The sequence below is a fragment of the Pseudomonas sp. S2_A02 genome (assembly GCF_054668495.1).
Genome location: NZ_CP162776.1, coordinates 1,891,223 through 1,947,246, shown reverse-complemented (window position 1 = coordinate 1,947,246; position 56,024 = coordinate 1,891,223). Strand labels below are relative to the sequence as shown.

59 protein-coding genes and 1 pseudogene (1 of these 60 cut by a window edge) are annotated in these 56,024 nt (G+C 59.4%); 53 read left to right on the top strand and 7 right to left on the bottom strand.

What is annotated here, in order from left to right; translation table 11 throughout:
* Positions 1-12: 12 nt before the first annotated feature.
* The 26 genes from AB4O41_RS08890 to AB4O41_RS08765 all read left to right on the top strand — a co-directional run bounded on the left by AB4O41_RS08890 (position 13) and on the right by AB4O41_RS08765 (position 26,439).
* Complete coding sequence (locus AB4O41_RS08890) at positions 13-378, top strand: flagellar protein FlaG (RefSeq protein ID WP_460147300.1); 366 nt, start codon at positions 13-15, stop codon at positions 376-378.
* 82 nt (positions 379-460) lie between these two features.
* Positions 461-1,891, top strand: coding sequence for a flagellar filament capping protein FliD (gene fliD / locus AB4O41_RS08885; protein WP_460147298.1), 1,431 nt, complete (start codon positions 461-463; stop codon positions 1,889-1,891).
* A gap of 126 nt (positions 1,892-2,017) precedes the next feature.
* Positions 2,018-2,413: a flagellar export chaperone FliS gene (fliS, locus tag AB4O41_RS08880; RefSeq protein WP_460147296.1), complete on the top strand. Its 396-nt coding sequence runs from the start codon at positions 2,018-2,020 to the stop codon at positions 2,411-2,413.
* Positions 2,414-2,423: 10 nt separating this feature from the next.
* Positions 2,424-2,720, top strand: a complete 297-nt coding sequence (locus AB4O41_RS08875; protein ID WP_367374717.1) for a flagellar protein FliT — start codon at positions 2,424-2,426, stop codon at positions 2,718-2,720.
* A 172-nt stretch (positions 2,721-2,892) separates the two neighbouring features.
* Positions 2,893-4,368 (top strand): sigma-54 dependent transcriptional regulator, encoded by a 1,476-nt coding sequence (locus tag AB4O41_RS08870; RefSeq protein ID WP_460147294.1) that lies wholly within the window; start codon positions 2,893-2,895, stop codon positions 4,366-4,368.
* Between the two features lie 128 nt (positions 4,369-4,496).
* Positions 4,497-5,702, top strand: a complete 1,206-nt coding sequence (locus AB4O41_RS08865) for a sensor histidine kinase (RefSeq protein ID WP_460147292.1) — start codon at positions 4,497-4,499, stop codon at positions 5,700-5,702.
* A gap of 5 nt (positions 5,703-5,707) precedes the next feature.
* Positions 5,708-7,093, top strand: a complete 1,386-nt coding sequence (locus AB4O41_RS08860; protein ID WP_460147290.1) for a sigma-54-dependent transcriptional regulator — start codon at positions 5,708-5,710, stop codon at positions 7,091-7,093.
* A 275-nt stretch (positions 7,094-7,368) separates the two neighbouring features.
* Positions 7,369-7,698 (top strand): flagellar hook-basal body complex protein FliE, encoded by a 330-nt coding sequence (gene fliE, locus AB4O41_RS08855; protein ID WP_008072611.1) that lies wholly within the window; start codon positions 7,369-7,371, stop codon positions 7,696-7,698.
* A 15-nt stretch (positions 7,699-7,713) separates the two neighbouring features.
* Positions 7,714-9,501, top strand: coding sequence for a flagellar basal-body MS-ring/collar protein FliF (fliF, locus tag AB4O41_RS08850; protein WP_460147289.1), 1,788 nt, complete (start codon positions 7,714-7,716; stop codon positions 9,499-9,501).
* Positions 9,494-10,513, top strand: a complete 1,020-nt coding sequence (fliG, locus tag AB4O41_RS08845) for a flagellar motor switch protein FliG (RefSeq protein ID WP_367374722.1) — start codon at positions 9,494-9,496, stop codon at positions 10,511-10,513. Before fliF ends, fliG begins: the two co-directional genes overlap by 8 nt.
* A gap of 7 nt (positions 10,514-10,520) precedes the next feature.
* Positions 10,521-11,330 carry a flagellar assembly protein FliH gene (fliH, locus tag AB4O41_RS08840; RefSeq protein ID WP_460147287.1) on the top strand — a complete coding sequence of 270 codons (810 nt, stop codon included), beginning with the start codon at positions 10,521-10,523 and terminating at the stop codon, positions 11,328-11,330.
* The gene (gene fliI / locus AB4O41_RS08835; protein ID WP_460147285.1) at positions 11,320-12,678 is read left to right on the top strand and encodes a flagellar protein export ATPase FliI; all 1,359 of its coding nucleotides are present in this window, start codon (positions 11,320-11,322) and stop codon (positions 12,676-12,678) included. The genes fliH and fliI overlap by 11 nt, the downstream gene beginning before the upstream one ends.
* A gap of 6 nt (positions 12,679-12,684) precedes the next feature.
* Complete coding sequence (gene fliJ / locus AB4O41_RS08830) at positions 12,685-13,134, top strand: flagellar export protein FliJ (RefSeq protein ID WP_223487760.1); 450 nt, start codon at positions 12,685-12,687, stop codon at positions 13,132-13,134.
* Between the two features lie 166 nt (positions 13,135-13,300).
* Positions 13,301-15,316, top strand: coding sequence for a SpoIIE family protein phosphatase (locus AB4O41_RS08825; protein WP_460147283.1), 2,016 nt, complete (start codon positions 13,301-13,303; stop codon positions 15,314-15,316).
* Between the two features lie 31 nt (positions 15,317-15,347).
* Entirely contained in the window at positions 15,348-15,695 is a 348-nt protein-coding gene (locus AB4O41_RS08820; RefSeq protein ID WP_460147281.1) for an Hpt domain-containing protein, read from the top strand.
* Positions 15,696-15,798: 103 nt separating this feature from the next.
* Positions 15,799-17,160, top strand: coding sequence for a flagellar hook-length control protein FliK (locus AB4O41_RS08815; RefSeq protein ID WP_460147279.1), 1,362 nt, complete (start codon positions 15,799-15,801; stop codon positions 17,158-17,160).
* Positions 17,161-17,387: 227 nt separating this feature from the next.
* The gene (gene fliL, locus AB4O41_RS08810; protein WP_460147277.1) at positions 17,388-17,891 is read left to right on the top strand and encodes a flagellar basal body-associated protein FliL; all 504 of its coding nucleotides are present in this window, start codon (positions 17,388-17,390) and stop codon (positions 17,889-17,891) included.
* Between the two features lie 9 nt (positions 17,892-17,900).
* Positions 17,901-18,869, top strand: coding sequence for a flagellar motor switch protein FliM (gene fliM / locus AB4O41_RS08805; protein WP_460147275.1), 969 nt, complete (start codon positions 17,901-17,903; stop codon positions 18,867-18,869).
* A 65-nt stretch (positions 18,870-18,934) separates the two neighbouring features.
* On the top strand, positions 18,935-19,393 hold the full coding sequence (gene fliN / locus AB4O41_RS08800; protein WP_407682184.1) for a flagellar motor switch protein FliN: 459 nt from the start codon (positions 18,935-18,937) through the stop codon (positions 19,391-19,393).
* A complete protein-coding gene (gene fliO / locus AB4O41_RS08795; RefSeq protein ID WP_460147273.1) occupies positions 19,394-19,843 on the top strand; it encodes a flagellar biosynthetic protein FliO in 450 nt (149 codons plus the stop codon).
* On the top strand, positions 19,843-20,601 hold the full coding sequence (gene fliP, locus AB4O41_RS08790; protein ID WP_052966797.1) for a flagellar type III secretion system pore protein FliP: 759 nt from the start codon (positions 19,843-19,845) through the stop codon (positions 20,599-20,601). The genes fliO and fliP overlap by 1 nt, the downstream gene beginning before the upstream one ends.
* Positions 20,598-20,867 carry a flagellar biosynthesis protein FliQ gene (gene fliQ, locus AB4O41_RS08785; protein ID WP_460147271.1) on the top strand — a complete coding sequence of 90 codons (270 nt, stop codon included), beginning with the start codon at positions 20,598-20,600 and terminating at the stop codon, positions 20,865-20,867. Before fliP ends, fliQ begins: the two co-directional genes overlap by 4 nt.
* 3 nt (positions 20,868-20,870) lie before the next feature.
* Positions 20,871-21,656: a flagellar biosynthetic protein FliR gene (gene fliR, locus AB4O41_RS08780; protein ID WP_460147270.1), complete on the top strand. Its 786-nt coding sequence runs from the start codon at positions 20,871-20,873 to the stop codon at positions 21,654-21,656.
* A gap of 3 nt (positions 21,657-21,659) precedes the next feature.
* Positions 21,660-22,799 carry a flagellar biosynthesis protein FlhB gene (flhB, locus tag AB4O41_RS08775; protein ID WP_460147268.1) on the top strand — a complete coding sequence of 380 codons (1,140 nt, stop codon included), beginning with the start codon at positions 21,660-21,662 and terminating at the stop codon, positions 22,797-22,799.
* A gap of 515 nt (positions 22,800-23,314) precedes the next feature.
* The gene (locus AB4O41_RS08770; RefSeq protein ID WP_460147267.1) at positions 23,315-23,896 is read left to right on the top strand and encodes a hypothetical protein; all 582 of its coding nucleotides are present in this window, start codon (positions 23,315-23,317) and stop codon (positions 23,894-23,896) included.
* A 14-nt stretch (positions 23,897-23,910) separates the two neighbouring features.
* Positions 23,911-26,439, top strand: coding sequence for an Ig-like domain-containing protein (locus AB4O41_RS08765; protein ID WP_460147266.1), 2,529 nt, complete (start codon positions 23,911-23,913; stop codon positions 26,437-26,439).
* A 154-nt stretch (positions 26,440-26,593) separates the two neighbouring features.
* On the opposite strand, the gene AB4O41_RS08760 is transcribed toward AB4O41_RS08765, so the two are convergent.
* Complete coding sequence (locus AB4O41_RS08760) at positions 26,594-26,953, bottom strand: DUF6124 family protein (RefSeq protein ID WP_460147264.1); 360 nt, start codon at positions 26,951-26,953, stop codon at positions 26,594-26,596.
* A gap of 267 nt (positions 26,954-27,220) precedes the next feature.
* On the opposite strand from AB4O41_RS08760, the gene flhA reads away from it, so the two are divergent.
* The 14 genes and pseudogenes from flhA (at position 27,221) to AB4O41_RS08690 (ending at position 41,635) form a co-directional block, all read left to right on the top strand.
* Entirely contained in the window at positions 27,221-29,350 is a 2,130-nt protein-coding gene (gene flhA, locus AB4O41_RS08755; protein ID WP_460147263.1) for a flagellar biosynthesis protein FlhA, read from the top strand.
* Between the two features lie 11 nt (positions 29,351-29,361).
* The gene (gene flhF / locus AB4O41_RS08750; RefSeq protein ID WP_123360200.1) at positions 29,362-30,687 is read left to right on the top strand and encodes a flagellar biosynthesis protein FlhF; all 1,326 of its coding nucleotides are present in this window, start codon (positions 29,362-29,364) and stop codon (positions 30,685-30,687) included.
* Positions 30,688-30,804: 117 nt separating this feature from the next.
* Positions 30,805-31,635, top strand: a complete 831-nt coding sequence (gene fleN / locus AB4O41_RS08745) for a flagellar synthesis regulator FleN (RefSeq protein WP_003222917.1) — start codon at positions 30,805-30,807, stop codon at positions 31,633-31,635.
* Positions 31,632-32,372 (top strand): RNA polymerase sigma factor FliA, encoded by a 741-nt coding sequence (gene fliA, locus AB4O41_RS08740; RefSeq protein ID WP_007894214.1) that lies wholly within the window; start codon positions 31,632-31,634, stop codon positions 32,370-32,372. Before fleN ends, fliA begins: the two co-directional genes overlap by 4 nt.
* Positions 32,373-32,539: 167 nt before the next feature.
* On the top strand, positions 32,540-32,911 hold the full coding sequence (locus AB4O41_RS08735) for a chemotaxis response regulator CheY (RefSeq protein WP_460147260.1): 372 nt from the start codon (positions 32,540-32,542) through the stop codon (positions 32,909-32,911).
* Positions 32,912-32,941: 30 nt separating this feature from the next.
* The gene (locus AB4O41_RS08730) at positions 32,942-33,730 is read left to right on the top strand and encodes a protein phosphatase CheZ (protein WP_460147259.1); all 789 of its coding nucleotides are present in this window, start codon (positions 32,942-32,944) and stop codon (positions 33,728-33,730) included.
* Positions 33,731-33,783: 53 nt separating this feature from the next.
* Positions 33,784-36,026: pseudogene (locus tag AB4O41_RS08725) on the top strand (chemotaxis protein CheA).
* A 49-nt stretch (positions 36,027-36,075) separates the two neighbouring features.
* Complete coding sequence (locus AB4O41_RS08720) at positions 36,076-37,206, top strand: protein-glutamate methylesterase/protein-glutamine glutaminase (protein ID WP_460147257.1); 1,131 nt, start codon at positions 36,076-36,078, stop codon at positions 37,204-37,206.
* Complete coding sequence (locus AB4O41_RS08715) at positions 37,206-37,946, top strand: flagellar motor protein (RefSeq protein ID WP_367374744.1); 741 nt, start codon at positions 37,206-37,208, stop codon at positions 37,944-37,946. Before AB4O41_RS08720 ends, AB4O41_RS08715 begins: the two co-directional genes overlap by 1 nt.
* 12 nt (positions 37,947-37,958) lie before the next feature.
* Positions 37,959-38,852: a flagellar motor protein MotD gene (motD, locus tag AB4O41_RS08710; protein WP_460147255.1), complete on the top strand. Its 894-nt coding sequence runs from the start codon at positions 37,959-37,961 to the stop codon at positions 38,850-38,852.
* A 43-nt stretch (positions 38,853-38,895) separates the two neighbouring features.
* A complete protein-coding gene (locus tag AB4O41_RS08705; protein ID WP_030130563.1) occupies positions 38,896-39,684 on the top strand; it encodes a ParA family protein in 789 nt (262 codons plus the stop codon).
* Positions 39,685-39,801: 117 nt separating this feature from the next.
* Positions 39,802-40,668, top strand: coding sequence for a CheW domain-containing protein (locus AB4O41_RS08700; RefSeq protein ID WP_460147253.1), 867 nt, complete (start codon positions 39,802-39,804; stop codon positions 40,666-40,668).
* An 88-nt stretch (positions 40,669-40,756) separates the two neighbouring features.
* A complete protein-coding gene (locus tag AB4O41_RS08695) occupies positions 40,757-41,242 on the top strand; it encodes a chemotaxis protein CheW (protein WP_007894224.1) in 486 nt (161 codons plus the stop codon).
* Positions 41,243-41,635 (top strand): DUF2802 domain-containing protein, encoded by a 393-nt coding sequence (locus AB4O41_RS08690; RefSeq protein ID WP_367374747.1) that lies wholly within the window; start codon positions 41,243-41,245, stop codon positions 41,633-41,635.
* 129 nt (positions 41,636-41,764) lie between these two features.
* Here AB4O41_RS08690 and AB4O41_RS08685 read toward each other — a convergent pair whose 3' ends face one another.
* On the bottom strand, positions 41,765-42,094 hold the full coding sequence (locus AB4O41_RS08685) for an EscU/YscU/HrcU family type III secretion system export apparatus switch protein (RefSeq protein WP_460147251.1): 330 nt from the start codon (positions 42,092-42,094) through the stop codon (positions 41,765-41,767).
* Positions 42,091-43,665, bottom strand: a complete 1,575-nt coding sequence (gene fliK, locus AB4O41_RS08680; RefSeq protein ID WP_460147249.1) for a flagellar hook-length control protein FliK — start codon at positions 43,663-43,665, stop codon at positions 42,091-42,093. The genes AB4O41_RS08685 and fliK overlap by 4 nt, the downstream gene beginning before the upstream one ends.
* Positions 43,666-43,862: 197 nt before the next feature.
* Here fliK and ccmA point away from each other — a divergent pair, with 197 nt between their 5' ends.
* The 10 genes from ccmA (at position 43,863) to AB4O41_RS08630 (ending at position 51,226) form a co-directional block, all read left to right on the top strand.
* Positions 43,863-44,498, top strand: a complete 636-nt coding sequence (gene ccmA / locus AB4O41_RS08675) for a cytochrome c biogenesis heme-transporting ATPase CcmA (RefSeq protein ID WP_030131760.1) — start codon at positions 43,863-43,865, stop codon at positions 44,496-44,498.
* Complete coding sequence (gene ccmB, locus AB4O41_RS08670) at positions 44,495-45,163, top strand: heme exporter protein CcmB (RefSeq protein WP_030131759.1); 669 nt, start codon at positions 44,495-44,497, stop codon at positions 45,161-45,163. The genes ccmA and ccmB overlap by 4 nt, the downstream gene beginning before the upstream one ends.
* A gap of 76 nt (positions 45,164-45,239) precedes the next feature.
* The gene (locus AB4O41_RS08665) at positions 45,240-45,995 is read left to right on the top strand and encodes a heme ABC transporter permease (protein WP_123720715.1); all 756 of its coding nucleotides are present in this window, start codon (positions 45,240-45,242) and stop codon (positions 45,993-45,995) included.
* Positions 45,992-46,168 carry a heme exporter protein CcmD gene (gene ccmD / locus AB4O41_RS08660; protein ID WP_123360189.1) on the top strand — a complete coding sequence of 59 codons (177 nt, stop codon included), beginning with the start codon at positions 45,992-45,994 and terminating at the stop codon, positions 46,166-46,168. The genes AB4O41_RS08665 and ccmD overlap by 4 nt, the downstream gene beginning before the upstream one ends.
* Positions 46,165-46,620 carry a cytochrome c maturation protein CcmE gene (gene ccmE / locus AB4O41_RS08655; protein ID WP_460147247.1) on the top strand — a complete coding sequence of 152 codons (456 nt, stop codon included), beginning with the start codon at positions 46,165-46,167 and terminating at the stop codon, positions 46,618-46,620. Before ccmD ends, ccmE begins: the two co-directional genes overlap by 4 nt.
* A gap of 3 nt (positions 46,621-46,623) precedes the next feature.
* Complete coding sequence (locus tag AB4O41_RS08650; RefSeq protein ID WP_460147245.1) at positions 46,624-48,612, top strand: heme lyase CcmF/NrfE family subunit; 1,989 nt, start codon at positions 46,624-46,626, stop codon at positions 48,610-48,612.
* On the top strand, positions 48,609-49,145 hold the full coding sequence (locus tag AB4O41_RS08645) for a DsbE family thiol:disulfide interchange protein (RefSeq protein WP_460147243.1): 537 nt from the start codon (positions 48,609-48,611) through the stop codon (positions 49,143-49,145). The genes AB4O41_RS08650 and AB4O41_RS08645 overlap by 4 nt, the downstream gene beginning before the upstream one ends.
* Complete coding sequence (locus AB4O41_RS08640; protein WP_460147241.1) at positions 49,142-49,615, top strand: cytochrome c-type biogenesis protein; 474 nt, start codon at positions 49,142-49,144, stop codon at positions 49,613-49,615. The genes AB4O41_RS08645 and AB4O41_RS08640 overlap by 4 nt, the downstream gene beginning before the upstream one ends.
* Positions 49,608-50,810 carry a c-type cytochrome biogenesis protein CcmI gene (gene ccmI, locus AB4O41_RS08635; RefSeq protein WP_460147239.1) on the top strand — a complete coding sequence of 401 codons (1,203 nt, stop codon included), beginning with the start codon at positions 49,608-49,610 and terminating at the stop codon, positions 50,808-50,810. Before AB4O41_RS08640 ends, ccmI begins: the two co-directional genes overlap by 8 nt.
* A gap of 14 nt (positions 50,811-50,824) precedes the next feature.
* Positions 50,825-51,226, top strand: a complete 402-nt coding sequence (locus tag AB4O41_RS08630) for a hypothetical protein (RefSeq protein WP_460147237.1) — start codon at positions 50,825-50,827, stop codon at positions 51,224-51,226.
* Between the two features lie 56 nt (positions 51,227-51,282).
* Here the strand turns inward: AB4O41_RS08630 and AB4O41_RS08625 are convergent, their stop codons facing one another.
* The gene (locus tag AB4O41_RS08625) at positions 51,283-51,858 is read right to left on the bottom strand and encodes a PIN domain-containing protein (protein ID WP_460147235.1); all 576 of its coding nucleotides are present in this window, start codon (positions 51,856-51,858) and stop codon (positions 51,283-51,285) included.
* Positions 51,855-52,322 carry a helix-turn-helix domain-containing protein gene (locus AB4O41_RS08620; RefSeq protein WP_460147233.1) on the bottom strand — a complete coding sequence of 156 codons (468 nt, stop codon included), beginning with the start codon at positions 52,320-52,322 and terminating at the stop codon, positions 51,855-51,857. The genes AB4O41_RS08625 and AB4O41_RS08620 overlap by 4 nt, the downstream gene beginning before the upstream one ends.
* Before the next feature lie 223 nt (positions 52,323-52,545).
* Here AB4O41_RS08620 and AB4O41_RS08615 point away from each other — a divergent pair, with 223 nt between their 5' ends.
* Both AB4O41_RS08615 and AB4O41_RS08610 read left to right on the top strand, forming a co-directional pair.
* On the top strand, positions 52,546-52,758 hold the full coding sequence (locus tag AB4O41_RS08615; RefSeq protein ID WP_427626725.1) for a type II toxin-antitoxin system HicA family toxin: 213 nt from the start codon (positions 52,546-52,548) through the stop codon (positions 52,756-52,758).
* Positions 52,758-53,162: a type II toxin-antitoxin system HicB family antitoxin gene (locus tag AB4O41_RS08610; protein WP_460147231.1), complete on the top strand. Its 405-nt coding sequence runs from the start codon at positions 52,758-52,760 to the stop codon at positions 53,160-53,162. The genes AB4O41_RS08615 and AB4O41_RS08610 overlap by 1 nt, the downstream gene beginning before the upstream one ends.
* 113 nt (positions 53,163-53,275) lie before the next feature.
* Here AB4O41_RS08610 and AB4O41_RS08605 read toward each other — a convergent pair whose 3' ends face one another.
* A complete protein-coding gene (locus tag AB4O41_RS08605) occupies positions 53,276-54,481 on the bottom strand; it encodes an MFS transporter (protein WP_460147229.1) in 1,206 nt (401 codons plus the stop codon).
* Between the two features lie 236 nt (positions 54,482-54,717).
* Between AB4O41_RS08605 and AB4O41_RS08600 the strand changes: the two genes are divergently transcribed.
* On the top strand, positions 54,718-55,347 hold the full coding sequence (locus AB4O41_RS08600; protein ID WP_123360180.1) for a hypothetical protein: 630 nt from the start codon (positions 54,718-54,720) through the stop codon (positions 55,345-55,347).
* A gap of 99 nt (positions 55,348-55,446) precedes the next feature.
* On the opposite strand, the gene AB4O41_RS08595 is transcribed toward AB4O41_RS08600, so the two are convergent.
* A protein-coding gene (locus AB4O41_RS08595; protein ID WP_460144197.1) for an IS110 family RNA-guided transposase crosses the window boundary here: on the bottom strand, positions 55,447-56,024 show its 3' portion. 394 nt of this gene lie beyond the right edge of the window; 578 of the gene's 972 nt are visible here — the last part of the coding sequence; its start codon lies beyond the right edge, outside the window; it ends in the stop codon at positions 55,447-55,449.

Sequence of the window (56,024 nt, the reverse complement as noted above, 5' to 3'; positions counted from 1 at the left end):
GAGGTGATGGACATGGATATGAGCGTCAAGCTGAACTTGTCTTATCCTGCGGCCCAGCAGGCGACGACTGTTGCCGACAAGCCGGCGGAGAAGCCTCGAGCGGTAGTTGCTCCAGTAGCTGCCGTCAAGGAAGAAGGGAGGGGCGAACAGACCGAGCAGGACAAACTGAAGATGGCTGTTCAGGAAATTGAAAAATTCGTTCAGTCGGTCAAGCGCAACCTGGAATTCTCGATCGACGAGCCTTCGGGCAAAGTGGTTGTCAAAGTCATTGCCAGCGAATCCGGTGAGGTGATCCGTCAGATCCCCAACGAAGAAGTCCTGAAACTGGCCAATAGTTTGAATGATGCAAGCAGCCTGTTGTTCAGCGCAAAAGCCTGACAGCTGGCACGAATTTTGTTGCTATGTTCTTTTGGGCGTTGTAGTGGTCAAAAGGCCGGCGACACACTGAAGGGAGTTTCACATGGCAAGTCCAATTCTACCGGGCACGGGTTTAGGCTCCGGCCTTGATACCGGTGCTATCGTCAAGGCCTTGGTGAACGCCGACAAAGCGGCCAAGCAAGGTCAGATCGACCGTGGGACCACGACCAATACGGCGAGCATTTCCGGGATTGGTACCTTGAAGTCGCTGCTGGCGACGTTCCAGAAAACCCTCGCCGACTTGGGGAGCACCACTAGCCCTCAGTTCACCGGTTTTGCAGCAACGTCCTCCGACCTCAAAGTGTTGACCGCCACGTCCAGTAACGCGGCTGTTTCCGGTAGTTATGTCGTGGACGTCACTAAGCTGGCGACCTCGTCGAAAGTTGCCAGTGCGGCGTTTGCCGGCGGCACAAGCAGTGCGATCCCGACGGGTACGCTGACCATCACCCAAAATGGCAAAAGCTACCCGGTCACTGTGGGTGCAGGTGCGACCCTGCAATCGGTGCGTGACTCGATCAACACCCAATACCAGTCCAGTGGCTTGAGCGCCAACATCGTGACCGATAGCTTCGGCTCGCGACTGGTGCTGGGGTCCACCACTACGGGCGCAGGTTCCGATATTTCCGCCAGCGGCATCGCCGGTCTGGAAATCGATGGCACGACCCTGATGGCCGCCACACCGACTGCCACTTCTTCGGGTGCTATCGGCAGCCTGGCACAGGATGCTGTATTCACCGTTGACGGGCTGTCACTGACCAGTTCGTCCAATACGGTCGACAAGTCGATTTCGGGGTTGACGCTGAACCTGCTGACGGTCGGCAAGTCGACGGTCAACGTGGCGTCCAACAACGACGGTCTGAAGGCTTCGATCCAGAAGTTCGTCGACGCGTACAACGCTGTCGCCAACGCTGTGACTTCTTTGACCAAGCCGTCCCTGGACGACGATGGCAAACTGACCGTTCCCGCAGCGCTGACCGGTGACCCGCTTCCACGTTCGATTCTCGATGCTCTGCGCGGGCCACTGTCCCAGACCGGTGCCGGGGATAAGCTGACTGTGCTGTCGCAGTTGGGGATTACCACGAATCAGAAGACGGGTGCGCTGGATTTCGACTCGACGAAATTCACCGCTGCCATGAATAACAAGAAGCTGGGTGGTGAGGTTCAGACGCTGTTTACCGGAACCAATGGTCTGATTGAGCGCATGAATAATGTGATCAAGCCATTCACCGAGTCGAAACTGGTCAGCGGGAAAAGCGTCGACTCGATTCTGGATGCACGCTCCAAGGCGCTTGATGTGACCAAGAAGCGCCTGACCAATGACCAAGCGGCGCTGGATCGCCGAATCGAGACCCTGACCGCGGTACTGACCAAAAAGTACAACGACATGGATACTCTTGTCGGCAAGCTGAAAGCGACGGCCAGTAACATCACGTCTATGTTCGAGGCCATGACTGCGCAGCAGAAGAACTCGTAACACTCACAGTGCCAAAAGCCCGGCAGCGTTTTCACGCTCCGGGCTTTTTGTTTTTGAATCTAAAGTTTTTTGACGCGTCGTCGATACACTGGTTATACGAACCACAGATTTCTGATGAGGTACAACATGAATCCAATGTTAGCCCTTCGCCAATACCAGAAGATTGGCGCTCAGGCGCAAACTTCCGAAGCCAGTCCGCATCGTTTGGTGCAAATGCTAATGGAAGGTGGCCTGGATCGTATCGCCCAGGCCAAAGGTGCGATGGAGCGTAAGGATGTTCCAAATAAAGGCGTTCTGATCGGCAAGGCCATCGGCATCATCGGTGGTCTGCGTGAAGGTCTGGATCTGGAAAACCAGGCTGAGTCGGTAGGTGAGCTGGATAACCTCTATACCTACATGATGAAACGTCTGGCTGAAGCCAACATCAAGACCGATCCAAAAATTCTCGACGAAGTCGCCGACCTGCTTCGCACGGTCAAAGACGGTTGGGATGCCATTGCCGCGCCGGGTCCGCAGTTTTAAGGAGATCACCATGAGTCTTGTCTTGCAGCGAATCGAACAAACCCGCGATGCCCTCGTCGGTGCATTGGCCGAGCGCAACTGGGAAGCCATTGGTGAGTTGGACCTGGCTTGCCGTTCCTGCATGGAAGACGTCTTGAGTGAAGCTACGGTGGACGAGGTCGCGTTGCGCGACAACCTTGAGGAGTTGCTGGGAGTGTATAAACAGCTTCTGGAGGCGGCGACGGGAGAGCGGCAGGCGATAGTCGACGAGATGTCGCAGATCCACCAAGCACAGAGCGCGGCAAAGGTTTACCATCTGTTTGGTTAATTAACCCTCAGTTAATCCAAACATAGTGCGCCATAAATTTGACTGTGCACGGTTTTTTGACTTAACTAGTGGCTGGTTCCAGATTTCAGGCGTCTACAGGCATAACGTGTCTGCAAGCGTCTAGCTTGCCCCTCATTTTGGGCATTGAGTTGACTAGGGAAGTTGCTATTGCATGTGGCGTGAAACCAAAATTCTGCTGATTGATGACGATAGCGTCCGTCGCCGCGATTTGGCGGTGATTTTAAATTTTCTCGGCGAAGAAAATTTACCCTGTGGCAGCCATGACTGGCAGCAGGCGGTCGGCTCTCTGTCATCAAGTCGTGAAGTAATCTGTGTCCTCATCGGGACGGTAAATGCTCCTGGTGCACTTTTGGGCCTGTTAAAGACACTCTCAACCTGGGATGAGTTCCTTCCAGTTTTGTTAATGGGCGATAATTCTTCCATTGACTTGCCGGAAGACCAGCGTCGCCGAGTGCTTTCGACTCTCGAAATGCCACCCAGCTACAGCAAATTGCTCGATTCGTTGCACCGTGCCCAGGTCTATCGCGAGATGTATGACCAGGCCCGTGAGCGCGGTCGTCACCGTGAGCCCAATCTTTTCCGCAGCCTTGTCGGCACCAGCCGGGCGATTCAACACGTCCGTCAGATGATGCAGCAAGTCGCCGACACCGATGCCAGCGTGCTGATCCTCGGTGAATCCGGGACCGGCAAGGAAGTGGTCGCGCGTAACCTGCACTACCACTCCAAGCGTCGGGAAGCGCCGTTCGTGCCGGTCAACTGCGGGGCTATCCCGGCCGAGTTGCTGGAAAGCGAATTATTCGGCCACGAGAAGGGTGCCTTCACCGGAGCGATCACCAGTCGCGCCGGGCGTTTCGAGCTGGCCAATGGCGGTACGTTGTTCCTCGACGAAATCGGCGACATGCCGCTGCCGATGCAGGTCAAGCTGCTACGTGTCTTGCAGGAGCGCACCTTCGAGCGCGTGGGCAGCAACAAGACCCAAAGCGTCGATGTACGGATCATTGCGGCGACCCACAAGAATCTCGAAAGCATGATCGAGATCGGGACCTTCCGCGAAGACCTCTACTATCGCTTGAACGTGTTCCCGATCGAGATGGCGCCCTTGCGCGAACGCGTCGAAGATATCCCGCTGCTGATGAACGAGTTGATCTCGCGCATGGAGCACGAGAAGCGTGGCTCGATCCGTTTCAACTCGGCGGCGATCATGTCGCTGTGCCGTCACGGCTGGCCGGGCAACGTTCGCGAGCTGGCCAACCTGGTGGAGCGCATGGCGATCATGCACCCGTACGGGGTGATCGGCGTGGTCGAGTTGCCGAAGAAATTCCGCTACGTCGATGACGAAGACGAGCAATTGGTCGATAGCCTGCGCAGCGATCTTGAAGAGCGGGTGGCCATCAACGGCCATACCCCGGACTTCACCGCCAATGCCATGCTGCCACCGGAAGGCCTGGACCTGAAAGACTATCTCGGCGGTCTGGAACAAGGGCTGATTCAACAGGCGCTCGATGATGCCAATGGCATCGTGGCGCGGGCGGCCGAACGGCTGCGGATTCGTCGCACCACGCTGGTTGAGAAGATGCGCAAGTACGGCATGAGCCGTCGTGACGGTGATGAACAGGCGGATGATTGACGCCTGTTTTTCAACTCCTTCATTTATAGGCGTTTTTTTTTAGGCACGGGTATTGCTACATCCCTCGCAACGTTCCGTTTAACTGACGGTCAACCACGCGAGAGAGCACGATGCCCCAAGCCGCCCAGATGTCTCCTGTCCCAGATGCTTCGGGGCAACCGTCGTCCGTAGAGCAGGCAAGCCGGCTTGGCCTTGAGCAGGCATTTGCGCTGTTCAACCAGATGTCGAGCCAATTGACCGATTCCTACAGCATGCTCGAAGCCCGGGTCACCGAGCTCAAGGGCGAGCTGGCGGTGGTCAGTGCTCAGCGCATGCAGGAGCTGGCGGAAAAAGAACGCCTGGCCAACCGCCTGCAAAATCTCCTCGATCTGTTGCCTGGCGGCGTCATCGTCATCGACGCCCAAGGAATCGTGCGCGAAGCCAATCCCGCCGCGAGTGAACTGCTAGGTCTGCCTCTCGAAGGCGAGCTGTGGCGTCATGTGATTACTCGATGCTTTGCGCCGCGCGAAGACGACGGTCACGAAATTTCTCTCAAGGACGGTCGACGCCTGTCGATCGCCACCCGCTCGCTGGACGCTGAGCCTGGTCAATTGGTGTTGCTCAACGACCTGACTGAAACCCGTCATCTGCAAGGTCAGCTGGCTCGCCATGAGCGCCTGTCGTCTCTCGGTCGTATGGTCGCATCGTTGGCTCATCAGATTCGCACGCCGTTGTCCGCTGCGTTGCTCTATGCCAGTCATTTGACTGAGCAGGCGTTGCCGGTCGAGACCCAGCAACGTTTTGCCGGGCGCCTGAAAGAGCGTCTGCATGAGCTGGAGCACCAGGTTCGCGACATGCTGGTGTTCGCTCGCGGCGAGCTGCCGCTGACCGATCGCGTGACCCCCAAAATGCTGATGCAGTCGCTGCAAGCGGCAGCGCTGACCCATGTTCAGGATCTGCCGATTCGCTGGCAGTGCGACAGTCATGCCGGTGAGTTGTTGTGCAATCGCGACACCCTGGTCGGGGCCATTCTGAATCTGATCGAGAACGCCATTCAGGCGAGTGCCGGTGATGTCCGATTGAAGGTTCACCTGTATACCCGCGGCAACAACCTGCGCTTGTGCGTCAGCGACAGCGGCAGTGGCATCGACACGAAGGTCCTGGTGCGTTTGGGTGAGCCGTTTTTCACCACTAAAACCACTGGCACCGGCCTGGGCCTGACCGTGGTCAAGGCAGTCGCCCGTGCTCATCAGGGAGAATTACAGTTGCGCTCGCGGCCGGGTCGCGGCACTTGTGCGCAGGTGATCTTGCCGCTTTTTTCGGGTGAACAGCGCAGCGCTCAGGGAGCGAAGTGAAAGACATGGCGATCAAGGTTTTACTGGTCGAGGATGATCGCGCACTACGGGAGGCATTAGCCGATACGCTGCTGCTTGCCGGGCACGATTACACGGCGGTCGGTTCGGCGGAAGAGGCGCTGGCTGCGGTCAGTGCCGAGGCGTTCAATCTGGTGATCAGTGACGTCAACATGCCGGGCATGGATGGCCACCAACTGCTTGGATTGCTGCGCGCTCGTCAGCCGCAACTGCCGGTGCTACTGATGACCGCCCACGGCGCCGTCGAGCGGGCAGTCGACGCCATGCGTCAGGGCGCTGCGGATTATCTGGTCAAACCATTCGAGCCCAAAGCCTTGCTCGATCTGGTGGCGCGTCACGCACTGGGCAATCTCGGCGCGACCGAGAGTGAGGGGCCTGTGGCGTACGAGCCGGCCAGTGCGCAATTGCTCGAATTGGCCGCGCGAGTGGCGCGCAGTGACTCCACGGTGTTGATCTCCGGTGAGTCCGGAACCGGCAAGGAAGTGCTGGCGCGTTACATCCATCAGCACTCCCATCGCGCCAGTCAGCCGTTCATTGCAATCAACTGTGCAGCGATCCCGGACAACATGCTCGAAGCCACCTTGTTCGGTCACGAAAAGGGTTCGTTCACCGGCGCCATCGCAGCGCAGGCCGGCAAGTTCGAGCAGGCCGATGGCGGGACGATCCTGCTCGATGAAATCTCCGAAATGCCTCTCGGCCTTCAAGCCAAATTACTGCGCGTATTGCAGGAGCGTGAAGTCGAGCGAGTCGGCGCACGCAAGCCGATCACGCTGGACATCCGAGTGGTCGCCACCACTAACCGTGACCTGGCCGCTGAAGTGGCGGCGGGGCGTTTTCGTGAAGACCTTTACTATCGCTTGTCGGTGTTTCCGTTGGCCTGGCGTCCGCTGCGTGAGCGCACCGCCGACATCCTGCCGTTGGCCGAGCGACTGCTGGCCAAACACGTCAATAAAATGAAGCATGCCGTGGCGAAGCTCTCGCCCGAGGCGCAGGCATGCCTGATCGGTTATCCGTGGCCGGGCAACGTGCGTGAACTGGATAACGCAATCCAGCGTGCCTTGATTCTGCAGCAGGGCGGCTTGATCCAGCCGCAGGATTTCTGCCTGGCCGGGCCTGTGGCGTGTGCGCCGCTGCCGGCATTGGCACCGCCGCCCGTGCGCGCAGTGGAAGTCGAAGCCGAATCGGCGGGCGCCCTCGGCGATGACCTGCGGCGCCGTGAATTCCAGATGATTATTGACACCCTGCGCTCTGAGCGCGGTCGTCGCAAAGAAGCCGCCGAGCGACTGGGCATCAGCCCACGCACCTTGCGCTACAAGCTGGCGCAGATGCGCGACGCCGGAATGGATGTGGAAGGCTACTTGTTCTCCACCTGAAAGTTGACGCAAGCACACCACTCTAAATGTGGGAGCGAGCCTGCTCGCGAAGGCGGCGTGACAGGTACATAAATATCGACTGACGCTCCCTCTTCGCGAGCAGGCTCGCTCCCACAATGGTTTTGCGGTGATTCACGGTTAAGGCAAAGCTCGGAAGCTTTTGTTTAGAGCAGTCACGGAGCTGGCACCCTTGTTGCTAACACCTCTCTACCCGCCGAGTGAGTGTCAAAAAATTGCGGGTAGCCAAAGACGTAGCTTCGTCAAAGAGAGAAACCATGAGCCAAGGTATTGAATTCAATCGGTTGATGCTGGACATGCGCTCCATGCAAATGGATGCGATGTCTGCGCCGAAATCGACTGCCGCAGTCCCTGAATTGGGTGGCAGCAGCTTTTCCGACATGCTCGGTCAGGCCGTCAATAAAGTGAACGACACCCAGCAGGCGTCCAATCAGTTGGCCAGTGCCTTCGAGATTGGTAAAAGCGGCGTCGACCTGACTGACGTGATGATTTCCTCACAGAAGGCCAGCGTGTCTTTTCAGGCGCTGACCCAAGTGCGTAACAAGCTGGTTCAAGCTTATCAAGACATCATGCAGATGCCGGTTTAAGGACGAGATTGAGTCATGGCAGAAGCAATCGCCGATAATGTTCCGGCCAAGGCCACCCCAATAGACGGCAAACCGCCGCTGTTCGGGTTGTCCTTCCTGGAAAACCTCTCCGAGATGACCATGTTGCGTCAGGTGGGCCTGTTGGTCGGCCTGGCTGCGAGCGTGGCGATTGGTTTTGCCGTGGTGTTGTGGTCCCAGCAGCCAGACTACCGTCCTCTGTACGGCAGCCTTGCCGGCATGGACGCCAAGCAGGTCATGGAAACCCTGGCCGCCGCCGACATTCCCTATACCGTTGAACCGAACTCCGGTGCCTTGCTGGTCAAGGCCGATGACCTGTCCCGTGCGCGGCTCAAGCTCGCGGCCGCTGGTGTCACTCCCAGCGACGGCAACATCGGTTTCGAGATTCTCGACAAGGAACAGGGGCTGGGCACCAGCCAGTTCATGGAAGCGACCCGTTATCGTCGCGGCCTCGAAGGCGAACTGGCCCGGACCATTTCCAGCCTGAACAACGTCAAGGGTGCCCGCGTGCATCTGGCGATTCCGAAAAGCTCGGTGTTCGTGCGTGACGAACGCAAGCCCAGCGCTTCTATTCTGGTTGAACTCTATTCCGGTCGCTCGCTGGAGCCGGGCCAGGTCGTCGCCATCATAAATCTGGTGGCGACCAGCGTTCCCGAGCTGAGCAAATCGCAGATCACCGTTGTCGACCAGAAGGGCAATCTGCTGTCGGATCAGGCAGAAAACTCTGAGTTGACCATGGCCGGCAAGCAATTCGATTACAGCCGTCGCATGGAAAGCATGCTGACCCAGCGCGTGCACAACATCCTGCAACCGGTGCTGGGCAATGACCGCTATAAAGCCGAAGTATCGGCGGACGTGGATTTCAGTGCCGTCGAGTCGACTTCCGAGCAGTTCAACCCGGACCAGCCGGCCTTGCGTAGCGAGCAGTCGGTCAACGAACAGCGTACCGCCAGCAATGGCCCGCAAGGTGTGCCGGGTGCCCTGAGCAACCAGCCGCCGTCGCCAGCCTCGGCGCCGCAAACCACCGGTGGCGCCACCGCGTCGGCCGGCATGGTGCAGCCAGGTCAGCCATTGCTCGATGCCAACGGTCAGCAAATCATGGACCCGGCCACCGGCCAGCCGATGCTGGCGCCGTATCCGGCAGACAAGCGTCAACAATCCACCAAGAACTTCGAGCTTGACCGTTCCATCAGTCACACCAAACAACAACAGGGCCGTTTGAATCGCCTGTCGGTGTCGGTGGTGGTGGACGATCAGGTCAAGGTCAACGCGGCCAATGGCGAAACTAGCCGTGCGCCGTGGAGCGCCGATGAATTGGCGCGCTTCACCCGTCTGGTACAGGACGCGGTCGGTTTCGACGCCAGCCGTGGCGACAGCGTCAGTGTGATCAACATGCCGTTCTCTGCCGAGCGCGGTGAAGTGATCGCCGATATTCCGTTTTACTCTCAGCCTTGGTTCTGGGACATCGTCAAGCAAGTGCTGGGTGTGTTGTTCATCCTGGTGTTGGTGTTTGGTGTGCTGCGTCCGGTGCTCAACAACATCACCGGTGGCGGCAAAGACAAGCAACTCGCTGGCCTGGGCAGCGACATGGAGCTCGGTGGCATGGGCGGCCTGGACGGCGAACTGGCCAACGACCGCGTCAGCCTCGGCGGCCCGACCAGCATCTTGCTGCCGAGCCCGAGCGAAGGCTATGACGCACAGTTGAACGCAATCAAGAGTCTGGTGGCAGAAGATCCGGGTCGCGTGGCCCAGGTCGTGAAAGAGTGGATTAACGCAGATGAGTGATAACCGAGCCGCTGTCGCCAAACTGTCCCGGGTTGATAAAGCCGCGATCCTGCTGCTGTCCCTGGGTTCTACCGACGCCGCGCAAGTGCTGCGCCACATGGGGCCTAAAGAGGTCCAGCGTGTGGGTGTGGCCATGGCCCAGATGGGTAACGTACACCGCGAGCAGGTCGAACAGGTCATGAGTGAGTTTGTCGACATCGTCGGCGACCAGACCAGCCTGGGTGTCGGCTCCGATGACTACGTACGCAACATGCTCACCCAGGCGCTGGGCGAAGACAAGGCCAACGGCCTGATCGACCGGATCCTGCTGGGCGGCAACACCAGTGGCCTCGACAGCCTGAAGTGGATGGAACCGCGCGCCGTCGCCGACGTGATTCGTTACGAGCACCCGCAGATCCAGGCAATCGTGGTGGCGTACCTCGACCCGGATCAGGCCGGTGAAGTGCTGGGCAACTTCGACCACAAGGTCCGGCTGGACATCATCCTGCGGGTGTCTTCGCTGAACACCGTGCAGCCAGCGGCCCTGAAAGAACTCAACCTGATTCTCGAGAAGCAGTTCTCCGGCAACTCGAATGCCGCGCGCACCACCCTGGGTGGCATCAAGCGTGCGGCCGACATCATGAACTTCCTCGACAGCTCGATCGAAGGTCAGTTGATGGACTCGATCCGCGAAGTCGACGAGGACCTGTCCGGTCAGATCGAAGACCTCATGTTCGTGTTCAACAACCTGTCCGATGTCGACGACCGCGGCATTCAGGCGCTGTTGCGCGAAGTGTCCTCGGATGTTCTGGTGCTGGCCCTCAAGGGTTCGGACGAAGGCGTCAAGGAAAAGATCTTCAAGAACATGTCCAAACGGGCGGCCGAACTGTTGCGCGACGACCTCGAGGCCAAAGGCCCGGTGCGCGTCAGCGACGTGGAAACCGCGCAGAAAGAAATCCTCACCATTGCCCGCCGTATGGCCGAAGCCGGAGAAATCGTTCTCGGCGGGAAGGGCGGCGAAGAGATGATCTAAGGTCACTATGTCGTCCAAACATGATGAGTCCAATACCGACCTGATCCGTGCCAAGGATGTCGGTGGTTTCGACATCTGGTCACTGCCCAGTTTCGACCCGTTTGTGCCGGAACCTGAGTCGGAGCCCGAGCCCGAACCGCCGGAAATGGAAGAAGTGCCGCTGGAAGAAGTCCAGCCACTGACCCTCGAAGAGCTCGAAAGCATTCGTCAGGAGGCCTACAACGAAGGCTTTGCGGTTGGCGAAAAAGAAGGTTTTCACAGCACCACGCTCAAGGTCCGTCAGGAAGCCGAAGTGGCCCTGACGGCCAAGATCGCTGGCCTGGAACAACTGATGGTCAACTTGTTCGAGCCGATTGCCGAGCAGGACACCCAGATCGAAAAGTCGCTGGTCGACCTTGTGCAGCACATCACCAAGCAAGTGATTCAGCGCGAACTGGCCATCGACTCGACGCAGATTGAACACGTCATGCGCGAAGCGCTCAAGCTGTTGCCGCTGGGCGTGGGCAACGTGCGGTTGTACGTCAATCCACAGGATTTCGAACAGGTCAAAGCCTTGCGCGAGCGCCATGAAGAAACCTGGCGCATTGTCGAGGACGAATCCTTGTTGCCGGGCGGTTGCCGGGTCGAAACGGAGCACAGTCGCATCGACGCCACCATCGAAACCCGTGTGACCCAGGTCATGGCCAAGCTGTTCGATCAATTGCACGATCAAGCGCTGCACCCAGCCGCACCGGACCTGTGCCTGGAACTGCCGGTCGACGAAAAGCCTGCGGTTGCCCCGGTCGAGCCGGAACTGGACGACCCCGATGCGCCTTGATCGCACCAGCTTCGCCAAACGCCTCGGTGGCTACACCGAGGCCACTGCGCTTGCTGCTGCGCCGATCCTCGAAGGTCGCCTGTTGCGCATGGTCGGCCTGACCCTTGAAGCCGAAGGCTTGCGCGCCGCCATGGGCAGCCGCTGCATGGTCATCAACGATGACAGCTATCACCCGGTGCAGGTCGAAGCCGAGGTCATGGGCTTCTCTGGCAGCAAAGTTTTTCTGATGCCGGTCGGTAGCGTCGCCGGCATTGCGCCTGGCGCCCGCGTGGTGCCACTTGCCGACACCGGCCGCTTGCCAATGGGCATGAGCATGCTCGGGCGGGTGCTGGATGGCGCCGGTCGCGCGCTGGACGGCAAGGGCGGGATGAAGGCTGAAGACTGGGTGCCGATGGACGGCCCGACCATCAACCCGCTCAAGCGTGACCCGATCAGCCAGCCGCTGGACGTGGGTATTCGTTGCATCAACGGTTTGTTGACGGTCGGTCGCGGTCAGCGGCTCGGGCTGTTCGCCGGTACCGGCGTGGGCAAGAGTGTGCTGCTGGGCATGATGACCCGCTTCACCGAGGCTGACATCATCGTCGTCGGGCTGATCGGTGAGCGGGGTCGAGAAGTTAAAGAGTTCATCGAGCACATCCTCGGTGAAGAAGGGCTCAAGCGTTCGGTGGTGGTGGCGTCGCCAGCGGACGATGCGCCGCTGATGCGTCTGCGCGCGGCCATGTACTGCACACGGATCGCCGAGTATTTTCGCGACAAGGGCAAGAATGTCCTGTTGCTCATGGATTCCCTGACCCGTTTCGCCCAGGCCCAGCGGGAAATCGCCTTGGCCATCGGCGAGCCGCCAGCGACCAAGGGCTATCCGCCGTCGGTGTTCGCCAAGTTGCCGAAACTGGTGGAACGGGCCGGTAACGCCGAAAAGGGTGGCGGTTCGATCACTGCGTTCTACACCGTATTGTCCGAAGGCGACGATCAGCAAGACCCGATCGCCGACTCGGCGCGGGGCGTGCTCGACGGGCACATTGTGCTGTCCCGGCGCCTGGCCGAGGAAGGGCATTACCCGGCCATCGATATCGAAGCGTCCATCAGCCGGGTGATGCCGTCGGTGGTCGGCATCAAGCACATGAACCACGCGCAGATGTTCAAGCAATACTGGTCGCGTTATCAGCAGAGTCGCGATCTGATCAGCGTCGGCGCCTATGTGCCCGGCGGTGACCGGGAAACCGACACGGCGATCAATCTGCAACCGGCCATGACGATGTACCTGCGCCAGGGCTTGAACGACAACATCAGCATGGGCGCCAGCGAAGGCCATCTTGCGTCGGTCTTCGCGCCAGCGCCAGGCGGTTAATCGACCATGGCCCTGAGTCGCGCAGCACGCCTGGCACCGGTGGTGGAAATGGCTGAAAAGGCCGAGAAAACCGCCGTCCAGCGCCTGGGGCACTTCCAGGGTCAGGTCCGTTTGGCGGAAAGCAAACTCGCCGACCTGGAAAACTTCCGCCTCGAATACCAGGAACAATGGATCGTGCGCGGCAGCAGCGGCGTTTCGGGCCAATGGTTGCTGGGTTATCAGGGCTTTCTCGCGCAATTGGGCACGGCCATCGACCAGCAGCGTCAGAGCCTGAACTGGCACCAAAACAACCTGAACAAGTCGCGGGAAGCCTGGCAGCAGGCGTTTGCCCGGGTCGAAGGTTTGCGCAAACTGGTTCAGCGCTACAGGGATGAGGCGCGGCAACTGGAAGACAAGCGCGAGCAGAAGTTGCTGGATGAGCTGTCCCAGCGGTTGCCGCGTCAGGATCCGTATTGAGTTTGGTTTCAAAAGATCGCAGCCTGCGGTAGCTCTTACATTGACCGTATGCAAACCCGCTTCCGTAGGAGCTGCCGAAGGCTGCGATCTTTTGACCTTGCTCCAGCCTCCATCAGGTGCTAAACCTTCTACACGTACGTTCGCCAATGACAAGGAAGCCGTGAAAATGTCAGTCGTTACAGAAGTATCTGATGGTGGGAAAAAGCTGACGATTTCGATCGAAGGGCGATTCGATTTCGGTCGGCACCAGGAGTTTCGCGAGTCCTACGAGCGACTCGACAGTAAACCCGAGTCCATTGTGGTGGACCTGAAGAAAGCCACGTATCTCGATAGCTCTGCTCTGGGCATGTTGCTCTTGCTGCGTGATCACGCCGGTGGCGACAATTCCGATATTCGCGTCGTCAACAGCAGCTCCGATGTGAAGAAAATCCTCGCCATCTCCAACTTCGACAAACTGTTCGACATCCAGTTGATCGCCATGCAGCCGCTCGAGCCGCTGACGATTCTGATCGCTGAAGACAGCGCGGCCGATCGCCTGCTGCTGTCGACTATCGTCCGTCGTCAGGGGCACGAGGTGCTAACGGCTGCCAACGGCGCCGAGGCGGTCGAAGCGTTCCGCTCGCAGCGACCGCACCTGGTGCTGATGGACGCCATGATGCCGGTGATGGACGGCTTCGAGGCTGCACAACAAATCAAGGCGCTGGCCGGCGAAACCCTGGTGCCGATCATCTTTTTGACGTCGCTGACCGAAAGCGAAGCCTTGGCTCGTTGTCTGGAGGCTGGTGGCGACGATTTTCTGGCAAAGCCTTACAACCAGGTGATCCTCGCCGCCAAGATCAAGGCAATGGACCGCTTGCGACGTTTGCAAGCCACGGTGCTGGAGCAACGCGACCTGATCGCCAGGCACCACGATTACCTGCTCAACGAGCAGCGGGTGGCCAAAGCCGTGTTCGACAAGGTCGCCCATTCCGGTTGCCTGAATGCGCCCAACATCCGTTACCTGCAATCGCCCTATGCGCTGTTCAATGGCGATCTGTTGCTGGCCGCGTTCACCCCGGCCGGCGACATGCACGTGCTGCTTGGCGATTTCACTGGCCACGGTCTGCCGGCCGCTGTCGGCGCCATGCCCTTGGCTGAAGTTTTCTACGGCATGACGGCCAAGGGCTACGGCTTGTCCGAAACCCTGCGCGAGATGAACGCCAAGCTCAAACGTATTCTGCCGGTGGACATGTTCTGCTGTGCGACCCTGCTGTGCCTGAGTTTTCAACGAGGATCGGTGGAGGTCTGGAATGGCGGGATGCCGGACGGTTACTTGCACAGCACCGCCAGCGGCGAATGTATCGCTCTGACGGCACGGCACTTGCCGCTGGGCGTGCTGAGCCCGCAAACCTTCGATGACCGCACCGAGGTGTTCCCGATGGCCGTCGGGGATCGGGTCTTTCTGTTGTCCGACGGGGTGATCGATACCTGCGATGCCAATGAACAATTGTTTGGCGTAGAGCGATTGGAGCAGGTGTTTGCAGCCAATCGTCAGCCTGATGCGCTGTTCGAAGAAATCGAACAGGCCCTGCGGGATTTTCGCGGCGAGGCCCGCGATGACGTGAGCATGGTCGAGGTCAGTCTGCTGGAGGCTGCGCAACTGAGTCCACCAGCGCCGGTGTACTCCGACAGCGGCCAGTCCAGCCCGCTGGACTGGTCGGTGAGTTTCGAATTCCGCGCCGCCACCCTCAAACGCTTCAATCCGCTGCCGTACTTGTTGCAATTGCTGCTTGAGGTGCATGGCCTGCGGACTCAGAGTGGCGCACTCTACAGTGTGCTGGCAGAGCTTTATTCCAATGCCCTGGAGCATGGCGTGCTGGGTCTGGATTCGAGTCTGAAACGAGATGCTTCAGGTTTTGCGCGTTATTATCAGCAGCGCAATGCGCGTCTGGACGAGTTGCGCGATGGCTACGTACGGGTGCATTTGCAGGTGGCACCAAAAGGCGAGGGCGGTTGCCTGACGGTCCGGGTCGAAGACAGTGGCAAGGGTTTCGATGTGGCGCGAGTGATGGAGCGTCCTGTCGATGATGTCCGTCTGTCGGGACGTGGCGTCAGTTTGATCCGCCAGTTGAGCCATCATGCGCGCTGGACCGATAATGGTCGCAGTGCTCACGTGGAGTTCTTCTGGGAGGCTCTGGCCTAATCCCGGGCATTCTTGATCAAGGAGCGAACAAGTGGCTGACACACATCTGGATCGTGACGTGCTGAGCGCGTTGCAGGAAGTAATGGAGGACGGGTATCCAGAATTGCTCGATACCTTTCTCGCCGATTCCGAGGAGCGTTTGAGTCTGCTGCGTAAAGTTGACGATGCCGATCAGCTGGGCGCCGCTGCGCACAGCTTCAAAGGCAGCAGCAGCAATATGGGCGCTACCCGGCTGGCCGAGCTGTGCCATGAGCTGGAGCAGCGAGCCAAGCAAAAAAGCCTCGAAGGTATTGAAGCGCTGGTCGGAGAAATTGACGGTGAATTTGCCATTGTCCGACCTCTCTACGAAGCGGAGCGCCAGCGCTCTCTTGCTGAGTAAGGCAGCCGTTCGGCTCTTTTAGCAGTCGGCGAACAAAGCTGGCTCGACCCTTGCAGTCAACTTACTCAACTGTACCTACGATCCCAGTGCAGCGGAGACCGTTATGCCCGTTACCCCCAATATACTGCTTCAGGCCGCCGCTACGGCCAAGACTCAAGCCGCGACCGCCAATGCGCCGGCGCTGACGGCTGAGCCCGGGGACAAGGCGTCCAGCTTCGCTCAGGTCTATGCCAATCAAGCCCAGAACAAGCCCTCGGCCGTGGCAGATGGATCGGCTAAACCCGCACGCGACAAAGTCTCGGACAGCGTCGGCAAAAAAGACGTGAGCAACGACAAGTCTGCCGCCCCGGAACCGACAGTTGCCGATAGCGGCAATTCCTTGCCCGCCGATAAACCGGCGCAGGCTGACGACAAGACGGCCAGCGATGACGCCTCGGATACGGCCGAGACATCGATGCCGGTGGCCGATACCGCGCCTGTCGATCCGGCCCTCGTTCCTGCGTTGGTGGTGCAGCCGGCGGTGCCAGCCCCTGTGCCGGAAACCCCAGCAGTTGTGGCCACTTCGCAATCACACGTTGAGGCACCTGTCGCTGCCGTCGTTACCGCGGCTGCGGCACAGACGGTTGCGAGCATCGATCCAGATTTCGATCCCGAAGCCGATCCTCTCGATGCGCTGCCAGCCGTGCGCATGGCCATGGAGCAGGGCGGGCACGTTTCTGCCACCAGTCAGGCCCAGCCAAAAGCGGCGACGACCTCGGCTCAAGTCGACGGTGAGCCGACTTCGGCACAAAACTTTACCACGGGCATGGCGAGCATGCTTGATGTGCAGGCTGATCAGGACAGCACCAGCCAGGGCGGCGATAAGGCTTTCAGTGGCCTGATCGATGACGGCCTCAAGGATCTCAAGTCCGCCAGCAGCGATACCCGTGTCGATGATTTCGCCAACCGTCTGGCGGCACTGACCCAGGCGGCAACGCCGAAGACAGCCAATGCATTGCCGGTGAACCAGCCAATCGCCATGCATCAGAGCGGTTGGACCGAAGAGGTGGTCAATCGGGTCATGTACCTGTCCAGCGCCAATCTCAAGGCTGCCGACATCCAGTTGCAACCGGCCGAGCTGGGACGCCTGGATATTCGGGTAAACATGGTTCCGGATCAGCAGACCCAGGTGACTTTCATGAGCGCCCACCCAAGCGTTCGCGAAGCGCTCGACGGGCAAATGCATCGCCTGCGTGACATGTTCGCGCAGCAGGGCATGGGTCAGGTCGACGTCAACGTTTCCGATCAGTCTCGTGGCTGGCAGGGTCAGGGTCAGGAGCAGCCTCAACAGGGGCAGGGTGGACGTACCAACGCTAGTGGCGGTCGTCTCGATTCTGTCGATGAAGAACTCCCTGCGACTGTTGCTGAAGTAGCTGCCAACACCACCAGCGTGATTGGCACCAGCGCCGTCGACTACTACGCCTGATCAAACGCAATACCCCCTGTGTGGGAGCGAGCCTGCTCGCGATAGCGGTGGAACAATCAACGGAGATGTTGAATGTTACTGCCTCATCGCGAGCAGGCTCGCTCCCACATTTGTTTTGTAGTGGCTGATGATCCCCTGCCTCAACTCGCCCCCGACACTTCTGGCATAACACTTGCTCTTGCCTTGCCGTGCGACTGTGAAAACCCGAATAGTGACGGATTATTGGCATGGCTAAGAGCGACGCAGCACCAGTGAAAGACCCCGCAACCAAAGGCAAAATCAAGCTGATCATTGTGATCGTCGTGGCCCTGTTGCTGGCGATCGGCTTGTCCGTGGGGGCGACCTGGTTCTTCATGCACAGCGCCCAGAGCAAGCCTGCCCCCGCCGCTGAAACCGCTGTGGTCGGCAAGCAGCCGGCGATCTTCGAGCCCATGGCGCCGGCCTTCGTGGCCAACTACACCCAGAACGGCCGCCAACGCTACATGCAGGTGAGCATCACCATGTTGGGCCGCAATCAGGCCGATCTGGAAGCGCTCAAAGTCCACATGCCGGTGATCCGCAATAACCTGGTGATGCTGTTTTCCGGTCAGGATTTCGCCACGCTGGCGACCCCGGTCGGCCAGGAGATGTTGCGTCAGAAGGCCACGGCCAGCGTCCAGGAAGTGGCGCAGAAAGAGCTTGGTAAAGTGGTGATCGAACAGTTGCTTTTCACTAATTTCGTACTGCAGTAGGAACACGACATGGCCGTGCAGGACCTGCTGTCCCAGGATGAGATCGATGCGCTGTTGCATGGCGTCGACGATGGTCTGGTACAGACCGATAACGCTGCCGACCCCGGCAGTGTCAAAAGCTACGACCTGACCAGCCAGGATCGCATCGTCCGTGGACGCATGCCGACTCTGGAAATGATCAACGAGCGTTTCGCCCGCTACACCCGCATCAGCATGTTCAACATGCTGCGCCGCTCGGCGGACGTTGCCGTCGGTGGCGTACAGGTGATGAAGTTCGGCGAATACGTGCACTCGCTGTACGTGCCGACCAGTCTCAACCTGGTCAAGCTCAAACCGCTGCGCGGCACTGCGCTGTTCATCCTCGACGCCAAACTGGTGTTCAAACTGGTGGACAACTTCTTCGGCGGCGATGGCCGTCACGCGAAGATCGAAGGGCGTGAATTCACCCCCACCGAACTGCGTGTGGTGCGCATGGTGCTGGAGCAGGCCTTCGTCGATTTGAAGGAAGCCTGGCAGGCGATCATGGAAGTGAACTTCGAGTACATCAACTCGGAAGTGAACCCGGCCATGGCCAACATCGTCGGCCCGAGCGAAGCCGTTGTAGTGTCGACGTTCCACATCGAGCTCGATGGCGGTGGCGGCGATCTGCACGTGACCATGCCGTACTCGATGATCGAGCCGGTGCGCGAAATGCTCGACGCCGGCTTCCAGTCGGACCTCGACGATCAGGACGAGCGCTGGATCAACGCCTTGCGCCAGGACGTGCTGGACGTCGACGTACCGATCGGTGCCACCGTTGCCCGCCGCCAGCTACGCCTTCGCGACATTCTGCACATGCAGCCCGGGGACATTATTCCGGTCGAGATGCCGGAAGAAATGATCATGCGCGCCAACGGCGTACCGGCCTTCAAGGTCAAGATGGGCTCGCATAAAGGCAACCTCGCGTTGCAAGTGATCGAGCCGATCGAGCGCCGCTGACAGGCGCTCCAACCCCCTTTTAATTGACTGCTCTTGATTGAGCAGGTGCCCGCCGAGGACAAATGATGAACGACGATATGAACGCCCAGGACGACCAGGCACTGGCTGATGAATGGGCTGCGGCCCTGGAAGAAACCGGTGACGCCGGGCAGGACGATATCGATGCCTTGTTGGCCGCCGACGCCGCCGGTTCGCCGTCCAACCGTCTGCCAATGGAAGAATTCGGCAGCGTGCCGAAGAACAACGATCCAGTGACGTTGGACGGACCGAACCTGGATGTGATCCTCGATATCCCGGTATCGATTTCCATGGAAGTCGGCAGCACCGACATCAACATCCGAAACCTGCTGCAACTCAACCAGGGGTCGGTGATCGAGCTCGATCGTCTGGCCGGCGAGCCGCTGGACGTGCTGGTCAACGGCACGCTCATCGCCCACGGTGAAGTGGTGGTGGTCAACGAAAAGTTCGGCATCCGCCTGACCGACGTGATCAGCCCAAGCGAACGTATCAAGAAGCTGCGCTGAGTGAAAAAGGTTCTGGGTTTTGTGCTGGGGTTAGTGCTGGCCTTGCCGTTCAGCGTGTTGGCGGCCGAGCCGGTAACGGCGGCCGCTGCGCCGGCCGTCAGCAGCGGTGTGGCCGGGCAATTGACGCAGTTGGTGTTCGGCTTGCTGCTGGTGCTTGGGTTGATCTTCTTCCTCGCCTGGCTGCTGCGCCGGGTCCAGCAGGCTGGGCCGGCCGGCAAGGGGCAGGTGATCGAGCTGATCGGTTCCCGCGCGCTAGGTCCTCGTGACCGTTTGATGCTGGTGCAGGTCGGCAATGAACAGATTCTGCTCGGCCTGAGCCCCGGCACCATCACCGCGTTGCATGTGCTCAAGGAGCCGGTGCAAGTGCCGAGCGGGACTGAAAAAGCGACCCCGGAATTTGCCCAGCATCTGTTGAAGATGCTCGGCAAGGATCAGAAGGATAAGAAGTAATGGGTGCGCTACGCATCGTCTTGACGCTGGCCCTGATGCTGGTCGCGCCGCTGGCGTTCGCCGCCGATCCGTTGTCGATCCCGGCGATCACCCTGGGTACCAACGCCGAAGGCGCTCAGGAATACTCGGTCAGCCTGCAAATCCTGCTGATCATGACTGCGCTGAGTTTCATCCCGGCGTTCGTCATGCTGATGACCAGTTTCACCCGGATCATCATCGTGTTCTCGATCCTGCGTCAGGCCCTGGGCTTGCAGCAGACACCGTCGAACCAGATCCTCACCGGCATGGCATTGTTCCTGACCATGTTCATCATGGCGCCAGTGTTCGATCGGGTGAATCAGGATGCCTTGCAGCCATATCTGGCGGAGAAACTCACCGCTCAGGATGCCGTGACCAAGGCGCAAGTGCCGATCAAGGATTTCATGCTGGCCCAGACTCGCAGCAGCGATCTGGAGCTGTTCATGCGCCTGTCCAAACGCACCGACATCGCCACGCCTGATCAGGCACCACTGACCATTCTGGTGCCGGCGTTCGTGACTTCGGAGCTTAAAACCGCGTTCCAGATCGGCTTCATGATCTTCATCCCTTTCCTGATCATCGACCTGGTCGTGGCCAGTGTGCTGATGGCCATGGGTATGATGATGCTCTCGCCACTGATTATTTCCCTGCCGTTCAAGATCATGCTGTTCGTGCTGGTGGATGGCTGGGCGTTGATCATCGGCACCCTGGCGAGCAGCTTCGGCGGTGTTTCACCATGACGCCGGAAGTTGCCGTAGACATCTTTCGCGAAGCGCTGTGGCTGACCACCATGATGGTCGCCGTGCTGGTGATCCCGAGCTTGCTGGTGGGGCTGTTGGTGGCGATGTTCCAGGCGGCCACCCAGATCAACGAACAGACCCTGAGCTTCCTGCCGCGTCTGTTGGTGATGCTGGTGACGCTGATCGTTGCCGGCCCGTGGATGGTGCAGACGTTCATGGAATACATCCTCCAGCTGTACCACAGCATCCCGATGGTCATCGGTTAAGCCATGTCGTCGCTGCTTCAGCTGACCGACACCCAGATCAGTACCTGGGTGGCGACGTTCATGTTGCCGCTGTTTCGCGTCGGTTCGTTGCTGATGGTCATGCCGATTTTCGGCACGACGCTGGTACCCAAGCGTGTGCGTTTGTACTTCGCGCTGGCGATCACCTTCGTGATCGCTCCCGGCCTGCCGCCGATGCCACCGGTCAATGCACTCGACCTCAGCGCGCTGCTGCTGATCGCCGAACAAATCATTATTGGCGCGGTGTTGGGTTTCTCCTTGCAGTTGTTCTTTCAGGCTTTCGTGGTCGCCGGACAGATTGTCGCGATCCAGATGGGTATGGGCTTCGCCTCGATGGTCGACCCTACGAACGGTGTGTCGGTGGCGGTGATCGGGCAGTTTTTCACCATGCTGGTAACGCTGCTGTTCCTGTCGATGAACGGCCATCTGGTGGTGTTCGAAGTCCTCACCGAAAGCTTCACCACGCTGCCGGTCGGCGGCGGGTTGATGGTCAATCATTTTTGGGAGTTGGCCGGCAAGCTCGGCTGGGTGCTCGGTGCGGCGCTGTTGTTGGTGTTGCCGGCGATCACCGCGTTGCTGGTGGTCAACATTGCATTTGGCGTGATGACTCGGGCGGCGCCGCAGTTGAACATCTTCTCGATCGGTTTCCCGCTGACCCTGGTGCTCGGGCTGTTCATTGTCTGGGTCGGCCTGGCGGACATTCTCAATCAGTATCAGCCGCTGGCCGCCGAGGCTTTGCAGTTGTTACGCGAACTGGCGCGGGCGCGCTGAGTCATGGCTGAGAGCGAAAGCGGTCAGGACAAAACAGAAGACCCCACGGAGAAACGCAAAAAGGACTCCCGTGAGAAGGGTGAGATTGCGCGCTCCAAGGAACTCAACACCCTGGCGGTCATGCTCGCTGGCGCCGGTGCGTTGCTGATTTTTGGCGGCGCCCTCGCTCAGGATTTGATGGAGCTGATGCGCATGAACTTCTCGCTCTCGCGAGAGGTGATTCTGGATCAGCGTTCCATGGGCACTTATCTGCTGCATTCGGGGCAGATCGCTCTCGTTGCGATTCAGCCAGTGATGATCACCTTACTGCTGGCTGCGTTGATTGGCCCGATCTCCCTCGGCGGCTGGCTGTTCGCGGCCGGCTCCATGGCGCCGAAATTCAGTCGCATGAACCCCGGCGCGGGGCTGAAACGCATGTTCTCGGCCAAGGCTTTGATTGAGTTGCTCAAGGCCCTGGCGAAGTTTTTCATCGTCTTGTTCGTGGCGTTGGCGGTCTTGTCATCGGACATCGACGATCTGCTGCGTATCGCCCATGAGCCATTGGACATGGCGATCATTCACAGTCTGCAAGTGGTCGGCTGGAGTACTTTGTGGATGGCTTGCGGGCTGATCATCATCGCCGCGGTCGACGTGCCGGTGCAGTTGTGGGAAAGCCACAAGAAACTGCTGATGACCAAGCAGGAAGTGCGCGACGAACACAAGGATCAAGAAGGTAAGCCGGAGGTCAAGCAGCGCATTCGCCAGTTGCAACGCGAGATGTCGCAGCGGCGGATGATGGCGGCCATTCCCGAGGCCGACGTAGTCATCACCAACCCGACTCACTACGCCGTGGCGCTCAAATACGATCCGGAAAAGGGCGGGGCGCCGATGCTGATCGCCAAGGGCAGCGATTTCCTCGCCTTGAAGATTCGTGAAATCGCCGTGGCCAACAATGTGCTGCTGCTCGAGTCGCCGGCGCTGGCGCGTTCGATCTACTACTCCACGGAGCTGGAACAGGAAATTCCCGGTGGGCTTTATCTGGCGGTCGCCCAGGTATTGGCCTACGTCTACCAGATCCGTCAGCACCAGGCGGGCAAGGGTAAACGCCCGGATCCGCTCAAAGACGATTTGCCGATTCCGCCGGATCTGCGTCGCGATTCCTGAGTTCTCATGCGCCTCGCCCTCACAGGTGAGCGCGATCCAATGTGAGAGCGACCCTGCTCGCGAAGCGGCCGGCACTGAAATAGCTCGGCGGTGCTGATCTTGATCGTTTGATTTTGATCGTTCCCACGCTCCTGCGTGGAACGCCTGATCGGACGCTCCGCGTTCGGCCCTGATGGGACGCGGAGCGTCCGTTGAGGCATTCCACGCAGGAGCGTGGGAACGATCATCGGTGGCGGCGCGTTACTGCGGCAACTCCAGATTATGCAACACCCGATTCACCGCCCGTTCGCCGAGCATGATCAGGCGTGCGATGCCCATTAGCGCTTGGCGCTGCGATGACTCGACCAGCCCGACGAGCGAAAGCCAGGTTGTATCTTCCTTCCAATGCCTTAACGCCGTTCGTCTGAAAGATCCACGTACCTGTTACTTCTGACAGTGGTCGAATGATCGCCTGAGGTTCTCAATGGCTGCTGAAGATCCTAGGCAACCGCTAAGGAAACTGCAGGAGCAGGGCAATGATCGGATTGATGGTGATGCCAAATGAGGACATTGACGATACGCAACATGACATTGTTCCCTTTGACTTGAGCAGTAGTCTGGGACTTTTTTCGCTGTTCCCGCCCAACATTCCCGGGCAGTTCAACGACATCGATTTTCCGCCGGCGCAAGTGGGGGTCAACCGGCCCTTGCTTTATACGAGTGCCAACGGCCTGCGTGTGCTGGTTCAGGCCTATCTCAACATGGCCGACGAGGACACCATTCGTTTGTACATTGGCGAGAATCTGGTGGCAACGGCGGTGTTGTCCGAGGACCACGGTGATCTCGATGTGGTGATGCACATCGCTGCGAATCGGGTTCCGGCCGGCGTTCATACCTTGCGTTACGAGATCCTGCGCAAAAGCGGTCAGCCCCCCGAGGGGGCGCAACTCGAAGTCTGGTTCAAGATCGATCCGCCAGGCGGTATCGATCCCGAGCCGGATTTGCCCGGCCATCAGCGACTCAAGCCGGCTCTGCTCCAACTGAAGCCCGGCCAGATCATTGACAAGGATGTCGCTGCCAACGGCGTCACCGCGATCATCCCCCCTGGCCCTTCATGACGAAAGGGGACACGTTGAAGCTCTGTTTCCACGGCATTGCTGTCACCCCCTATACGGTGCTGGAGAGCGAGGTTGGAAAAGAGATCAGCGTTTTCATTTCGCCAGAAAATATCCGGGATGCGGGGCCGGCCGATCCGGCAGTGGTGGTCTATCAGATTGAAGATCAGGTGGAAAACGTCAGCGACTTTTCGGAGCGTACGACAGTCATCAGCGATCCGGACAATGACTGGCTTGATCTGGTATTTGTCCCCCTCGCCAATGATGACCTGGTCAGTGCTGATGAGGTGGGGCTGGACGACCTGGAGGCTCAGATCATTACGCGCAGTGGCTTTGCGCGAGGTGAGAAGCTACTGATTCGCTGGGTGGCCACAACCCTGAGCGGTGAGAGGGTCGAACACAGTGAAGAGCAAACGATTACTCGTGTCGGCATTCAATCATTCAAGATTCCAAATGCGACAGTGCTTGCCAGCGCTCCCGGACAGATACAAGTGGACTATCTGCGCACGAAAGCCGATGGCCAACAGGATCGTTCAGAGATTTACATCTTCACGTTGCAGGGAAAGACCTTGCGACTGCCGGCGCCGCAGATTACCGATCTGACAGGAGGCACCCTGGATCCTGCGCTAAGCCGGACGGTGGTGTTGTGCGGTCCTGATGACCGGATCAAAAAGGGCTTCAGGGTCACATTGACATGGATGGGGACCAGCACCTCGGGGCGTCCACACCTGTATCAGACTTACCGCGACGTCAGTGATCGGCTCGTGGGTCAGGCCATTGCCTTCACCGTCACCGCCAAAGACATCGCCCCGTTGATCCGAGGGTCGGTCCGTGTTTCGTATGAAGTCAGTCATGCCACGTTGAATCCTGCGCTGGCTTCTGACGCGATGAATGCGCGCATAGGGGAGCTTGATCCTGCCCTGCCTGCACCAGAAATCGTTGGCGTTATTGACGACGTGCTCAATCCGGCGCATGTGCCGTATGGTACGGATATCCAGATTGCGGCGGCCGCCTATACCCTGTTGGGAGATGTGGTGCATGTGGAGGGCCGGGGGGATGCTGGCGGGGTGGTCTTTCGGGACAGATTGCCAATCGAGCATACACGTGTCGGCAAGGATCTGGCGTTCTGGCTGGACGGCGAGGCTATCGAGTTCTATCGGGAACAGTTCTTCAGTTTGCTTTGGTGGATCGAGCGACCAGAAGAGCTGCCGCAATCGTCCGCGCTGCTGGAGTTGTATATTGGAGACCCGGCGCAGTCATTGCAGCCGCCCACTGTTCGCCGCGCTCCTGATGGTGTTCTAGACCCATTGGAAAATAACGAAGCGGCCAGAGCCCGTGTACATGTGGCGAGCCCGCGTGCGGGTGATCAGGTGCGCCTGCTGGTGAGAGGCACGCCTGGAGAAGGTTCGCCGACGTTTACGCCGCAACCGTTGAATGCAGACAACGTTGCCGTTTTCTTGCTGCTGCCTTCATTCATTGCGGAAAATCGTGGGCAGCAGGTCGAGATCCTCTATGAACTGATCAGGAACGGCAAAGCGATTCTGTCCAGACCTTTGATGCTGACGGTGAAAACAATCAGCGACATGGATCCCGGGCTGACCCGCCCGCAGATTGCAGAAGCGGGGGCGGTGCCGTTGATCGATCTGCGAATCATCAAGACTGACCTCACGTGCGTGGTCAAGCCGCTGCTGCCGATTGCCGTGGTCGGGCAGCGGGTCTGGCTCACTGTCACCAGCGAGGGGGTTGCGCCATTAACGTTGCGCGCCGGCACCGCGTTGACCGCTGAAGAAATCACCCACGGCCTCAGCGTCAAGGCCATACGCAGCTGGTTCTATGCGCTTAAGGATCTATCGACCTGTGAGCTGACGTGCAAAATAGCACTGGGCAGCGCGGACACCCAAGCCTCGGCGCTGGTGCTTCCGGTGGCGCGGTATACGGTCAAGGTCACGGAGGTGCTGGCAATCAACACCGTTCAGATGCTCCTCAACGGTGTGAAGCTGGTGGGCGGCACGGCATACGGATTACGCGAGCGGGAGGTCGTCAACAATGTGCAAGTGCGCGTGCCTACGGGAGGGCGACCACCGTACACCTATCGGTCAGCCAACCCGGCCGTAGCGACAGTTGATGCCAACGGCAAGGTTAGAGGCCTGAGTAATCAGTTGACCACCGTCACCGTGACAGACGCTGATCAGCGAAAGGTTTCCTACCCCGTGCGGGTGATGAATGTTTACCGGCTGATACTGAATGACGCGTTCTTCACCGCGGCTGAGGCAGGCAATTGGCTTCGACAATTCGGCGCCGCCAGCTTTTACAACGATGGTCAGACACTCGGATGGGGCATCCTGTCCAATAACTTCGTTGATCTGACTCCCATTTTCGGAGCGAGAGGCCCATATTACGGCCGGTTCTTTGCGCTGAACCTGTCCTATCCCGGACTCTATGTCGTGTATCACGAACTCCTGGCTGATGGGACTCTGGCGACTGGCAACTACTATCTGACCGTGACCAAAGACCGTAAAAGAATCATGGGATTTTTTCCGACTTGAGCAAGGCGCAGTAGAACCTACGGTTATTACCCGGCGCATGGAGGTGACCCTTCGTGCGTGTTCTTTTCCTGGTTGCCGCAAAGCCAAACGCGGAGCGTCCTTTGACGCATTCCCACGCTGGAGCGTGGGAACGCTCAGTGAGCAGGAGGGCCCGCTACTGCGGCAATTGCAGATTATCCAGCACCCGATTCACCGCCAATTCCCCGAGCATGATCAATTGTGCAATGCCCATCAGCGCTCGGCGCTGCGATGGCTTGACCAGCCCGGCGAATTCCTGGGCGATGGTTTTGGCGCTGGCGAGTGTTTCGCAGGCGTTGGCCAGCAGGTCTTCGTTTTTGGTGTCGGCGGTGACGGCGTACATTGCGCGGGTTTTACGCGGTGGCGGGGTGGAGCCGGGCGGGCAGAGGTAATGGTCGAGGGCGCGGTCGGCGGCTTCGTGGAGTTTTTTTGAGTCGAGGGATTCGTAGGGCGAGGTGGGGTCGGTTTCGGGCGGGTTGGGCGTTGGTTTGATCATGGTGAAGCTCCCACAAGGGAACGCATTCCAAATATGGGAATGGAATGCAAATCAAATGTAGGAGTGAGCCTGCTCGCGATAGCGGTCTGTCTGGTTTGAATGCGTTGACTGGAAAATGCTCATCGCGAGCAGGCTCACTCCTACAGGGGGGCGTGTTTATCCCTGCCTGTTTCATCTCCCGGGCCAAAGTTGGAAAGCTTCTTGCAATAGCCGCCCTGCGCCCGATCGGGGCGTCAAAAGTTTGCTTTAAAGAAACGGGGAAAACCGGTGGATCGCTCTCAGTTAATCAACACTGCACGCACAAACGTTGCCGACCTCAGTCGGGGCAATCTGGGTGTGCCGCTGTTGCTGCTGGTCATGCTTGCCATGATGATGTTGCCGGTGCCGCCGTTCCTGCTGGACGTGTTTTTCACGTTCAACATTGCCTTGTCCATCGTCGTGTTGCTGGTTTGCGTGTACGCCCTGCGACCGCTGGATTTTGCGGTGTTCCCGACCATTCTGCTGGTGGCGACGTTGCTGCGACTGGCGCTGAACGTGGCCTCGACGCGGGTGGTGATGCTTCACGGTCAGGATGGCCATGCCGCCGCCGGTAAGGTGATCCAGGCCTTCGGTGAAGTGGTGATCGGCGGTAACTACGTGGTCGGTATCGTGGTCTTTGCGATTTTGATGATCATCAACTTCGTCGTGGTGACCAAGGGTGCCGGGCGGATTTCCGAGGTGAGCGCGCGCTTCACCCTCGACGCGATGCCCGGCAAACAGATGGCGATCGACGCCGACTTGAACGCCGGCCTGATCGATCAGAACCAGGCGAAACTGCGCCGGATGGAAGTGGCTCAGGAAGCTGAGTTCTACGGTTCGATGGACGGTGCCAGCAAGTTCGTGCGCGGTGACGCCATCGCCGGCCTGCTGATTCTGTTCATCAACCTGATCGGCGGCATGGCGGTCGGTATCTTCCAGCACGGCATGAGCTTTGGTGATGCCGGCAAGGTTTATGCGCTGTTGACCATCGGTGACGGTTTGGTGGCGCAATTGCCATCACTGCTGTTGTCGACTGCCGCTGCGATCATGGTGACCCGTGCTTCCGGCTCGGAAGACATGGGCAAGCAGATCAATCGTCAGATGTTCGCCTCGCCGAAAGCCCTTGCAGTGGCCGCTGGCTTGATGGCGGTGATGGGTCTGGTGCCGGGCATGCCGCACTTCTCCTTTCTGAGCATGGCAGCCCTGGCGGCCGGCGGCGCTTACCTGTTTTGGAAGAAGCAGAACGCGGTCAAGGTTCAGGCGCTGCAAGAGGTCAAGCGTCAGCAGGAACTGCTGCCATCGCCGGCCCGTGCTCAGGAAACCAAAGAGCTTGGCTGGGATGACGTGACCCCGATCGACATGATCGGCCTGGAAGTCGGCTACCGCCTGATCCCGCTGGTGGATCGCAACCAGGGGGGTCAGTTGCTGGCACGGATCAAGGGTGTGCGTAAAAAGCTCTCCCAGGACCTGGGCTTCCTGATGCCGACCGTGCATATCCGTGACAACCTCGACCTGGCGCCCAGCGCCTATCGCCTGACCCTGATGGGAGTGATCCTGGCCGAGGCCGAGATTTACCCGGACCGCGAGCTGGCGATCAACCCGGGGCAGGTCTACGGCACGCTCAACGGCATCACCGCCAAAGATCCGGCTTTTGGTCTGGAGGCGGTCTGGATCGAAATCAGCCAGCGTGCCCAAGCACAATCCCTCGGCTACACCGTGGTCGATGCCAGTACGGTAGTGGCGACCCACTTGAACCAGATTCTGTACAAGCACTCCAGCGAGCTGATCGGACACGAAGAAGTCCAGCAACTCATGCAATTGCTGGCCAAAAGCTCACCGAAACTGGCTGAAGAGCTGGTGCCGGGGGTGGTTTCGCTGTCGCAACTGCTCAAGGTCTTGCAGGCATTGCTCGCCGAACAAGTGCCGGTACGGGACATTCGCAGCATCGCCGAAGCCATCGCGAACAACGCCGCCAAGAGTCAAGATACTGCCGCTTTGGTGGCCGCGGTGCGCGTCGGCGTATCTCGTGCAATCGTGCAAAGCATTGTAGGCACTGAGTCGGAGCTGCCTGTGATCACCTTGGAACCAAGGTTGGAACAAATATTGCTCAATAGTCTTCAGAAGGCAGGACAAGGCTCGGAAGAGGGTGTTCTGCTGGAGCCAAGCATGGCAGAGAAACTGCAGCGCTCGTTGATCGAAGCGGCGCAGCGTCAGGAAATGCAAGGTCAACCGGTGATTCTGCTGGTGGCCGGTCCGGTTCGCGCGATGCTCTCGCGATTCGGCCGACTGGCAGTCCCGGGTTTGCATGTGTTGGCTTACCAGGAAATCCCTGACAACAAGCAAGTGACCATCGTTGCGACAGTAGGGCCCAACGGCTGAGGTAGTGGTTTATGCAAGTTAAGCGTTTTTTCGCCGCCGATATGCGTCAGGCCATGAAACTGGTTCGTGATGAGCTGGGCGCCGACGCCGCCATCATTGGCAATCGCCGGATCGCTGGCGGTGTCGAGCTGACGGCTGCCCTGGATTACAAACTGTCGGCGCTGGCCCCGCGTGTTCCAAACATGGAACTCGAGGACGAGCTGCGCAAGACCCAGTCGCGGATCGTCACCGCCCAGGCCGAACTGAGCCTGCGTGGCGATGGCGAGAGCGACAAAGCCACCAATCGCCAGTTGTTCGCCGGCCTGCCGTTGACCGCCGCCGAGCCACTGATCGAGCCAACGCTGGCCGAGCCTCGGCGTCCGGCACCCGCGCCTGCCGCAGCGACCGGTGTCGACCCGCGTGCGTTCGACTCGATGCGTTTCGAGCTCAACAGCCTGCGTGAACTGATGGAAGTGCAACTCGGCTCGCTGGCCTGGAATCAGCTACAAGGCAGCCGTCCGGCCCAGGCCAACCTCTGGCGACGCCTGCAACGCATCGGCCTGTCCGGCCCGTTGTCGCGCGATCTGCTGGCACTGATTACCGACATTGAAGAACCACGTCAGGCTTGGCGCATGTTGCTCGCGCACCTGGCGCGGATGATTGCCACCCCGGAAGTCGAGCCCTTGGAAGAGGGCGGTGTAATTGCGATGGTCGGCCCGGCTGGCATGGGCAAGACCACCACGCTGGCCAAGCTCGCGGCCCGTTATGTGCTCAAGTACGGCGCGCAGAACATCGCGCTGGTGAGCATGGACAGCTATCGCATCGGTGCTCAGGAACAGCTCAAGACCCTGGGCCGCATCCTCAACGTGTCGGTCACCCACGTCGATCCGGGCCAATCGCTGGTGCAGGCGCTGGAACCCTTGCTGCGCAAACGCGTGGTGCTGATCGATACCGCCGGCCTGCAGGCCAGCGATCCGGCACTGCGCATGCAGCTTGAAAGCCTGGCCGGACGAGGGATCAAATCAAAAAACTATCTGGTCTTGGCAACCACTAGCCAAAAACAGGTTCTAACCGCCGCTTATCATAGTTACAAGCGTTGCGGGCTAGCTGGCTGCATCCTGACTAAACTGGATGAAACGGCAAGCCTGGGTGAGGTGTTGAGCCTGGCCATCAGTCATGAATTGCCGGTGGCTTACCTGACCGATGGCCCGCGGATCCCGGATGATTTGCATCTGCCGCGTCGTCATCAGTTGGTCAGCCGCGCCGTTAGCGTGCAAATGCAGGAAGAACCCAGCGAAGAAGCCATGGCTGATATGTTCGCTGACCTCTACCACAGTCCGACCAAGCGGGTTGGCTGAGGTATTAATGAACAGTTTTTGTACCTACATCGATGGTCTGCCAATGCATTGTTCAGTTAGTGAACGCGCAGCCAGTAATGTGGCCTCCGTCTAAGTAAGACAAGGTAAAGAAATAACATGGGCAGCATGCATCCCGTACAGGTGATCGCGGTGACCGGCGGCAAAGGTGGCGTCGGGAAGACTAACGTGTCAGTGAACTTGTCCCTGGCTCTAGCTGAGCTCGGCCGGCGCGTCATGCTGCTGGACGCCGATCTGGGGCTGGCGAATGTCGACGTCCTGCTGGGGCTGACACCCAAACGTACTTTGGCCGATGTGATCGAAGGCCGGTGTGAGCTGCGCGACGTGCTGCTGCAAGGGCCCGGCGGTATCCGCATCGTCCCGGCCGCGTCCGGCACCCAGAGCATGGTTCATCTGAGCCCGGCCCAGCATGCCGGCCTGATCCAGGCCTTCAGCGACATCGGCGACAACCTCGACGTATTGGTGATCGACACCGCTGCGGGCATTGGTGACTCGGTAGTCAGTTTCGTGCGCGCAGCCCAGGAAGTCTTGCTGGTGGTGTGCGACGAACCAACCTCCATTACCGACGCCTACGCGCTGATCAAACTGCTGAACCGCGACTACGGCATGAATCGTTTCCGCGTCCTGGCCAACATGGCGCAGAGCCCGCAGGAGGGCCGCAACCTGTTCGCCAAGTTGACCAAGGTCACCGATCGTTTTCTTGACGTCGCCTTGCAATACGTTGGCGCGGTGCCTTACGACGAAAGCGTGCGCAAGGCCGTGCAGAAGCAGCGTGCCGTCTACGAAGCCTTTCCCCGTTCCAAGTGCGCTCTGGCATTCAAGGCCATTGCGCAGAAGGTCGATACCTGGCCGCTGCCGGCCAACCCGCGTGGGCATCTGGAATTTTTCGTCGAGCGCCTCGTGCAACAAACGGCAGGACCCGTCCTATGACAGCCAGTGGTTACAACCTCTACAAGAAGTCGGCACGTGACGCGCAGTACGAACTAATCGAGCGTTACGCGCCACTGGTCAAACGCATTGCCTACCATTTGCTGGCGCGTTTGCCGGCCAGTGTCCAGGTCGAAGACCTGATCCAGGCCGGCATGATCGGCCTGCTTGAAGTATCAACCAAATACGACGCCAGCAAAGGCGCGAGTTTCGAGACGTACGCGGGCATTCGAATCCGCGGCGCGATGCTCGATGAAGTGCGCAAGGGGGACTGGGCGCCACGTTCGGTTCACCGCAATACCCGCATGGTCAGCGACGCGATTCGCTCGATTGAAGCTAAAACCGGCCGTGACGCTAAAGATCACGAAGTTGCGGCCGAACTCCAATTGAGTCTCGACGATTATTACGGGATTTTGAACGACACCCTCGGCAGCCGGTTATTCAGTTTCGACGATCTGTTGCAGGACGGCGAACACGAAGGGCTGCATGAGGATGGCGCCAGTGCTCATCTCGAGCCGTCACGCGATCTGGAAGATGAACGCTTCCAGGCGGCGCTGGCGGACGCGATTGCCAATTTGCCGGAGCGTGAGCGACTGGTGTTGGCGCTGTACTACGACGAAGAGTTGAATCTCAAGGAAATCGGTGAGGTCCTGGGGGTCAGCGAATCGCGGGTCAGCCAGTTACACAGCCAGTGCGCGGCCCGTTTGCGGGGGCGTTTGGGGGAGTGGCGAGCGCGCTGAAGGCAGTGTGGGGACACTGCGAATGGAGCAGGTGTGGTGTTGAACCGCACCGGTTTCGATCTGTTGTGCTCCAGACAGTCATTGAGTGCTTTGCCGGATTGATTGAAATGGCGTGTCCAGGTGCTGGGCGCGTTTAAGACTGCTTGGAGGTCGAATTGAACAAGAACATGAAAATCCTCATCGTTGATGACTTCTCAACGATGCGGCGGATCATAAAAAACCTGTTGCGTGACCTTGGGTTCACCAACACGGTCGAGGCTGACGATGGCGTCACTGCCATTCCGGTTCTCAACAGCGGGGGCATCGACTTTCTGGTAACGGACTGGAATATGCCTGGCATGACCGGCATCGATCTGCTGCGTCACGTGCGCGCCGATGAAAAGCTCAAGCACCTGCCGGTGCTGATGGTGACCGCTGAAGCCAAGCGCGAGCAAATCATCGAAGCCGCTCAGGCGGGTGTGAACGGCTATGTGGTCAAGCCATTCACGGCTCAAGCGTTGAAAGACAAGATTGAAAAGATCTTCGAACGCATCGGTTGATGTGCAAAGCCAGTCCGTCACGGGGGAGCTATGGAGCAAAACGAATCTTCACAGGGCGATTTCGAATCGACCCTGAAAAAACACGCGGTCGAACTGGTCGAGAGCCTTGAAAAAGGCAGGTTCGGCGACGCTGTGCAACTGATCCATGAGCTCAACCAGACCCGTGACCGCGGCCTGTATCAGGAAGTGGGCAAGCTCACCCGCGAGCTGCATAGCGCGATCGTCAATTTCCAGATTGATCCGCACATGCCGCAAGCCGAGGAAGTGTCTCAGATCACCGATGCCACTGAGCGCCTGGGTTATGTGGTCAAGCTGACCGAGGCTGCGGCCAACCGCACCATGGACCTGGTGGAAAACGCCACACCGTTGATCAACGGCCTGAGCGATGAAGCTCAGGCGCTGAGCACGGATTGGGGGAGGTTCATGCGTCGCGAAGTCGGGGCTGAAGAGTTCCGCGAACTGGCCCGGCGCGTCGACGGTTTCCTGACACGCAGCAGTGAAGACAACCGCGTCGTGTCGAGCAACCTCAACGACATTCTGCTGGCCCAGGATTACCAGGACCTCACCGGTCAGGTGATCAAACGCGTGACCCAGTTGGTCACCGAAGTTGAAAGCAACCTGCTCAAGCTCGTGCTCATGGCCAGCCAGGTAGACCGCTTTGCGGGTATCGAACATGACCGTGAAGCGATGCTGGCTGAAAAAGATCCACAAAAACATCTCTCTCAGGGTGAAGGTCCGCAGATTCATGCCGATAAAAGAGAAGACGTTGTGTCCGGTCAGGACGATGTGGACGATTTGTTATCCAGCCTAGGATTTTAGAGTTTTAGCATTTTAGGTTTTTTAGGTTTTTAGACCTCAGGAGCACCCCCTTAATGAGCTTCGGCGCCGATGAAGAGATCCTTCAGGATTTCCTGGTTGAGGCCGGCGAGATTCTAGAGCAACTGTCCGAACAGCTGGTCGAGCTTGAAAGCCGACCGGATGATGCGGATTTGCTCAATGCAATTTTTCGCGGTTTTCACACTGTAAAAGGGGGCGCCGGCTTCCTCCAGCTCAATGAGCTGGTGGAGTGCTGTCACATCGCCGAGAACGTGTTCGACATCCTGCGCAAGGGTGAACGACGCGTCGACTCGGAACTGATGGACGTGGTTCTCGAAGCACTGGACGCGGTGAACGGCATGTTCAGCGAAGTCCGCGAACGCAGCCCAATCACGGCTGCCACACCTGAATTGCTGGCTGCTCTGGCCCGCCTGGCCGAGCCGCAAACCGCCGATGAAGCGGCACTTGTCGCTGAAGTGGTGCAAGAGCCGGCCGCTGAAAGTGAATCCGGCGACATTACCGATAACGAATTCGAACAACTGCTGGACTCGCTGAATGCCGTCAAGGCTCAGGCCGAGGCGCCTGTGGTTGCTCCGCCTGCCGCCGATACGGCGACCAGCGACGAAATCACCGATGCCGAGTTCGAGTCGTTGCTCGATCAATTGCACGGCAAAGGCCAGTTCGCCGCCGATGCAGTGGTCGCTGCGCCCGCAGCATCGGCTGTCCCGAAAGCGGCAGGCGACAGCTCCGACATCACCGATGACGAGTTCGAAGCACTGCTCGATCAGCTGCACGGCAAAGGCAACTTTGCGGTCGATGCGCTGGAATCGGCAATTGCTTCGGCTCCGGCCCGGCTGCGCCAACCGCTAAAGCGGCCGGCGGTGATCTGATCTCCGATCATGAGTTCGAATCGCTGCTCGACGAATTGCACGGTAAAGGCAAGTTCACTGAAGTGGGCGCCGGTTCTGCTGCTTCGGCGGTCGCAACCCCAGTCGTCAAGGCTGCGGCGCCGGCACCTGTCGCCAAAGCGCCTGAGCCAAAAGCCCAAGCGCCCAAGCCTGCTGCCGCTGCTGCACCGGCGCCTGCTCGTGCCCTGGCTGCGCCGCCACCGGAAAAACCGGCCAGCGAAGCCGAGACTACCGTGCGGGTCGATACCGCGCGTCTCGACGAAATCATGAACATGGTCGGCGAGTTGGTACTGGTACGTAACCGCTTGGTCCGTCTGGGCCTCAACAGCGGCGACGAAGCCATGTCCAAGGCCGTGTCGAACCTCGACGTGGTCACGGCCGACCTGCAAACCGCGGTCATGAAGACCCGGATGCAGCCGATCAAGAAAGTTTTCGGGCGCTTCCCGCGTCTGGTTCGCGACCTGGCTCGCCAGCTCAAGAAAGAGATCAACCTGGAGCTGGTCGGCGAAGAAACCGACCTCGACAAGAACCTCGTCGAGGCCCTGGCCGACCCGCTGGTCCACTTGGTACGCAACTCGGTCGACCACGGTATTGAAGAGCCGGCTGAGCGCGAAGCGATGGGCAAACCTCGCAGCGGCAAAGTGATCCTGTCCGCTGAACAGGAAGGCGACCATATCCTGCTGTCCATCTCCGATGATGGCAAAGGCATGGACGCTGATGTTCTGCGCGGTATCGCCGTGAAGAAAGGCCTGATGGACAAGGATGCGGCAGACCGTCTCAGCGAGTCGGATTGCTTCAACCTGATCTTCGCTCCGGGGTTCTCGACCAAGACCGAGATTTCCGACGTCTCCGGGCGCGGCGTGGGCATGGACGTGGTGAAAACCAAGATCGCCCAGCTCAACGGCACCATCAATATCTACTCGACCAAGGGCAAGGGCTCGAAGATCGTCATCAAGGTCCCGTTGACCCTGGCGATCATGCCGACGCTGATGGTCATGCTCGGCAACCAGGCGTTCGCGTTCCCGCTGGTGAACGTCAACGAGATCTTCCACCTCGACCTGTCGCGCACCAACGTGGTGGACGGCCAGGAAGTGGTGATCGTGCGGGACAAGGCACTGCCTCTGTTCTACCTCAAGCGCTGGCTGGTCAGCTCCGCTGCTCACGAAGAGCAGCGCGAAGGCCATGTGGTGATCCTTTCGGTGGGCACTCAGCGGATCGGCTTCGTCGTCGACCAGTTGGTGGGCCAGGAAGAAGTGGTCATCAAGCCATTGGGCAAAATGCTCCAGGGAACCCCGGGCATGTCCGGCGCCACCATCACCGGTGACGGCCGCATTGCACTGATTCTCGATGTGCCGAGCATGCTCAAGCGTTACGCCGCACGGCGTATTTGATTCTGGGGGAGCGGGGCGACTGAGCCTCGCCCCGTCTAATGGAGTGTTTATGGCAGTCAAAGTCCTGGTGGTGGACGATTCGGGGTTTTTCCGCCGCCGCGTCTCGGAAATTCTTTCAGCGGATTCGAATATCCAGGTCGTCGGTACGGCGACCAATGGCAAAGAGGCGATCGATCAGGCGCTGGCCCTCAAACCAGACGTGATCACCATGGACTACGAGATGCCAATGATGGATGGCATCACGGCGGTGCGGCACATCATGCAGCGCTGCCCGACCCCGGTGTTGATGTTCTCCTCGCTGACTCACGAAGGCGCGCGGGTCACCCTCGATGCGCTGGACGCCGGCGCGGTGGACTTCCTGCCGAAGAATTTCGAAGACATCTCCCGTAACCCGGAGAAGGTCAAGCAACTGCTGTGCGAGAAGATTCTCAGCATCTCGCGCAGTAACCGTCGTGTCAGCACCTACAGCGCTCCGGCCCCGGTGGCTGCGCCAGCGCCGACGCCTGCGCCTTCGAGCATCAGCAGCTATGGCAGCGGCGCGCCTGCGCGTCCGGCCCCGGCACCGATTCCGGCTCGCACCCATGCAGCGACGCCGTCGTCTCCTGCGCCCAAACGCAAAGCCTACAAACTGGTCGCCATCGGTACCTCCACCGGTGGTCCGGTTGCCCTGCAACGGGTGCTGACGCAGTTGCCGGCCAACTTCCCGGCACCGATCGTGTTGATCCAGCACATGCCGGCAGCCTTCACCAAGGCCTTCGCCGAGCGTCTGGACAAACTGTGCCGCATCAGCGTCAAGGAAGCCGAGGATGGCGACATCCTGCGTCCGGGCCTGGCGCTGCTGGCACCGGGTGGCAAGCAAATGATGATCGACGGCCGTGGCGCGGTGAAAATCCTGCCGGGCGACGAACGTCTGAACTACAAGCCGTGCGTGGACATCACCTTCGGTTCGGCGGCCAAATCCTACGGCGACAAAGTTCTGGCGGTGGTACTGACCGGCATGGGCGCCGACGGTCGTGAAGGCGCGCGTCTGCTCAAGCAGGGCGGCAGTGCGATCTGGGCTCAGGATGAAGCCAGCTGCGTGATCTACGGCATGCCGATGGCGATCGTCAAAGCCGAACTCGCGGACGCGATATACAGCCTGGACGATATCGGCCGACACCTGGTCGAGGCGTGTCTCTGATGGATGTCCTCAGCCTTATCGGGATCATCATGGCGTTCGTCGCCATCATTGGCGGCAACTACCTTGAAGGCGGTCACCTCGGCGCACTGGCCAATGGCCCGGCGGCGTTGATCGTACTCGGCGGGACCGTCGGTGCGGCGCTGCTGCAATCGCCGATGAGCGCCTTCAAGCGCGCCATGCAGATTCTCGCCTGGATTCTTTTTCCTCCTCGCGTGGACCTGGCTGGCGGCATCGATCGCGTCGTGAACTGGAGTCTGACCGCCCGCAAGGAAGGTCTGCTCGGTCTGGAAGGAGTGGCCGACGCCGAACCCGACAGCTACTCGCGCAAAGGCCTGCAATTGTTGGTGGACGGCGCCGAGCCGGAAGCGATTCGCAGCATTCTGGAAGTGGATTTCTACACCCAGGAAAGCCGTGACATCGAAGCCGCCAAAGTCTTTGAAAGCATGGGCGGTTATGCGCCGACCATCGGCATCATCGGTGCGGTGATGGGCCTGATCCACGTCATGGGTAACCTGGGCGATCCGTCGCAACTGGGCAGCGGCATTGCCGTCGCTTTTGTCGCCACCATCTATGGCGTGGCCAGTGCCAACCTGATGCTGCTGCCGATTGCCGCCAAGCTCAAGTCCATCGCGTTGCGGCAGTCGCGTTATCGCGAGATGTTGCTGGAAGGGATTCTGTCGATCGCCGAAGGTGAAAACCCTCGCTCCATTGAGTTGAAGCTTCAGGGCTTCATGGATTAAGGGAATAACCTCATGGCTCGTCGTCGGCAACCTGAAGAGCACGTAAACCATGAACGCTGGCTGGTTTCCTACGCCGACTTCATTACGTTGCTGTTCGCTTTCTTCGTGGTGATGTACTCGATCTCTTCGATCAACGAAGGCAAGTACAAGATCATTTCCGAGGCGTTGATCGGGGTGTTTACCGATTCCGATCACGCCCTCAAGCCGATTCCTATCGGTGAAGAGCGACCGAAGACCGTGACCCCGGCCAAGCCGCTGGTCAAGGACAGCGAACAGATCGACGCCGGCATCGCCCAAGCCGCCAAAGATCCGCTCAAAAGCATCGCCGATGACATCAGCGCAGCGTTCGGCGACTTGATCAGCTCCAACCAGATGACCGTGCGCGGCAATGAGTTGTGGGTCGAGATCGAACTCAATTCCAGCCTGTTGTTCGGTAGCGGTGACGCCATGCCCAGCGACATTGCGTTCAACATCATCGACAAGATTTCCGCGATCCTCAGGCCGTTCGACAACCCGATCCACGTCGAAGGCTTTACCGATGATCAGCCGATTCGCACCGCGCAATACCCGACCAACTGGGAGCTGTCCTCGGCCCGTTCGGCGAGCATCGTGCGCATGCTGGCGATGCAGGGTGTGAACCCCGGCCGTCTGGCATCGGTGGGTTACGGCGAGTTCCAGCCGGTGGCCAATAACGCCACTGCCGAAGGTCGGGCGCGTAACCGTCGGGTGGTGTTGGTGGTTTCACGAAATCTCGATGTACGCCGCAGTCTCACCGGCACCGGAACCGCCAATGCGAAACCGGATGCCGCGTTGAAGCGGGCTGGCACACAAACTGCACCTACCCCGGTCAAGTCGCCGGGACGAGAGAGCGCCGTCAATTCTCCGTCACCCGCATTAATACGTTGAGCTATTTCTCGGTCGACCTTTTCGACCGGGAGGAACAATCCGAATGAGAGTCTGGGCAGTCGCCAATCAAAAGGGTGGTGTCGGTAAAACCACTTCCTCCATCGCTTTAGCCGGTTTGCTGGCTGAGGCGGGCAAGCGCGTGGTTGTGGTCGATCTCGACCCCCACGGCTCCATGACCAGCTACTTCGGTTACGACCCCGACAGTCTGGAACACAGCAGCTACGACCTGTTTCTGCACAAGGGCAGCGTGCCGCAAGGCTTGCCCGGTCAGTTGTTGATGCCCACCAGTGACGAACGCATTTCCCTGTTGCCATCGAGCACTGCGCTGGCAACCCTTGAGCGCCAGTCGCCGGGCCAGAGTGGTTTGGGCCTGGTGATCGCCAAGAGCCTGGCGCAACTTTGGCAGGACTTCGATTACGCCGTGATCGACAGCCCTCCATTGCTCGGTGTGCTGATGGTCAATGCCTTGGCGGCGAGCCAGCAGTTGGTGATCCCGGTGCAGACCGAGCATCTGGCCGTTAAAGGCCTGGAACGCATGGTCAACACCCTGGCGATGATCAATCGCTCGCGCAAACAGGCGTTACCGTTCAGCATCGTACCGACCCTGTTCGACCGTCGCACCCAGGCTTCCCTCGGCACACTTCGCGTGCTGCGCGACAAGTACCCGGAAGAAATCTGGCAAGGCTACATCCCGATCGACACCCGCTTGCGTGACGCGAGCCGGGCAGGGCTGACCCCTTCGCAATTCGATGGCAAGAGCCGTGGCGTTCTCGCTTACCGTGCACTGCTCAAGCATTTGCTGGCAGCACAACTTGTTCCGCAGGTGGCTTGAGATGAACCTCATTCCTGTAGGAGCGAGGCTTGCCCGCGAAGCAGACGCCTCAGTCGTGGCAGCTATACCGAGTTATCGTTTTTCGCGGGCAAGCCTCGCTCCTACAGGGGTGTGCCCGTGAATCGGCCGGTGAAGATCACCTCGCGTCCGCAACTGGCCCTCCAGTCCTATCTGGACGCCTTGCTCCAGGACGCAACCGAAGAGTTGCCGCCAGAAATCGAGGCACTGCCCGAGGTTGTCGAGGTTGAAGCTGTGCTGGATGAGTTCCAGGCTGCCGTGCTTGAAGAACAGGCTCGCGATGCGCAAAAACTGGCCGTGGCCGCTGCACCCATCGTTGCGCCAATGGTGAAAGCACCGGTGGTCGTGATCGAAGCGCCAGCACCGATTCTGGCGCCCGTATCGACGATTGCACCACTGCTGCAAGCGTTGGTGCCGCCGTTGGTTGAAGTTCATCTGCCACCCAGCAACACGCCGCCACCGGTGGAAACCGACGGTCGTCCGGCATGGGCTGCCGAGCCGTTCGAATGCCTGTTGTTCGACGTTGCCGGGTTGACCCTGGCGGTGCCACTGGTGTGCCTGGGCTCGATTTATTCCCTGGCCGGTCACGAGCTGACGCCGTTGTTCGGTCAACCGGAATGGTTCCTCGGGATCCTGCCGAGTCAGGCCGGCAACCTGAAAGTGTTGGATACCGCGCGCTGGGTCATGCCGGACCGTTATCGCGATGATTTCCGTCAGGGCCTGCAATACGTAATTTCGGTTCAGGGCTACGAGTGGGGGCTGGCGGTGCATCAGGTCAGCCGCTCATTGCGCCTGGACCCGAACGAAATCAAATGGAGAAGTCATCGAGGTCAGCGGCCATGGCTCGCCGGCACGGTGATTGAGCACATGTGTGCCTTGCTCGACGTTTCCGCCCTGGCCGAGTTGATCGCCAGCGGCGGGGCAAAGCACATGGGCGGCATCAAGCCGCTACACAAACCGACATAGCTGCCGACATAACAAATATGCGACGGCATTGTTGAATGCCGCCAACAGAACACACACCGCCAGAAGCGGTTTTTCGAGGGGTCAGGGTATGAGTAATCAAGCGACGAATGCAAAAGGTTCTGAAGATCCGATCCTGCAATGGGTAACCTTCAAGCTGGACAATGAAACCTACGGCATCAACGTGATGCGCGTTCAGGAAGTCCTGCGCTACACCGAAATCGCCCCGGTCCCGGGTGCTCCGAGCTACGTGCTGGGCATCATCAACCTGCGCGGTAACGTGGTCACCGTGATCGACACCCGTCAGCGCTTCGGCCTGATGAATGCCGAGATCAGCGACAACACCCGTATCGTCATCATCGAAGCCGACAAGCAAGTGGTCGGGATCATGGTCGACAGCGTGGCTGAAGTGGTTTACCTGCGTCAGTCGGAAATCGAGACCGCGCCGAATGTCGGTAACGAAGAGTCCGCCAAGTTCATTCAGGGCGTATGCAACAAGAACAACGAACTGCTGATCCTGGTCGAGCTGGACAAGATGATGAGCGAAGAAGAATGGTCGGAACTGGAGAGTATCTGATTGATTCTTGAGGTAGCTGTCATTGTCCTGTTCCTTTTCTGGGCAGGCACGCTGGCGATGTTCCTGGCGTACATCCGCGCTCAGCGGCAGATCGCCGCGCAACAGGCCCAGGGCGATGCGTTGCGCGATCAGCGCATCAAGGACCTGGCCAAACGCGTCGACGACTACCAGAACGGCAACGTGCGCATGGGCGAAGACTTGCACGAACTGCGTGCCGTCGTCGGCCCGTTGCCGGACAAACTGGCTCAGTTGGAGCAGCGTGATCCGTCGAGCCTTTCATTCGCTCAGGCAGCACGCCTGGTGGGGATGGGGGCCAGCGTCGATGAACTGACTCAGTCTTGCGGGTTGACCCAGGCTGAGGCGGAGTTGATGAGTAAGTTGCACAAGAACTGACGCCTACCCAAGATCGTTCCCACGCTCTGCGTGGGAATGCCTCAACGGACGCTCCGCGTTCGGCTTTGGATGGGACGCGGAGCGTCCTGGGCTGCATTCCCACGCAGAGCGTGGGAACGATCAATAACCTCAGTAATCATCCCCTCGATCGGTGACATCCTTCTCTACCATCACCGCTTCCGGATCATGCCCCTCCGGAAACTTCCCCTTCAAATTCCACGCAAACGCAATGATCTCGGCAATCGTGCGATACAACTCCTCCGGAATACTCTCCCCCAACTCCATCCGCGCCAACAGCTTCACCAGTTCGGCGTTTTCGTAGATCGGCACTTCGTAATCGCGGGCAATCCTCAGAATTTCTTCAGCCAGCTCTGCGTCGCCCTTGGCGGTGAGGGTAGGGGCGTGGCTGCCATCGTATTTGAGGGCGATGGCCTGGCGTGGTGCGGTGGATTCGTTCATGCGGTTTCGTCGACCCAGCGTTGTTCGAGGCGGGTTTGAGGGCCTTGTGGCGGTGTGCCGAGGTGGCAATCCAGATCACCGACGTTCAGGCCTGACGCCAGCAAGCGTTCGCGCAGCCCGGCCAGATTGCTTTCGATCAGGCTCGCGGTGTACGGCCGTTCGGCCCACAGCTGACTGGAGAGGCTGCCTTTGATCAACTGAGCCTGAATTTGCAACGGCCCTAACGGCTCCATGTCGAACGCCAGTTCGACGCGCCACAGCTGTTGCTTGGGTTCGCGTTCGTCGCGGCGTTCATGGGGCTGTTCTTTCTCGGGCGCTTCTTCGCGCTGGAATTTGACCTGCAACGGCACGATGTCCTGGAGGTTGCGCATGGGGATTTCCAGTTGCCAGGTGCTGAGCAGGCGACCATCGTCGGTGAGGCCGGTCTGTTCCAGGCTCGACAGTTGATGGCTTTGCAGGCGCGAGACGGCCGCCGCTGCCAAGCGTAGCAAGTGCTCCAGATCGTTTTCACCGTCCTGACTTTGCAGCAGACGCTCGGGGAGCGGGAAACTGGTCGGCAATGGTTTGGCGCTGACCTGGCCGAGCATACCGAGGGCGCTACGCACGAAACTCGGCAGCGCCTGGGCCAAGGTATTGGCGGCAATGATCGCGTTGAGATTGGTGTTGGCCGGCAGGCCCGGCGTCAGTTGTGCGATCAACTTGAGCAGGTCGCCCTTCATGTCTGGCGTCAGCGTCGGGTTTTGTCCAGTCAGCAGTTTCGCTTCAAGGAACAGGCCGCTGTTGGCCAACGCCTGGGCCAGGCCTTTGGGCGTGCTCAGTTGCTGGACGTCCGGCAGGCCGGCGAGCAATTTGTCCACGGCGGCGCGCAGGTCACTGGAGGTCTGATCCGATGGCGGCAGGTTTTGCAGGACTTTGAGCAAGTTATCCAGAGAACCCTGGCGACTTTGCTGGCTGACCAGTTGTTGGGTCACCGCCAACTGTTCCTGTCGGCTGCTCAATGGCACGAATTTCAGGGTCTGGGTGTCCTGCACCAAGGCGCTCAGCAATGTACCGATGCGCAGTGGCGTCGGGCTGTCGATGCTCAGCGTGCTGCCGCTCAGCGCGGTGTTGAGCAAGCTCACCATCGAGCGAAACACCGTCGGCTGGCCCGGCACCTGCGGCATTACCTGAGAGGTCAGTACTTTGCCTTGCAGCAAGGTGCCGACCGGCAGTTGCGCCGTGTCGATGCGGGTGAGGGTCGCGACGCTGGAGGCGATGGCCTGTTGCACCGTGACCGCCAGGTTGCCCGCCGATGGCTGGGTGATTGCCAGGCTGGTGCCTTGGGGCAACGGTTGAGTACTGGTGGCCTGAACCGTGGTCTGGCGGCCGCTGTCGAGGGTGACCTTGAGCAACAGTTGAAAGGTCTGATCCGTCTGCTTGAGCGACAGCACTTCAGCCTTGGCGGTTTGCCCAGCGGAGATCAGGCCCTCCATCGGCGTCAGCAGCTTGAGCAACTCGCCGCTGACCACCAGCGGACGTGAAGTCGCGGCTATGGTCTGCGGGAGTGGGAGGATGTTCATTTCGCCTGTCATACGCGGTCACAACCTGTGGAAATTGCGCTCTTTAGAGTCGGGCATGGCATGTATAATGCCGCCCCGTTGCACCTGGGCGCTAAAAACATTGCAATTGATTGACGCAGCTCTCTAAAACGGGCCGCCAATGCATCTATCCTGCATCTCTTTAGCGGCCGCTCCACTGCCGACTTGAACCGCAAAAGGCCCGTGATCTCTTGACCAGTCCTGTCCTGCAAACCGTTGCCCTTGCCTGTGAGCGAGACCTTCGGCTGCTCTTCGAAAATCTCGAATTGAGACTGGCCAGTGGCGAAATGTTGCAAATCAGCGGCCCCAACGGCAGTGGCAAGACCAGTCTTTTACGTCTGCTATGCGGTTTGATGCACCCGACCGCCGGTCAAGTATTGCTAAACGGCCAGCCACTGCACGAGCAACGCAGCGAACTGGCGCGCAACCTGCTGTGGATCGGCCATGCTGCCGGGATCAAGGATCTACTGACGCCGGAAGAGAATCTGAGTTGGCTCTGCGCCCTGCATCAACCGGCCTCTCATGAAGCGATCTGGCAGGCGCTGACGGCTGTGGGGCTGCGCGGTTTTGAGGATGTTCCCTGTCACACGCTCTCCGCCGGGCAACAACGCCGAGTCGCGTTGGCGCGGTTATATCTGGACAGCCCGCCGCTATGGATCCTCGATGAGCCGTTCACCGCGCTCGACAAACAAGGCGTGGCGCAACTCGAAGAACACTTGGCTGCGCACTGCGAGCGAGGCGGCATGGTGGTGCTGACCACTCACCACACGCTGACGCGGATGCCGGCCGGCTATCGCGACATTGATTTGGGGAACTGGGCCGTATGAGTGTTTTCGGCCTGTTGGTCGCCCGCGAGGCACGTTTGCTGTTCCGTCGTCCTGCCGAATTGGCGAATCCGTTGGTGTTCTTCGCCATCGTCGTCTCTTTGTTCCCATTGGCGGTCGGTCCCGAGACTCAATTGTTGCAAACCTTGTCCCCGGGGCTGGTCTGGGTGGCAGCGCTTTTATCGGTCTTGCTCTCGCTGGACGGGCTTTTCCGCAGTGATTTCGAAGACGGGTCGCTTGAGCAGTGGGTCCTTTCGCCGCACCCCCTGCCTATTCTGGTTTTGGCCAAGGTGCTGGCACACTGGGCCTTTTCCGGCCTGGCGCTGGTTTTGCTCGCACCTTTACTGGCGTTGATGCTTGGTTTGCCGGCCGCCTGTCTGCCGGTGTTGCTGCTTTCTTTATTGCTGGGTACACCGGTGCTGAGCCTGCTCGGTGCGGTGGGCGCGGCGTTGACGGTAGGATTGAAGCGCGGTGGCCTGTTGTTGGCGCTGTTGATTCTGCCGCTGTACATCCCGGTGTTGATTCTCGGCAGTGGCGCCTTGCAGGCGGCATTGCAGGGCATGCCGGCGACCGGTTATCTCTTGTGGCTTGGTAGCCTGACCGCCCTGGCGATAACCCTGACACCTTTTGCAATCGCTGCTGGCCTGAAGATCAGCGTCGGCGAATAATGAGGTCTGATCAAAATTTGATCAGTAAAGACCCTGGCTGTTCGTGATGGCGAACGGCAACCGTGATGGAAACAGTATGAACTGGACGTGGTTTCACAAGCTCGGCTCGCCCAAATGGTTCTACGGCATCAGCGGCAAACTGCTGCCGTGGCTGAGCGTCGCGGCGTTGCTGCTGATCAGCATCGGTGTGGTTTGGGGGTTGGCCTTCGCGCCGCCGGACTATCAGCAAGGCAACAGCTTTCGGATCATCTATATCCACGTCCCGGCCGCCATGCTGGCGCAGTCCATCTACGTGATGCTGGCCGTGTGCGGCATCGTCGGGCTGGTCTGGAAGATGAAGCTGGCCGACGTCGCCCTGCAATGCGCCGCACCGATCGGTGCCTGGATGACCGCCGTGGCGCTGGTCACCGGCGCGATCTGGGGCAAACCGACCTGGGGCTCGTGGTGGGTCTGGGATGCGCGACTTACGTCCATGCTTATCCTGTTGTTTCTGTACTTCGGTCTTATTGCGCTGGGCAACGCCATCAGCAATCGTGACAGTGCCGCCAAGGCCTGTGCGGTGCTGGCGATCGTCGGCGTGATCAACATCCCGATCATCAAATACTCGGTGGAGTGGTGGAACACCCTGCACCAGGGCGCGACCTTCACCCTCACCGAAAAACCGGCGATGCCTGCCGAGATGTGGCTGCCACTGCTGCTGACGGCGCTGGGTTTCTACTGTTTCTTCGGCGCGGTGCTGTTGCTGCGCATGCGCCTTGAAGTGCTCAAGCGCGAAGCCCGGGCGAGCTGGGTGAAAACCGAAGTGCAGAACAGTCTGGAGGTCGCTCGATGAGTTTCGCTTCATTCGGCGACTTTCTCGCCATGGGCCATCACGGTCTGTATGTCTGGTCAGCCTATGGCATTAGCCTGGCGGTGCTGGCCCTCAACGTGGCGGTGCCGATCCTGGCCCGCAAGCGGTATCTGCAACAAGAGGCGCGTCGTCTGCGCCGGGAGAACGGCAAGTGAATCCGCTGCGTAAAAAGCGTCTTATGATCATTCTCGCAATCCTGGTCGGTGTCGGCGCTGCCGTCGGCCTGGCCCTGAGTGCCCTGCAGCAGAACATCAATCTGTTTTACACCCCGACCCAGATCGCCAACGGCGAAGCGCCGCAAGACACGCGTATCCGCGCGGGTGGTATGGTCGAGAAAGGTTCGCTGCAACGTTCCGGCGATTCCCTGGACGTGAAATTCATCGTTACCGACTTCAACAAATCCGTGACCATCAGCTATCGCGGCATCCTGCCGGATCTGTTTCGTGAAGGGCAGGGCATCGTCGCCCTCGGCAAGCTCAATGCTGATGGCGTGGTGGTGGCCGACGAAGTACTCGCCAAACACGATGAAAAGTACATGCCACCGGAAGTGACCAAGGCTTTGAAAGACAGTGGTCAATCCGCCCCTACACCCGTGAAGGAGGGTTGATCCATGACTTCCGGCATCTTCATACCAGAGCTGGGCCACCTGGCCATGATCCTCGCACTGTGTTTCGCGCTGGTTCAAGCGGTGGTGCCATTGCTCGGTGCCTGGCGCGGCGATCGCTTGTGGATGAGCCTGGCCCAGCCCGCAGCATGGGGGCAGTTCGCGTTTCTGCTGTTCGCGTTCGGTTGCCTGACTTATGCGTTCATGGCGGACGACTTCTCCGTCGCTTACGTGGCCAGCAACTCCAACAGCGCCTTGCCGTGGTACTACAAATTCAGCGCCGTCTGGGGTGCTCACGAAGGTTCGTTGCTGCTGTGGGCGCTGATCCTCGGCGGCTGGACCTTCGCGGTGTCGGTGTTCTCCCGGCAATTGCCGCAAGTGATGCTGGCCCGGGTGCTGGCGGTGATGGGCATGATCAGCAGCGGTTTCCTGCTGTTCCTGATCCTGACATCTAACCCTTTCGCCCGAATCCTGCCGCAGATGCCAACGGATGGTCGCGACCTCAATCCACTCCTGCAAGACATCGGCCTGATCGTTCACCCGCCGATGCTGTACATGGGCTATGTCGGTTTCTCCGTGGCGTTTGCCTTCGCCATTGCCGCGCTGCTGGGCGGTCGTCTCGACGCGGCGTGGGCGCGCTGGTCGCGTCCGTGGACAATCGTGGCTTGGGCCTTCCTTGGTATCGGTATTACGTTGGGCTCCTGGTGGGCCTACTACGAACTCGGCTGGGGCGGCTGGTGGTTCTGGGATCCGGTCGAAAACGCATCCTTCATGCCTTGGCTGGTGGGCACGGCGCTGATTCACTCGTTGGCGGTCACGGAAAAACGCGGCGTGTTCAAGAGCTGGACGGTGTTGTTGGCTATCGCCGCGTTCTCGTTGAGTTTGCTCGGGACCTTCCTTGTGCGTTCCGGCGTGCTGACCTCGGTTCACGCCTTTGCGTCGGACCCTGAGCGCGGCGTGTTCATCCTGATCTTTCTGCTGTTTGTGGTCGGTGGTTCGCTGACGCTGTTCGCCCTACGCGCTCCGGTGGTCAAGAGCCATGTCGGCTTCAACCTCTGGTCCCGGGAAACCCTGCTGCTGGGCAATAACCTGGTGCTGGTGGTGGCCGCTTCGATGATCCTGCTCGGCACCTTATATCCATTGATCCTCGACGCGATGACCGGCGCCAAGCTGTCGGTCGGCCCGCCGTACTTCAACGCGCTGTTCATTCCATTGATGGCGATACTGATGGTGGTGATGGCCGTCGGCATGCTGGTGCGCTGGAAAGACACCCCGGTCAAATGGCTGATGAGCATGTTGACTCCGGTGTTGCTCGGCAGCGCTGCGCTGGCCGTCGTGGCGGGTGTCGCTTACGGCGATTTCAATTGGGCAGTGCTGGCGACATTCATGCTGGCTGCCTGGGTGTTGCTGGCCGGTGTGCGGGATATCTTCGACAAGACCCGTCACAAAGGCCTGATCAAAGGTCTGCCAACCCTGACTCGCAGCTATTGGGGCATGCAAGTCGCGCATTTGGGCATTGCCGTGTGCGCGCTGGGTGTCGTGTTGTCGAGCCAGAACAGTGCCGAGCGTGATCTGCGCCTGGCACCTGGTGAGTCCATGAGCCTGGCCGGTTATCAATTTGTGTTCGAAGGCGCCAAGCATTTCGAAGGGCCGAACTTCACCTCCGACAAGGGCACCGTGCGGGTGATCAAGGGCGGCAAGGAAGTCAGTGTGCTGCACCCGGAAAAACGCCTGTACACCGTGCAGAACTCAGTGATGACGGAAGCCGGGATCGATGCCGGGTTCACCCGTGACCTTTACGTCGCATTGGGCGAGCCGTTGGGCGAGGGCGCTTGGGCGGTCCGCGTGCACGTCAAACCATTCGTGCGCTGGATCTGGTTCGGTGGGTTGCTCACTGGTCTCGGCGGGTTGCTTGCGGCGCTGGATCGCCGTTATCGGGTCAAGGTGAAGAGCCGCGTGCGTGAAGCACTCGGCATGACGGGAGCCACTGCATGAGACGTTGGTTGATGCTGTTGCCACTGGCGATTTTTCTGGTGGTCGCTGTTTTTCTGTATCGGGGTCTGTACCTGGACCCGGCTGAGCTGCCTTCGGCAATGATCAACAAACCGTTCCCGGAGTTTTCGCTGCCCTCGGTGCAGGGCGACAAAACCCTGACCAAAGCGGACATTCTGGGTAAACCGGCGTTGGTCAACGTCTGGGGCACCTGGTGCATTTCCTGCCGGGTCGAGCACCCGGTGCTGAACAAATTGGCCCAGCAAGGCGTGGTGATCTACGGCGTCAACTACAAGGACGTCAACACCGATGCCTTGAAGTGGCTGGCCGAGTTCCACAACCCGTATCAACTGGACATCCGTGACGATGCCGGCACCCTGGGCCTGAACCTCGGTGTGTACGGTGCACCGGAAACCTTCTTCATCGACGCCAAGGGCATCATCCGCGACAAATTCGTCGGCGTGATCGACGAGCAAGTCTGGCGTGAAAAACTGGCGGCCAAGTATCAGGCGCTGGTCGATGAGGCCAAACCATGAAGCGCTGGATCGCCGCCGCCGTGTTGGGCTTGAGCATGGCCGGTGTGGCCCATGGGGCCATCGACACCTACGAGTTCGCCAAAGAAGGCGACCGCGAGCGTTTCCGTGAGCTGACCAAAGAGCTGCGTTGCCCCAAGTGCCAGAATCAGGACATCGCCGATTCCAATGCACCGATCGCCGCCGATCTGCGCAAAGAGATTTTCCGCATGCTCGGTGAGGGCAAGGACAACCAGCAGATCATCGATTTCATGGTCGACCGCTACGGTGATTTCGTCCGCTACAAACCTGCCCTCAACGCCAAAACCGCACTGCTCTGGTTCGGCCCCGCCGGCCTGTTGCTGGGCGGTTTTGTGATCATCGCCGTGATCGTCCGCCGTCGTCGCGTGCAACGCACTGACAGCCCGGACACGCTTTCTGCCGAGGAGCGCGAGCGCCTCGACCACCTGTTGGATAAAACCAAGAATGATTGATTTCTGGCTCGCTGCAGGCCTGCTGCTCCTGGTTGCCCTGAGTTTTCTGCTGATCCCCGTTCTGCGTGGGCGCCGCGCTCAGCTTGAAGAGGACCGCACGGCACTGAACGTCGCGCTTTATCAGGAGCGCGTGGCTGAGTTGCAGACTCAGCAGGAAGAGGGCGTGCTCAACCCCGAGCAAATGGACTCCGGCCGTGCCGAAGCCGCCCGTGAACTGCTCGCCGACACCGAAGGCGTCGAGGCGCCGCGTGTGTCGCGTCTGGGCAAGCCGTTGCCATTGCTGGCGGCGATTCTGGTGCCGGTGCTGGGCCTTGGGCTGTATCTGCATTTCGGCGCCAGCGACAAAGTTGAGTTGACCCGCGAGTTCGCCCAGGCGCCGCAGTCGATGGAAGAAATGACCCGTCGTCTGGAGCGTGCGGTTGCCGCCCAACCGGATTCGGCCGAAGGTCTGTACTTCCTCGGCCGCACCTACATGGCTCAGGACCGTCCGGCCGATGCGGCGAAGATCTTCGAACGCACCGTGGCCCTGGCCGGTCGTCAGCCCGAACTGCTCGGGCAGTGGGCCCAAGCGCAATATTTCGCCGATGGCAAGAAGTGGTCGGACAAGGTCCAGGCGCTGACCGACGAAGCGCTGAAAGCTGATCCGAAAGAAGTCACCAGCCTCGGTCTGCTGGGCATCGCGGCCTTTGAAAGCGAGCGTTACCAGGACGCCATCGACTATTGGAATCGCCTGCTGACGCAACTGCCGCCGGATGATAAATCCCGCGTCGCGCTGCAAGGCGGCATTACTCGGGCCGCCGAGAAACTCGAAGCCAGCGGTGGCAAAGTTGCCCAAGCGCCTGCGGCCAAAGCTGCAGCACTGCTCAAAGTGCAAGTCGACCTGGCGCCAGAGCTCAAAGCCAAGGTCCAGCCGGGTGACAGCGTGTTCATCTTCGCCCGCGCCATCTCCGGCCCGCCCGCGCCGCTGGCCGCCAAGCGTCTGACCGTGGCCGACTTGCCGGCGACAGTGGAACTGGGTGATGCCGACGCCATGATGCCGCAGTTGAAACTGTCGAACTTCCCTGAAGTCCAACTGGTTGCGCGCATCTCCCGCGCTGGCCAACCGACTGCCGGCGAATGGATCGGTCGCAGCCAACCCTTGGCCAGCAGCACCACCGCGCAACAAAAACTGATCATCGACAGCCCGGATAAATAACAGGAAGCGCCACCATGACCGCCATCGCTCGTATCACTCTGCTCAGTATGGTTTTGGGGTTAAGCGCCTGTGCGGTCCAGCAGCCCGAGCCCACACGGCTGCCGCCAATCCCGCCTTCGCAGCCGAGCACCAAACCGGCTCCAACGACACCGAGCAAACCGAGTACGCCGGTCAAACCGTCCAAGCCGATTCCACGCACCTCCGCCAGCTTCGCCCCGCCACCGGGTGGCAATAGCCATTGGGACGCGAAACTCGGCGTTTACGTTCTCGATGATCAGACCAACACCTTCTACCGCCAGCGCACCTACTACCGCTGGAACAACGGCTGGAGCCGCTCGATCAGCCCGAACGGGCCGTGGGAAGAGACAGACATCCATGGCGTGCCGGGTGGGTTAGGCAGAAAATTCGGGCAGTGAATAGAAACGGCGATCTGAGGATCGCCGTTTTGCTTTTCGGGGTTTGTGAGAGGCGATTAAAGAATCGCCCGATAATTGGTCAACGCCTTGCTCGACTGGATCAGGCCTTGGCGAAAGAGCAGATCAAGATAGGTGCCGACATCCATCGGCGGCAGCTTTAGCTGTTTGCGTTGTCGTTGTGCTGCGGCGACAACCGCTGCCGGGTCCAGGTCAAAGAGGTTATCGACGAATTCGTCAGGATGCTGCGCCTCGATGCCAAAAGGTCCGAGTGTTTCATCGGGAAAGTCTCTCTGATTAAACGTCACGATGACACTGGCATTGCAGCGTATGGCGGCAGCCAGAACATGTCGGTCATCGATGTCGGGCAGTGTGAGCCCATCGATCAGTTTTTCGTAACCGGATACGCAAGCATCGGGTATGGCCTGATCCATCAAGTCGGACGTGCGATCCAATTGCTCTGTTGTCAGGTCCGGGCGGTTTTTCAGCAGATTGCGCTTCCATTCGTTGTGTATCTCCAGTGACCATCGCGCCCTGAAACGTCCGGAGAGCGCGAGCCACATCAGAAAGTCCCTCAAGGGGGCGGGGTACAAAACACATGCGTCATATACAGCGGTAAAAGGGGAATGCCTCACTCGTATCCTGTCCTTAACGCTTGTGCTTGCTCGGCGAGAAGCGTCATTGCTTGCTCGCTGGCGGTGTCGCGCCGGTTTTTATAGTCCATCAAATCGGCAAAGCGCACACGTCGGTGCTTGCCGGTTTTGTGGTAGGACAACTCGCCAGACTCCAGCAGTTTGATCAGGTGCGGGCGTGAGACATTGAGCAAGTCCGCCGCTTCCTGGGTGGTCAGTTCCGCGTGAACCGGGACGACCTTTACCGCATTGCCTTCTGCCAATGCTGCCAGGATGTCGACCAGCAACCGCAGGGCTGAAGTGGGCAGCTCGACGCTGTGAGCTTCATTCTGCTCGTCGAAAATCTGGATGCGTTGGGTTTCGAATTGAGTGGCGAGATAGGCTGCGAGCGCGCGCTGGCCTTCGATAGCGGCCTGAACTTCGCGCGCCATGGGCAGTTTGATCGGTGGGTGGATGACTAGGGACATGATGAAATTCCTACATTCTGAGTAGCGATGCGGAAAGGCTATTCGAATCAAACGAAAATCGCAATAAACGAAACCAAGGCTTGTTTATGACTCTTTTGCCAGCAACGGTAATCGGCAAAATCAACACTCTGTAAAACAACCGAGCGTCGTGATCCGGATTTTTGTGCTTGAGTAAATATAACTCTAGAGTTATTTTTGTCGGGCCGGAGCAAGGAGGCTGGTGGTGCAGAGCAGGTTATTGATCAAGGAGCTGATAGAGGCGGGCTGGACACTGGACCGGGTCACCGGCAGTCATCACATCTTCACTCACCGTTACAACCCTTACACGATACCCGTCCCTCATCCGAAGAAGGATTTGCCGGTCGGGACGGTTAAAAGCATCAGGAGGCGAGCCGGTCTTTATTGCCCGGGAGCCAGTTTGGCAGGAGATCCATAATGCAATACCCAATCTGTATCGAATGGGGCGACGAGAACACCGCCATCGGTATTCAGATCCCCGATATTCCTGGTGCCGTAACGGCCGGGGATACGTTTGAAGAGGCTTACAACGCGGCGGTCGAAATTGCCCACATCATGCTGCAGGAGATCATGGCTGGCGGGGAGTCAGTTCCGATGCCGACCTCAGCGGCTGCGCACCGCGAGAATCCGGAATTTGCCAACATGGGTTGGGGGATGCTGGAACTCGACATCTCGCCGTATCTGGGCAAGACCGAGAAGGTCAACGTGACGCTGCCTGGCTACGTGATCCAGCGCATTGACCGTTATGTGCGAGAGCACAATGTCAAAAGCCGCTCCTCCTTTCTCGCGGATGCGGCGATGGAGAAGCTGGTTCGGCATTGAGTGGTATCAGTCGAATCGCCTTCGCGGGCAAGTCGGATCGCCGCACCGCTCGCTCCTGCAGGGATAATGCAAGACGTGTAGGAGCGAGGCTTGCCCGCGAAGCTTTTAGCGGCCTAAGCCGTCGCCAACGAATGCCTCTGCGAAACACTCAAAAACCGCAACAACGCCAACAACGGAAACGCACTACCCACAATCACGATCCATAACCAGCCGCCATGCTCATACACCGCGCTGGCCACCGAAGAACCAAACGCGCCGCCGATGAAGATGCTGGTCATGTACAGCGCATTCAGGCGGCCACGGCTTTTAGCGTCGAGGGTATAGACCGCGCGTTGGCCGAGGACCATGTTCATTTGCACGCAGAAATCCAGCACCACCCCCGTCACCGCCAGGCCGATAACGCTGTAGGCCGGGTGGATGAAGGCGGGCAGGAAGCTCAGGCTGGCGAATAGCAAGGCCAGCAGCGAGGCGATACGGGTATGGCCGGCGTCCGCCAGTCGACCGGCGATGGGGGCGGCAATCGCGCCGATGGCGCCGACCAGGGCGAAGATCGCGATCTGGGTTTGCGACAAGCCATGGTTGCGCGACAGTTCCAGCGGCACTGCAGTCCAGAACAGGCTGAATGTGGCAAACATGCAGGCTTGGTAAAACGCCCGTTGACGCAACACTGGCTGCTGACGCAAGAGCGTCCAGAGCGAACCCAGCAACTGGCCATAAGAAGCGCTGTGATCGGGCTGGCGCTTGGGAATGGTCAGGGCCAGCACGAGGCTGATGGCCGCCATCAATACCGCAGCGATGACGAACATCGCACGCCAGCCGAAGTGGTCGGCTATTACGCTGGACACCGGTCGAGCCAGCAGAATCCCCAGCAGCAAACCACCCATGATGCCGCCGACCACGCGGCCACGGGATTCTTCCGGCGCCAGGTGGGCGGCCAGAGGAATCAGGATTTGCACCGACACCGAACTGAAACCCACCAGCAACGAGATCAGCAGAAACACATTCGGCTGATCGGTGAACGCCGCACCCAGCAAACTGGCAATCGCCACCACGGTGGTGATAATCATCAAACGGCGGTTTTCCAGCAGATCACCCAACGGCACCAGGAAGAACAGACCCAGCGCATAACCAATCTGCGTCAGCGAAACGATCAGGCTGGCCATGGTGTCGGTCAGGCCGATGTCCGGCGCGATCAGGCCGATGATCGGCTGGGCGTAGTAAATGTTGGCCACGATGGCGCCGCAGCAGAAGGCGAAGAGCAGCACCATGCCTCGGGTCATTGTCGCGGCGCCGTGGGGCACCTGAGTCGTTGGGTTCATAACGGATCTCGTTGAACAAAAAGGAATGCGCAGAGGCTAATCAGCTGGCTAGAGCGGCGGAAGAGGGATTAGGGTGATAGTCATCATGCCTCTGAAGAATGATTGAGAGAGGCCGGTCATTTGGACCTTTGAATCGTCGGTCGCGATTGTCGCGTCCAATGATACATTCACTAACATCTTGTTCGATAGCGTGCTTATGTTCTCTCTTAACGCTTCATAAAACGGAAGGCACTTTTATGAATGCGATGTTCCGTCACCTGATCCGCGGCGCTTCAGCCGTCACCTTGATCACTGTGTTCACGATAACCTTGGCTCAGGCCCAGGACGCACCGGGTATGCGCATCGGTGTACGCGGCGAGATTACCGGTATCAGCGCCGACATTCTGAAAGTCCACGTCAACAGCGGCGAAGACGTGGTGATCAACCTGACCAAGGACACCAACGTCCGCGCCGTTACTGTGGCCAATATCGAAGACATCAAACCCGGCAGCTACATCGGCTCGGCTGCCGTGCCGCAGGAAGATGGCTCTCTCAAGGCCCTGGAAGTCCACGTGTTTCCACCGGAACTGGCCGGCAGCGGCGACGGCCATCGGCCCTTTGATCTGGTCAAGGGCAGCAGCATGACCAATGGCAGCGTGGGCGATCTGGTGGTCAGCAACGGCCGGGTGCTGACCGTCAACTACAAGGGCGGCCAGCAGAAAATTCTGGTGCCGGAGGATGTGCCGATCGTGAATCTGGTGCCGGGGGATCGGAGCTTGCTGAAAGTGGGCGTGAAGATCGTGACGTTCGTGACCCAAAGTGCCGATGGGACACTCACTGCTCAATCGATTGCAGCGGGCAAGGACGGCATAACCCCGCCAATGTAACGGCATGGCGCAAACCCTGAAAATCAAAATCAAAAGATCGCAGCCTTCGGCAGCTCCTACAGGTGTACGCAAAAGCCTTTGTAGATACCGTCTTAAACCTCACCGAGCAAGCGCAAGTTTCGGGTCATAAGGCTGGCCCGATTTGAGCACGCCATAAACGAAGTGCAGCAGCTTGCGCATCGCGGCACAAATGATCTGCTTGGGGGCCTTGCCGTTGGCCTTCAAGCGATCCTTCATGGCCATGATCGCCTTGTTGTGCTGCAGCGCCACCAGGCCGGGCATGTAAAGGCCTGCCCGCACGCGCGCTGAGCCGATTTTTGAGATCACAGTACGGCCTTTGAGCAGTCCCGAATCCTGCAGCTTGGGGTTCAACCCAGCAGCAGCAACCAGCTTGCGAGGATCGTCATATTTACGCAGGTCGCCCAGCTCGGCCAGCAGCCGCTCAAGCGTTTTCTGCCCGATACCGTCGATGGTCACGATCAAGTCGCGCATTTGACGCATATCCGGGTCGTCATCGATGTGTTTTTTGATCGCTTTGTGCGTTTCAGCGATCTCTTTTTCGATATGGTGCAGCACGGAGTTAATTGAGGCTTTGACCTTTTCGTCAGATACCCCCAGACGATTGAGCTCCATTTGCTGCATTTCCTGAAGGTCATCCAGGCGGCGAACCAAGGCTT

Excerpts from the sequence above, each read along its gene's own strand:
- AB4O41_RS08890 (WP_460147300.1), top strand. The coding sequence starts at position 13 with ATGGATATGAGCGTCAAGCTGAACTTGTCTTATCCTGCGGCCCAGCAG.
- fliD (WP_460147298.1), top strand. The coding sequence starts at position 461 with ATGGCAAGTCCAATTCTACCGGGCACGGGTTTAGGCTCCGGCCTTGAT.
- fliS (WP_460147296.1), top strand. The coding sequence starts at position 2,018 with ATGAATCCAATGTTAGCCCTTCGCCAATACCAGAAGATTGGCGCTCAG.
- AB4O41_RS08875 (WP_367374717.1), top strand. The coding sequence starts at position 2,424 with ATGAGTCTTGTCTTGCAGCGAATCGAACAAACCCGCGATGCCCTCGTC.
- AB4O41_RS08870 (WP_460147294.1), top strand. The coding sequence starts at position 2,893 with ATGTGGCGTGAAACCAAAATTCTGCTGATTGATGACGATAGCGTCCGT.
- AB4O41_RS08865 (WP_460147292.1), top strand. The coding sequence starts at position 4,497 with ATGTCTCCTGTCCCAGATGCTTCGGGGCAACCGTCGTCCGTAGAGCAG.
- AB4O41_RS08860 (WP_460147290.1), top strand. The coding sequence starts at position 5,708 with ATGGCGATCAAGGTTTTACTGGTCGAGGATGATCGCGCACTACGGGAG.
- fliE (WP_008072611.1), top strand. The coding sequence starts at position 7,369 with ATGAGCCAAGGTATTGAATTCAATCGGTTGATGCTGGACATGCGCTCC.
- fliF (WP_460147289.1), top strand. The coding sequence starts at position 7,714 with ATGGCAGAAGCAATCGCCGATAATGTTCCGGCCAAGGCCACCCCAATA.
- fliG (WP_367374722.1), top strand. The coding sequence starts at position 9,494 with ATGAGTGATAACCGAGCCGCTGTCGCCAAACTGTCCCGGGTTGATAAA.
- fliH (WP_460147287.1), top strand. The coding sequence starts at position 10,521 with ATGTCGTCCAAACATGATGAGTCCAATACCGACCTGATCCGTGCCAAG.
- fliI (WP_460147285.1), top strand. The coding sequence starts at position 11,320 with ATGCGCCTTGATCGCACCAGCTTCGCCAAACGCCTCGGTGGCTACACC.
- fliJ (WP_223487760.1), top strand. The coding sequence starts at position 12,685 with ATGGCCCTGAGTCGCGCAGCACGCCTGGCACCGGTGGTGGAAATGGCT.
- AB4O41_RS08825 (WP_460147283.1), top strand. The coding sequence starts at position 13,301 with ATGTCAGTCGTTACAGAAGTATCTGATGGTGGGAAAAAGCTGACGATT.
- AB4O41_RS08815 (WP_460147279.1), top strand. The coding sequence starts at position 15,799 with ATGCCCGTTACCCCCAATATACTGCTTCAGGCCGCCGCTACGGCCAAG.
- fliL (WP_460147277.1), top strand. The coding sequence starts at position 17,388 with ATGGCTAAGAGCGACGCAGCACCAGTGAAAGACCCCGCAACCAAAGGC.
- fliM (WP_460147275.1), top strand. The coding sequence starts at position 17,901 with ATGGCCGTGCAGGACCTGCTGTCCCAGGATGAGATCGATGCGCTGTTG.
- fliN (WP_407682184.1), top strand. The coding sequence starts at position 18,935 with ATGAACGACGATATGAACGCCCAGGACGACCAGGCACTGGCTGATGAA.
- fliP (WP_052966797.1), top strand. The coding sequence starts at position 19,843 with ATGGGTGCGCTACGCATCGTCTTGACGCTGGCCCTGATGCTGGTCGCG.
- fliQ (WP_460147271.1), top strand. The coding sequence starts at position 20,598 with ATGACGCCGGAAGTTGCCGTAGACATCTTTCGCGAAGCGCTGTGGCTG.
- fliR (WP_460147270.1), top strand. The coding sequence starts at position 20,871 with ATGTCGTCGCTGCTTCAGCTGACCGACACCCAGATCAGTACCTGGGTG.
- flhB (WP_460147268.1), top strand. The coding sequence starts at position 21,660 with ATGGCTGAGAGCGAAAGCGGTCAGGACAAAACAGAAGACCCCACGGAG.
- AB4O41_RS08770 (WP_460147267.1), top strand. The coding sequence starts at position 23,315 with ATGATCGGATTGATGGTGATGCCAAATGAGGACATTGACGATACGCAA.
- AB4O41_RS08760 (WP_460147264.1), bottom strand. The coding sequence starts at position 26,953 with ATGATCAAACCAACGCCCAACCCGCCCGAAACCGACCCCACCTCGCCC.
- flhF (WP_123360200.1), top strand. The coding sequence starts at position 29,362 with ATGCAAGTTAAGCGTTTTTTCGCCGCCGATATGCGTCAGGCCATGAAA.
- fleN (WP_003222917.1), top strand. The coding sequence starts at position 30,805 with ATGGGCAGCATGCATCCCGTACAGGTGATCGCGGTGACCGGCGGCAAA.
- fliA (WP_007894214.1), top strand. The coding sequence starts at position 31,632 with ATGACAGCCAGTGGTTACAACCTCTACAAGAAGTCGGCACGTGACGCG.
- AB4O41_RS08735 (WP_460147260.1), top strand. The coding sequence starts at position 32,540 with ATGAAAATCCTCATCGTTGATGACTTCTCAACGATGCGGCGGATCATA.
- AB4O41_RS08730 (WP_460147259.1), top strand. The coding sequence starts at position 32,942 with ATGGAGCAAAACGAATCTTCACAGGGCGATTTCGAATCGACCCTGAAA.
- AB4O41_RS08720 (WP_460147257.1), top strand. The coding sequence starts at position 36,076 with ATGGCAGTCAAAGTCCTGGTGGTGGACGATTCGGGGTTTTTCCGCCGC.
- AB4O41_RS08715 (WP_367374744.1), top strand. The coding sequence starts at position 37,206 with ATGGATGTCCTCAGCCTTATCGGGATCATCATGGCGTTCGTCGCCATC.
- motD (WP_460147255.1), top strand. The coding sequence starts at position 37,959 with ATGGCTCGTCGTCGGCAACCTGAAGAGCACGTAAACCATGAACGCTGG.
- AB4O41_RS08705 (WP_030130563.1), top strand. The coding sequence starts at position 38,896 with ATGAGAGTCTGGGCAGTCGCCAATCAAAAGGGTGGTGTCGGTAAAACC.
- AB4O41_RS08695 (WP_007894224.1), top strand. The coding sequence starts at position 40,757 with ATGAGTAATCAAGCGACGAATGCAAAAGGTTCTGAAGATCCGATCCTG.
- AB4O41_RS08685 (WP_460147251.1), bottom strand. The coding sequence starts at position 42,094 with ATGAACGAATCCACCGCACCACGCCAGGCCATCGCCCTCAAATACGAT.
- fliK (WP_460147249.1), bottom strand. The coding sequence starts at position 43,665 with ATGACAGGCGAAATGAACATCCTCCCACTCCCGCAGACCATAGCCGCG.
- ccmB (WP_030131759.1), top strand. The coding sequence starts at position 44,495 with ATGAGTGTTTTCGGCCTGTTGGTCGCCCGCGAGGCACGTTTGCTGTTC.
- AB4O41_RS08665 (WP_123720715.1), top strand. The coding sequence starts at position 45,240 with ATGAACTGGACGTGGTTTCACAAGCTCGGCTCGCCCAAATGGTTCTAC.
- ccmD (WP_123360189.1), top strand. The coding sequence starts at position 45,992 with ATGAGTTTCGCTTCATTCGGCGACTTTCTCGCCATGGGCCATCACGGT.
- AB4O41_RS08650 (WP_460147245.1), top strand. The coding sequence starts at position 46,624 with ATGACTTCCGGCATCTTCATACCAGAGCTGGGCCACCTGGCCATGATC.
- AB4O41_RS08645 (WP_460147243.1), top strand. The coding sequence starts at position 48,609 with ATGAGACGTTGGTTGATGCTGTTGCCACTGGCGATTTTTCTGGTGGTC.
- AB4O41_RS08640 (WP_460147241.1), top strand. The coding sequence starts at position 49,142 with ATGAAGCGCTGGATCGCCGCCGCCGTGTTGGGCTTGAGCATGGCCGGT.
- ccmI (WP_460147239.1), top strand. The coding sequence starts at position 49,608 with ATGATTGATTTCTGGCTCGCTGCAGGCCTGCTGCTCCTGGTTGCCCTG.
- AB4O41_RS08630 (WP_460147237.1), top strand. The coding sequence starts at position 50,825 with ATGACCGCCATCGCTCGTATCACTCTGCTCAGTATGGTTTTGGGGTTA.
- AB4O41_RS08620 (WP_460147233.1), bottom strand. The coding sequence starts at position 52,322 with ATGTCCCTAGTCATCCACCCACCGATCAAACTGCCCATGGCGCGCGAA.
- AB4O41_RS08610 (WP_460147231.1), top strand. The coding sequence starts at position 52,758 with ATGCAATACCCAATCTGTATCGAATGGGGCGACGAGAACACCGCCATC.
- AB4O41_RS08605 (WP_460147229.1), bottom strand. The coding sequence starts at position 54,481 with ATGAACCCAACGACTCAGGTGCCCCACGGCGCCGCGACAATGACCCGA.
- AB4O41_RS08600 (WP_123360180.1), top strand. The coding sequence starts at position 54,718 with ATGAATGCGATGTTCCGTCACCTGATCCGCGGCGCTTCAGCCGTCACC.